This window comes from Pseudomonas sp. MF08875 (assembly GCF_059862525.1).
The window spans coordinates 1-56,407 of record NZ_JCBCUW010000016.1 but is presented as its reverse complement, the minus strand read 5'-3'; the positions used below and the strand labels follow the sequence as shown (position 1 = coordinate 56,407).

Sequence of the window (56,407 nt, the reverse complement as noted above, 5' to 3'; positions counted from 1 at the left end):
GACCCTGGTGTTTTTTGGCGCGACGGCCCTGGGCATCGGCGCCTTGGGCAAGATTTGAACGGAGCATCGACATGTTGAGCAATCTGCTGGAATTTGCGGTGATGCTCGGTCTTATGACCGTGCTGGCCGTGTTGATGGGCAAATGGCTGACCCGGGTGTTCACCGGGCCGGGCCATGCCTTGCTGGAACGCGGCACTTACCGTTTGCTGGGGATCGACCCGCGCGAAACCATGGGCTGGGCCCGTTACGCCAGCGCGTTGCTGCTGGCCAACGCGGCGATGATGCTGCTCGGCTACCTGGTGTTGCGCCTGCAGGGCAGCATGCCCCTCAACCCGCTGGAACTGGCGGCGCAAACCCCGGACCTGGCGTTCAACACCGCCGCGTCCTTTATCACCAACACCAACTGGCAGGCGTACTCGGGCGAAACCAGCCTGTCGAACTTCAGCCAGATGGCGGTGATTACCTTCCTGATGTTCGTGGGCGCTACCTCCGGGGTGGTCGCCGCGGCAGGTTTCATTCGCGGTTTGAGCCGTTCCAATTCGGCGGATATCGGCAACTTCTGGGTGGACTTCACCCGCATCCTCTACCGCGTGATGTTGCCGGCGTGCTTTGCCATGGCGTTGGTGTATGTCTGGCAGGGCATGCCGCAGACCCTGGCGTCCCAGGCGCTGGCCACCACCCTTGAAGGCGCGCAGCAGCAACTGATTGTCGGGGCCGTGGCCAGTTTCGAGTCGATCAAGCACATCGGCACCAACGGCGGCGGCTTTTTCAGCATGAACGCCGCGCACCCGTTCGAGAACCCGACGCCGTTGACCAACGCGCTGCACATCCTGAGCATGCTGCTGATCCCGTCGGCCCTGACCTACACCTTCGGCAGCATGCTGCTGCGCCGCCGCCAGGGCTGGGTGTTCTTCGGCACCTTCCTGGTGATGTTCATCGGCTTCTTGAGCGTGGTGTACAGCGCCGAGCAAAGCGGTAACCCGCTGCTGACCCAGGCCGGCGCCGACCAGGTGCTGTCTGCCGGCCAGAGCGGCGGCAACATGGAAGGCAAGGAACTGCGCTTCGGCATCGCCGACACCGCGCTGTTCGTCACCACCACCACCGGCGCCACCACCGGCTCGGTGAACGCGATGCACGACTCCCTGACCCCCATGGGCGGCTTCGTGCCCCTGGCGCAGATGATGCTCAACTGCGTGTTCGGCGGCGACGGCGTGGGCTTTATCAACCTGATCCAGTACGCGCTGCTGACGGTGTTCCTGGTGGGCATGATGATCGGCCGCAGCCCCGAGTTCCTGGGCAAGAAGATCGAGGCCCGGGAAATCAAACTGGTGATGCTCTCGGTGCTCGCGCACCCGATCAGCATCCTCGGTTTCACCGCCATCGCCGCGCTGTGGCCCGACACCCTCAAAAGCCTCAACAACATTGGCCCCCACGGGTTCAGCGAGGTGCTGTACGCCTACACCTCGGGCACGGCCAACAACGGTTCGGCGTTCGCCGGGCTCAATGCCAACACACCGTTCTTTAACACCACCATTGGCCTGGCCATGTTGATCGGGCGCTTCTTTACCATGCTGCCGATGCTGGCGGTGGCCGGTTCCCTGGCGATGAAGAAAAACATCCCGGCCGGTGCCGGCACCATTCCTACGGCGACGCCGCTGTTCATGTTTTTGGTGGTGTTCGTGGTGTTGGTGGTCGGTGGCCTGACTTTCCTGCCGGCGCTCGCGCTGGGGCCGCTGGTGGAGCAACTGCAATTGCTGTCCGGCCAGACGTACTAATAAGGGGCTGTGTGATGACGACTCAAACTGCAATCAAGACCCAACCGCTGGTCAAGGGGCTGTTGCGCCCGGTGCTGGTGTCGGCGGGGTTTTTCCTGCTGCTGACGGGCCTGGGCTATCCGCTGGCGACCACCCTGGTGGCCAACGTGATGTTCCCTTATCAGGCCCAGGGCAGCCTGATCGAACGTGATGGCCTGGTAATCGGCTCCGCCGTGATCGGCCAGCACTTCTCGCGCCCCGAATACTTCCAAGGGCGCCCCAGCATGACCGCCGACAAGCCCTATAACGCTGGCTCCAGTGGCGCCAGCAACCTGGGCCCGACCAGCCAGAAACTCATCGACCAGGTGGCTCAGCGCGCCCAGGACTACCGCCAACTCAACGGCCTGGCGCCGGATGCCTTGGTGCCGGTGGATGCGGTGACGGCCTCGGCCTCGGGCCTGGACCCGCACATCTCCGTGGCCAACGCCCAGCTCCAGGTGGCGCGGGTGGCACGCCTGCGCAAGGTGCCTGAAGCCGAGCTGATGAAGCAGGTTCAGGCCCATACCGAGCAGCGCACCCTGGGCCTTTTGGGCGAGCCTCGGGTCAATGTGCTGCAACTCAACCTCGCGCTCGATGCACAGGCTCCCGTGCATCAGCAACCTCTCGCGGCCAGTGAGTAAGAGACACAACCATGCGTAGCAAAAAACCGTTGTTCGATCGCACCATTGTGCTGACTGCCTGCCTGGATGCCTTCAAGAAACTGGCACCCCAGGCGCAGTGGAAAAACCCGGTGATGTTCGTGGTCTACCTGGGCAGCATTTTCACCACCCTGTTGTGGTTGCAATCCTTGGGCGGCGCTGGCGAAGCCCCCAGTGGCTTTATCCTGAGCATCACCCTGTGGCTGTGGTTCACCGTGTTGTTCGCCAACTTCGCCGAGGCCCTGGCCGAAGGCCGTAGCCGCGCCCAGGCCGCCAGCCTGCGCAGCATGAAGCGCCAGACCCTGGCCAAGGTGCTCAAGCAGCCCAAGTACGGCAGTGCCTGGGCGCCGAGCGAGGCCAGCCTGTTGCGCAAGGACGTCGTGGTGCTGATCGAGGCCGGCGACCTGGTGCCCCTGGACGGGGTGGTGATCGAAGGTGTGGCCTCGGTGGACGAGAGCGCCATCACCGGCGAGTCGGCACCGGTGATCCGCGAGGCGGGCGGGGACTTTTCCTCGGTCACCGGCGGCACCCGGGTGCTGTCCGACTGGTTGGTGGTGCGTATCAGCGTTAACCCCGGCGAGTCGTTCCTGGACCGGATGATCTCCATGGTCGAGTCGGCCAAACGGCAGAAAACCCCCAACGAAGTGGCCCTGACCATTTTGCTGGTGGGCCTGACGTTCCTGTTCCTGCTGGTGATCGTGACCCTGAGCCCGTACTCGATCTTTGCCGTGGCCATGAGCGGCAGCGGCAGCGTGGTCAGCGCCACGGTGCTGGTGGCGTTGTTGGTCTGCCTGATTCCCACCACCATCGGTGGCCTGTTGTCAGCCATTGGGGTAGCGGGCATGAGCCGGATGATGTCGGCCAATGTCATCGCCACCTCCGGCCGCGCCGTAGAGGCGGCCGGCGACGTGGACGTGCTGTTGCTGGACAAGACCGGCACCATCACCCTCGGTAACCGCCAGGCCTGCGCATTCTTGCCCGCGCCCGGCATCAAGGAAGCGGACCTGGCCGATGCGGCGCAGTTCGCCTCCCTGGCCGACGAAACCCCGGAAGGGCGCAGCATCGTGGTGCTGGCCAAGCAGAAGTTCGACCTGCGCGCCCGGGACTTGCAGGCGTTGCAGGCCAGCTTCGTGCACTTCACCGCGCAAACCCGCATGAGTGGTGTTGACCTGCCCAGTGGCCGGCAATTGCGCAAAGGCGCGGCCGATGCCATTCGCGCCCATATCGAGGCCCTGGGCGGCAGCTTCCCCCAGGCATTGCAGGCCAAGGTCGATGAAGTGGCACGCCGTGGCAGTACGCCGCTGGTGGTGTCCGACGGGGCTCAGGTGCTGGGGGTGGTCGAGCTCAAGGACATCGTCAAGGGCGGGATGAAGGAGCGCTTCGCCGAGTTGCGGCGCATGGGCATCAAAACCGTGATGATTACCGGCGACAACCGCCTCACCGCCGCCGCCATCGCGGTAGAGGCGGGGGTGGATGACTTCCTCGCCGAGGCGCGCCCCGAGGACAAGCTGCAATTGATCCGCGACTACCAGGCCCAGGGCAAGCTCGTGGCCATGACGGGTGACGGCACCAACGACGCCCCGGCGCTGGCCCAGGCCGATGTGGCGGTGGCGATGAACAGCGGCACCCAGGCTGCCAAGGAAGCGGGCAACATGGTCGACCTGGACAGCAACCCGACCAAGTTGATCGAGGTGGTGGAAGTGGGCAAACAGATGCTCATGACCCGCGGCGCGCTGACTACCTTCAGCGTGGCCAACGATGTGGCCAAGTATTTTGCTATCGTACCGGCCGCTTTCGTCGCCACTTACCCGCAACTGGGGGCGTTGAACGTGATGCAGCTGACCAGCCCGAACTCGGCGATCCTCAGCGCGGTGATCTTCAATGCGCTGATTATCGTGTTCCTCATCCCGCTGGCGCTCAAGGGCGTGGCTTACCGGGCCATAGGCGCGGCGGCGCTGCTCAATCGCAACCTGCTGATCTATGGGTTGGGCGGGGTACTGGTGCCCTTTGCGGGGATCAAACTTATCGACATGCTATTGACCGGCCTCGGCCTGGTCTGAAAGGACTGACTGCACGGCGCCGCGAAGGCGCCGTTGCCGTTTCACAAGGATTGCCATGGCTGTCATCGACACCCTTACTGTTTCCCCGGATGGGCGCCCCGACCCGGACGCCCTGCTGGAAAAACTGCAACAACAAGAGCATGCCGCCCGCCAGGGCAAGCTGCGCATCTACTTTGGCTCCAACGCCGGGGTGGGCAAGACCTGCGCCATGCTCAGCGCCGCCCGCCAGGAGCAGCGCCAGGGCCGCGATGTGGTCGCCGGCGTGGTAGAAACCCACGGCCGGCGCGACACCGCCGAGCGCCTCGAAGGCCTGGAGGTGTTGCCGCGCAGCAGCATGCTGCACCGCGACTGCGCCCTGAGCGAGTTCGACCTGGATGCCGCCCTGGCGCGCCACCCCGACGTGTTGCTGGTGGATGAGTTGGCCCACAGCAACGTGCCCGGTTCACGCCACCCCAAGCGTTGGCAGGATGTGGAAGAACTGCTGCGCGCCGGCATTGACGTGTGGACCACCCTCAACGTCCAGCACCTGGAAAGCCTCAACGACATCGTCAGCGGCATCATCGGCATACGCGTGCGCGAAACGGTGCCCGACCACGTGTTCGACAACGCCCATGAAGTGCTGGTGATCGACCTGCCGCCCGACGACCTGCTGCGCCGGCTCAAGGATGGCAAGGTGTACCTGGCGCCCCAGGCCGAGCGTGCCTCGCGCAACTTCTTTCGCAAGGGCAACCTGCTGGCGCTGCGGGAACTGACCCTGCGCCGCACCGCAGACCGGGTCGATGCGCAAATGCGCGACTACCGCCGCGAACGCTCGATCATCACCCTGTGGCCGGCCCGCGAACGCCTGCTGGTGGGCGTGGCGGGGCACCCCTCGGACGAGCGCCTGGTGCGCGAAGCGGCGCGTTTGGCGCAAAAACTGGAGGCGGACTGGATTGTCGTCCACGTCAGCGGCCCGCAACGCCGGGGCGCGGCGGCGAACCGCTACGCCAGCGCCATGAAAACCCTGGCCCTGGCCGCCGAATTCGGCGCCGACACCACCACCCTCAGCGCCCTGGATGTGGCCGAGGCCCTGGTGACCTGCGCCCGTGAGCACAACGCCAACCGCTTGGTGCTGGGGCACTGCCCGCGCAAGGTCTGGCAGTTCTGGCATCAGTCGGTCAGCGACCGCATCAGCCGCCGCCACCCGCAGATCGACCAGATTGTCATCGCCCATGGCCCGTTGCCGCGGGCGGCGGCGCCGGTGGCCAAGGCCGAGGGCGCATTGGCCCCCAGCCGCGCCCCGGCCTATCTATGGGCCAGCCTGGCGTGCTTTGCCGCGACGGCGGTGGCCGCGCTGCTGTTGCAAGTGTTCGACCCGGCCAACGTGGTCATGCTGTTTTTGCTCACCGTGGTACTGGTGGCCCTGCGCTGGGGGCGCGGCCCCGGCGTGTGGGCGGCGATGCTGGCGGTGCTGTGCTTCGACTTCTTTTTCGTGCAGCCGCGCTTGTCATTCACCGTCAACGACACCCAATACTTTTTCACCTTCGCCTTGATGCTGGGCATCGCCCTGTTTACCGGGCAACTCACCGCGCGCCTGCGGTTCGAGGCCCGCAGCGCGGCGGCGCGCGAGCGCCGGGCCACCTCCCTGGCACGGTTGGCGCGCGACCTCTCGGCGGCATTGACGGTGGAGCAGATCAGCGAAGTGGCCCTGCGCACCTTCAGCGGCGTGTTCGAGGCGCGGGTCGGCCTGGCCCTGCCGGATCTGGACGACCGCGTGCATGGCGTCGGCGGCGCTTTTGCGGTGGATGAAAGCATTGCCCAATGGGCCTATGACCATGGCCAACCGGCCGGCCAGGGCACCGATACCCTGGCCGCCGCCCAGGGCTGCTACTGGCCGCTGAAGGCGCCGATGCGGGTGCGTGGGGTGTTGGTGCTGGCGCTGGCCGAACCCGAACGCCTGAGCGACCCCCAGGAACGGCGCCTGCTGGAAGCCTGCATGAGCCAATTGGCCATCGCCCTGGAACGGGTGCACTACGTCGAAGTGGCGCAAAGCACCCTGGTGCAGATGGAGGGCGAACGCATGCGCAACACCTTGCTTGCCGCCATTTCCCACGACTTACGCACGCCGCTGACCACCATCATGGGCGCGGCGGATGCGGCCGCCCCCCATGCCCCGCCCGGGCCGCTGCGCGATTTGCTCGGCGGTATCCACGAGCAGGCCAGCTCCATGCAGCGCCTGATCGAAAACCTGCTGGACATGGCGCGCATGCAGGAGGGCGGGGTGCGTTTGAACCGCCAGTGGCATTCACTGGAAGAAATCGTCGGCAGCGCCCTGCGCCAACTGCGCGAGCCTCTGGCCCGGCATGAGGTACGCACGACCATGGCCCCGCAGTTGCCGCTGGTGGAGGTCGACGCCTTGCTGATCGAGCGGGTGCTGGTCAACCTGCTGGACAACGCCGCCAAGTACACTCCCGCCGGCAGCCTGATCGAAGTCCAGGCACGGGCCGCAGGCGACAGCCTGATTTTGCAGGTCAGCGACAACGGGCCGGGTTGCCCCGAGGGCAGCTCCCTGAACACCCTGTTCGAGCCGTTCACCCGCGGGCGCCAGGAATCGCCTGTGGCGGGCATCGGCCTGGGGCTGGCCCTGAGCCGGCGCATCGTCGAAGCCCATGGCGGCCATATCGAGGCTGTGCCCCACACCGGCACGGGCATCCGTTTCATCATCACCTTACCGGCGGGGCAGCCGCCGAGCATGGAAACCCTATGACCAGTGCTCGCATCCTTATCGTTGAAGACGAGGCCAATATCCGCCGCTTTGTCGGCATTGCCCTGCAGGACGAAGGTTTTCAGGTATTCGAGGCCGACAGCGTCAAGCGCGCGCTGATCCACGCCGCCAGCCGCCAACCGGACCTGGTGATCGTTGACCTGGGCTTGCCCGACGGCGACGGCAAGCACTTGATAACCGAACTGCGCGGCTGGCTGGCGGTGCCGATCCTGGTGCTGTCGGCGCGTGACCGCGAGGAAGAGAAAGTCGCGGCGCTGGATGCGGGCGCCGATGATTACCTGGTCAAACCCTTTGGCGTGCCGGAACTGTTGGCCCGCATCCGCGCGCAACTGCGCCGCCATGTGCTGACTGGCAACGTGGCCGCCACCAGCCAAGTGACCTTCGGCAGCATCGCGGTGGACCTGGCCACCCACGAAGTGCGCCGCGACGGCGTGCTGGTGCACCTGACGCCCATTGAATACCGCTTGCTGTGCGCGCTGATCCGCGGCCAGAGCCGGGTCATGACCCATCGCCAGTTATTGCTGGAAGTGTGGGGGCTCGATTATGTGGAGCGGTTTCATTATTTGCGGGTACACATGGCGCACTTGCGACAAAAACTGGAAGTGGATGCCGCGCAGCCGCAGCACTTTATTACCGAGTTGCAAGTGGGTTATCGGTTGGTGGGTCTTTAATCCGCCATTCGCCAATGGGCTCGTACACTGCCTGTAGAGAACTAATTATTACCCGTAAAGAAACCGTATAGTCGCTTGTATATAAAGATGGGCGACTTATGATGGCGTTGTCTAAGTGTCTAAGCCTGAGGTTTATTATGAGTAACGAAGATCTTGGATGGTTGATTATGTCCATGATTGGCGTGTTTGGCCTGGCCTCGCTTGTGTTCGAGTACCTGGGCAAACAGCATGGCGTAAAGCGCGCAAAGCCGGGTGCAAAGCCCGCCAGGCCGCAAGGCGTGAAAAAGTAAGTTTCGCTGGTTTAAAAATCTTAGTTTCAGTGAACGCAACGTTAAGTTGGGTTGAGGGACTCTCATCATGGCCCGTTATTATCGCAAGCCCGGCTCGGCCAAAGTGGTAGAAATAGGCACGGATCAAGTGTTGGCGGTGGTGTTTTTTGGGCCTATTTACTTGTATTACGCAGAACTCTGGCCGCACTTGGCACTCTGGATAGTTGCCTATGGTATCGGCCTGTTGGCCGGGCCGCCGTGGTTGCTGTTACCGGTGGTTGGCCTGCCGTTGGTCTACGCCTTTCGTATTCAACACATCGTGACCCAGGACTACCTGAAAAAAGGCTGGGTGCCGGTGCAAGCGGCGCAGCTTGCCCAATAGCCCCTGGCCCGACAGAATCGCGCCCCGGCCCCGCCAGCGGTGTGGGGCGGTTGGGCTGAAAAGGGGAACGCCGTTGAACGAACAGACCTTGTCCATGCGCCTCGAGCGCGTCGCGGCCCACGTGCCGGCCGGCGCGCGGCTGGCCGATATCGGCTCGGACCACGCCTATCTGCCGGTGGCGTTGATGGCCCGGGGCGCCATCGCGGCGGCGGTGGCGGGCGAGGTGGCATTGACGCCGTTCAACGCCGCCCAGCGCACCGTGCACGAAAGCGGTTTTGCACAGCGCATCAGCGTGCGCCGGGCCGATGGCCTGGGGGCGATCATGGCGCACGACGACATCAGCGCCATCAGCCTGTGCGGCATGGGCGGCGAAACCATCCGCGACATCCTCGAGGCGGGCAAGGCGCATTTGAGCGGCCGGGAGCGGCTGATCCTGCAACCCAACGGCGGCGAGCCGCCACTGCGCCAATGGCTGATGGACAACGGCTACCGCATCGTCGGCGAAGAGGTGCTGCGGGAAAACCGCTTCGACTACGAAATCATCGTCGCCGAACGCGGCGCACCGGTGGCCTACAGCGCCCAGCAGTTGTACTTCGGCCCGCTGCAACTGCAAGCCCGCAGCCCGGCGTTTTTGCTCAAGTGGCAACGCCTGCTGCGCCAGAAACAACGGGTGTTGAGCCATTTGGCCCGGGCCCGGCAAGCGCTGCCCGAGGCGAAGGTACGGGACATCGCGCGCCAGGCGCGGTGGATCGCCGAGGTGCTGGCCTGAGGCGGGAACCGGTGGGCTTGGGGCGGTTGCCTACAGCAAACTTTCTGATTGCCTGGCCTTCAAGCGGCGAAAACCTACAAATAGTCTTCAATGACCGGTGACTGCGGCCGATAAGCCTGATATCGCCGCACGCAGCAGCCCGCGTCGCTCCCTCACCGCAGAAGGCCCAAGGATGACTATAAAACTCCGTCTGTTGCTGCTGATCGGCACCAGTGTGCTCACCGTCCTCATCGTTGGCCTGGTCAATTACCTGGGCAATGAACGCATGCAGGTCGCGATGCTCGACAGCGAAACCAGCATGACCGCCCTGAGCAATCACCTGGAAGCCGACATGATGCACGACGCCCTGCGCGCCGACGTGCTGGCGGCGATGCTGGTGGGGCTTAACAAAAGCGTCAGCAGCCGCGATGAAGTGCTCACGGCGCTGAATGAACACGCGGCGAATTTTCGCAAGGCCTTGGGGGAGAACCTGGAACTGCCCCTCAACGACACCCTCGAAGCGGCCCTGACCCACCTCAAGCCCAGCCTCGACGCCTACATCGCTTCGGGCGAGCGGATGGTCGCCCTGGCCCTGGACGACCCGGAGGCGGCCCAACAGCAACTGGGCGGCTTCAGCACGGCGTTTACCGAGCTGGAAGGGCAGATGGCCAGCTTGAGCGAACTGATCGAGAGCAACTCCAAGGCCAGTGGCGAGCGCACCCGTGCGGCGGTGCACAGTGCCAACCTGACCCTGGCTGTGGTGCTGGCGCTGTGCTTGCTGCTGGTGGTGGCCCAGGGGGTTTGGGTGACCAAAAGCATCATGGCCCCGCTTCAGGTGGCGCGGCGGATTGCCGACAGCATCGCCCACGGCAACCTCAGCGAACCGATCCCGGAACCGGCCAACCGCGATGAAGCGAGCATGCTCATCCGCAGCCTGGCGGTGATGCAGCGTGACCTGCGCGGCATGATCGAGGTGGTGCGCAGCAATGCCCAGGGCGTTTCGGGCATGACCCAGCAGTTGAGCAGCGGTTGCCATGAGGTGGCGGCCAGCAGCCAGCAGCAAAGCGCGGCGGCGGGGACCATGTCGGCCGCCACCAGCCAAATGACCGCCAGCATCGAAGAAATCACCCGCCACGCCCAACATGCGCTGCAAATGGCCAACCAGGCCGAAGCCTTGGCCAAGAACGGCGGGCGGGTGATCCATCAAGTGGTCAGCGACATGGACGGCATCGCCCGTTCGGCCCAGGAATCGGCCCAGGTGATCCGCACCCTGGACAAGGAGTCCGAGGGGATTTTCAGCATCATCCAAGTCATCAAGGGCATCGCCGACCAGACCAACCTGCTGGCGCTCAACGCCGCCATCGAAGCCGCCCGGGCCGGTGAGCAGGGCCGCGGTTTTGCCGTGGTGGCCGACGAAGTGCGTAGCCTGGCGGGGCGCACCAGTGCCTCGACCCAGGAAATCGCCGCCATGGTGGCGCGTATCCAAACGAGCACCCGCGAAGCGGTGACCAGCATGGAAGCGGGCGTGGCCCAGGTGGACAAGGGCATGGCGGTGACGGCGGATGTGGAGCGGGCGATCCGCGAGATCCTCGAAGCCACCCTGAGCACCACCCAACTGGTCAACGACATCAGCCGCACCATTGGCGAGCAGGGCCTGGCCAGCAACGAAATCGCCCATCAGGTGGAGATGATCGCCGACATGTCCGCCGGTAATACCCGGGTCATCGGCCAAACGGCCGGCACCACCGACGAACTCTCGGCACTGGCCGGCCAGCTCGCGCAATCGGTGGACCGCTTTCGCCTGTGATTACTCAGCGGCCGGCGCCTGGCCGTCGACCCAGCGTTGCCGGTGGCAATCGGCCGGGCCCAGGGCGCGGCCGCTGGCGGATTGCACCACGAGGGGCCGCAGCGCTTGCCCGGTGGCGTTGTCCAGCAACACCGAGCGGGTTTCCCCAGGGGTAAACAGAAAACGCTCGCCCCACTGGCGCAGGCACACGATCAGCGGGAACGCCTCGCGGCCCTTGGCCGTGAGCACGTACTCCTTGTAGGCGCTGCCGTCGGACGCGGGGCGCACCTGCAACAGGCCCACCTCCACCAGGTTTTTAAGCCGTGCGGCGAGGATGTTCTTGGCCACGCCGAGGCTTTTCTGGAACTCGCTGAAGCGGCGAATATCGTCGAATGCGTCGCGAATAATCAGCAGTGACCAACGATCTCCCAGCACTTCCAGGGTTCGGGCCACCGGGCATTCGCGAGTGGGCTGGGGGGCTTCTAGGGTCATGGTGTTTACCTTGTGCAGAGCATTGCCGCAGTGGGCAGGGCTTTCGAGGATGTGGTTGCGATTTGAAACCTGATGGGTTAACAATGCCAATCTAGTTGCCAATTGAAACCAGCTTAGCCCCACGGAAGTGCAGATGAAAGCCCATGTTGATTCAGAGCCCCTATGCGTTGCCCTTCACACGCCGCTGGCACGGCCCGCCCAGGGCCTGTCGCCGGCCCTGACTTGGCTGTTCTCGGTGACCTGCGCCCTGGCGGTGGCCAATGTCTACTTCGCCCAGCCCCTGCTCGACAGCATCGCCCAAAGCCTGGGCGTGGCCGCGGCCACTGTTGGCATGGTGGTGACCGCGACCCAGGTGGGCTATGGGCTGGGGCTGCTGTTTATTGTGCCGCTGGGGGATCTGCTCAACCGCAAACGGCTGGTGCTGACCCTGGTGCTGCTGTCGGCACTGGCACTGGCGGCGGCCGGCGCGGCGCAGCAATGGCTGGCATTGCTGGCGGCGATGATGGTGGTGGGGTTGCTGGCGGTGGTGGTGCAGATTCTCGTGGCCTACACCGCCGCCCTGGCGAGCCCCGCGCAACGGGGCGAGGCGGTGGGCACGGTGACCAGTGGCATCGTCCTGGGCATTTTGCTGGCGCGCTTCACCTCGGGGCTGGTCGCTGACCTGGCGGGGTGGCGTGCGGTGTATTTCGTATCGTCGGCCTTGATGCTGGTGATCGCGGCGGTGCTGTGGAAAGTGGCCCCGGCCACTGTGGCCGGCAAGGGCACGCAGACTTACCGGGCGCTGCTGGGCTCGCTGTTCCAACTGCTGCGCAGCGACCGGTTGCTGCGGGCGCGGGGGCTGTTGGCCTTGCTGGTGTTCGCCGCGTTTTCGGTGCTGTGGACCACCATGGTGCTGCCGCTCAGCGCCGCGCCCTGGTCGTTGTCCCACACGGCCATTGGCCTGTTCGGCCTGGCGGGCGTGGCCGGTGCGCTCGCCGCGCGGCGCGCCGGGCGCTGGGCCGACCAAGGCCTGGGGCAACGGGTGACGGGCATCTCCTTGGGGCTGTTGCTGCTGGCCTGGCTGCCCATCGCCTTTAGCGAAACCTCGCTGCTCGCCCTGGTGTGTGGGGTGATCCTCCTCGATTTCGCGGTGCAAGCCGTGCATGTCACCAGCCAGAGCCTGATTTTCGCCGCCCGGCCCGACGCCCAGAGCCGCATGGTCGGCGCCTACATGGGCTTCTATTCCCTGGGCAGCGCCCTGGGCGCCGTGGCCGGGACCCAGGTCTATGGGCGCTGGGGCTGGGGCGCCGTTAGCGCGTTGGGAGCCGGCATCAGTGGCGTGGCGCTGTTGATGTGGCTCTACGGGCGCTGGCGCAACGCTTGTTGCAACTGATGCACCGCGCTCGCTTCCACGGCGCCTTCATCGGCCCCCGCCGCAAAGGTGGCGCAACACGCGGTAGCACCGGCGTCTGCACCGCCACCACACTGCCCGGCCAGCAGCCGATCCAGCCACAGCACCGCGTGGGCATGGGGCCCGAGCACCAAACCGTCGCGCACCAGGGGCAGGGCGGTGGCGGCGAGGGCCCCGGGGCACTGATGAAGGGCGTCACCATCGCCCATGGGCGCAGTGACCAGCGACTAGAATCCACAGGGCAACCCACCCTCGAGGAAACCCGACATGACCGCCAAAAACACCCTCTGCCTATGGTTCGATGGCGCCGCGCTGGAAGCCGCGACCTTCTACGCCCAGACCTTCCCCGACAGCGCCGTTAACGCGGTGCACCACGCGCCCGGTGACTACCCGGCGGGCAAGCAGGGCGATGTGCTCACGGTGGCGTTCACCGTAATGGGCATACCCTGCCTGGGCCTGAACGGTGGCCCGGCGTTCAAACCGACCGAGGCGTTTTCGTTTCAAGTGGCCACCGATGACCAGGCCGAAACCGATCGCCTGTGGCACGCCATCGTCGCCAACGACGGCCAGGAAAGCGCCTGCGGCTGGTGCAAGGACAAGTGGGGCGTGTCCTGGCAAATCACCCCGCGCCAGTTGACGGCAGCCATTAGCCACCCGGACCCGGCGGTGGCCAAACGTGCGTTCGAGGCGATGATGGAGATGGGCAAGATTGATATCGCCAGGATCGAGGCGGCGGTGAAGGGGTAGGTTGCAGGGGGGCATAAGCCTGATGGCTCGATGCTCCAAACTGATACCATCACGCCATCGACCCGCCGAGCAGAAAAGATGAACCGTCGTAAAAAGATCAAGCAACTGCTACAGGCCCATGCCAAAAAGGCCAGCGCCAAGTTGGCACCGCAGAACAAGCCTAAATACATCAGCAAAGCCGACCGCCTGAAAATGGCTACCGAGGCGGGTGATGATCCCATCATGCCTTCTGAGAGCTGATGGCCCAATGCCAATAAGCGCTTGCTCGCTCAGGGCAGCGCAGCTACTGTCAATGCCATGAATCAATCGCCCGCTCTCTTGACCACGACCACCACGACCGCCAAAGGCGAGTCGTGAGAGGTGCCGTGAGCCAATAACCCACACACTTCAAAGGCCCGCCAGTGATGGAAAGGGCCTTTTTTCTGCCCTTGCGTCGCTGGCCAAAACGCAAGGAAAAGCACCATGTACGCACTGTTGATTCTCGATATGCAGGTGGGTTTGTTTCATGGCCCGGAAAAACCCTGGGCCGGCGAAGCGCTGCTAGACACCCTCAATACGCTGTTAAACAGCGCCCGGAACGCCGGCGCGCCGATTTTTCTCGCCCGCCATGTGGGCCCGCCCGGCTCACCGATCGAACCGGGAAGCCCATTGACGCAACTGGTCCCGCAGTTGCTGCTACAGGGCGACGAAGTGGTTTTCGAGAAAACCCGGCCCAACGCCTTCGTCAACACGGCCCTGGCCGATCATCTGCGCGCCTGTGGCGTGGAAGGTGTGGTGGTCTCGGGAATGAAAACCCAGTATTGCGTCGACAGCACCTGCCGCGCCGCCCGGGATATGGGGTTCGAGGCGGTGCTGATCGCCGATGGCCATACCTGCTCAGACACCCCGGCGCTGAAGGCCGACGCAATAATCGCTCACCACAACACAACGCTGGCGGGAGCATTCTGCCGCGTCCTACGGGCTGAGGATTGGCATTTCTAAGGGCGGGCGGATCGGCCCACAGGAGGGCCGATCTGTCTGTTTTGGGGGCAGGGGGGGCATCACATCAACGCCTCGCCGCTGTCCTGGCACAACAGGTCGGCCACCGCCCGGTTCGCTTTTGCACTTGGACCTTTAAGAACTCTCAAGGCTGACTTTTAGGCCTGCCCGTTCGGCCAGTTCAATAATGTGCGCTACTCGATCGGCGTCACCAATAAACCCGTTGTAATTCTCACCTCCGTCGTCCAAGTGAAAATAACGCTTACCAAACTGCGCCAACCATCGATCAAAGTTGTCGAGTACCTCGGGTATCGATGTAGCCTCTTTGGGCACATAAACGTAGGGCTCTGTCAGGTCCTGGGCGCGAACCAGATACGGCGCCTGATACTCAAACACGTCATGACTTCTCCAATCCATGCTCATTAGAACGAGGTGTTCAAGTTTTTGCCCCTTTGAGTCATTCAGCAGCCCCTCGGTGAGGGCGCCGGACGGGTCGTCACCCATTGCGAACCTGCGCATGACACGCCGCACAAGCCTGGCGCCTTCTTTTTCCGGAACGACAGCGACCAGCGCCTGGGTAAAGGCTTCGAGGGCTTTTTTCTGCGCGGGGTCAGCTTGCTCAGGCCGTAGCTCTTTCATGATTGCCGAGGCGCTGAGGTTGGTTTCTTCAGGTGGCGGCATGGTAAAACGCCCACCAAACAACCGATCTAATAAACCCATACCACTCCCTGGAACACCGTGAAGTTACAACTGAAATAGTGGCTGCCGATCGAGGCTTACCGCTGTCGAATTAACTGGCACGCCGTGAAATTTGTCGACCTGTTGCGGGTTTGTATCTACCTGTGATCGACACTTGCCTGCCATGAAAGGTTCCGGCACGGGGAAAATCAGTGGGGACGGCATGGCTCAAGGGCAAGGGGCAAAGATTCATCGGTATTTAAAAATCACCCCACTCATGTATTGATTTAAATCGCGCAGGTCCTGAACGCTCCAAGCGTGTGGCGATAGTTTGACTCCATTCTCTTGCAAGGTTTCAGGGGGGCGAATCTCCATTGGGGCGAAGTATGATCGACGAGGCAATAACGCCTGTGTAGTCATGTAATCGTTCCATAGGCTGCCCTTTACGGTAAAAGATAGGTTGTGGTTTTTTATAAAAATATAGAAATGCCCATTCGGCCTATCAAAAACACGAGCAAAATCAAAAAGAACACTCGGATAAAGCCACTTCCATAGCGCAGCGCCAAAAACGTGCCTGTGAGGGAGCCCGCAATATTGCAAATCCCGACCACTCCCCCGATTGTCCATAACACATTGCCCGAGGGGATGAAAAATATAAGCGCCGCAATGAACGTACCTAAGTTGACCAGTTTTGCCGAAGCGGACGCATTTAAAAAGTCGAAGCCGAAGGCTTTTACGAAAACGAAAAGCAGAAGGCTTCCACTACCTGGCCCAAATACACCATCATAAAATCCGATGAGCCCCCCAAAACAAGTCCCTAATAGGATTTCCTTTCTTCGGTAGTTCTGCTTTAAATGAACACGGCCTAGATCCTTCTTGGCAAATGTATAGGCCGCCATGGCTATCAAAATAATGAATACTACATACTCCATGAATTTTTTAGGTACGAGCGAAACAGAAACTGCGCCAAGAAATGCAAATGCAAACGCCGAGATTATCATTGGAACCATAAGCTTCCAGATGATCTTTATTCTTTTTACATAGGTGAGTATGGATGATAGGTTGCCCGCCAGTACGGCCAGCTTATTGGTTCCAAAAACAGTGGCCAGGCTGTACTGGGGCAGGGCATGCAAAAGTGCTGGTACCTGTACCAGGCCTCCACCGCCAACCGCAGCGTCAATCAGGCCACCACAGAATGCAAAAAAACCTAACGCAACCAAGGCGTATTCAACGTGCATATCAATCATCCAGCCAGTACTTGTAATCATGACAAGGTGATCTGACGACATTTTACTCGGAGACTATGCCGCCACTCGCATTATTGAGCCTCCTGAGTAATTGAGTGGTCAATAACGTCGAACGGTTTTGCAATGATGTCGAACTCATGATTTCGCCTTTATCATCCTTTGGGCGCTGGTTGAAATTTCCTGCGCGAATTGGACCCGATTAAATTAGTTGGTTGATATGACAATCACAAGTGATTTATAGTGAGCCGATCATTCATTTTAAATGAGCGGTTGGCTAATGGAGCTCTCGCAATTAACCATGTTCAAAACAGTTGCCGAGCAAGGCAGTATCGTTCGAGCGTCTGAGCTATTGCATTGTGTTCCTTCAAATATAACAAATAGGATAAAGCTCCTCGAAAGTGAGTTAGGAGTATCGCTTTTTATAAGAAAAGGTAGAGGGCTGATTATCAGCCCGTCAGGTGTGTTGTTTCTGACCTATACAAACAAAATTCTATCGTTGTGCCAAGAAGCTCGCAGGGCGCTGGAACCCAGTTCGATGCCATCGGGGATATTGAGTATTGGTGCGATAGAATCTTGCGCGACAGGACGGCTGCCTAAACTGTTATCTAAGTTTCACCAGAATTATCCTTCAGTTCAAATGCAATTCAGCACCGGGCCATGGCCTCAACTCTTAAGTGATGTAGTAGCCCATAAATTAGATTGTGCGGTTATTGCTGCCGACAACGAACATCCTGACATCAGCCGTTTGGAGATTTACAAAGAGGAGCTTGTGTTGATTGCTTCTCCTGATATGGGTGATATAAAGAAACCTCAAGACCTGAGTGGGAAAAATATTTTTATGTGGCCTGAGGGATGCCCTTATCGGAAATCTCTTGAAGGCTGGCTTGACGAGCATCGTGTTGCGACGGTTATAACGAGTATCGCCAGCTATGGAACTATTCTTGGTTGCGTAAGTTCGGGTGCGGGGGTTTCACTTGTGCCCAAAGGTTTTTTTGAACAGTTCAAGAGTATTGGGGGCATATGTGGGCATACGTTCGATGACTTGGCGCCCATACAAAACTATTTTGTATGGAATAAGCATGCAGGTCTTCATCGTGCGAAAGATAAGTTTGCTGAGTTGTTGGAGGAAGAGTTCAAAGATATTTGATTAAGCGTTGAGGGTTCTATAAGGCGGGTGCCACTTAACGCAACCCCCGTGCGGTTGAGCCGGACGGCGAGCGTGAACCCGTGCGGCTCATGCACGTTGGTGGAGCGGGCTGCCCCCGGCACCGTAGGTCCAGCCTATGTTCGGGCCGCCGCCCCTTTGCTTGCACGCGGCCGAGTTTATGCTGATACAATGCGATAAATTCTCATTCACACTTGTCGTATCTCGTGCAGCCCACATCATCGGTAAACCCTCACCCGCATCATGCTCTCGATCAGCTTTACAGCCACCACCACGGCTGGCTGCAGGGCTGGCTGCGCAAGCGCCTGGGCAATGCCGCCGATGCGGCGGACCTGGCTCAGGATACGTTCCTGCGCTTGCTCAGCAATGCGCCTGGCGAGCGCCTGGACTTGAAAGCGCCGCGCGCCTATTTGGCGACCATCGCCAATCGCTTGTCTATTAACCTCTACCGCCGCCGCTCCCTGGAGCAGGCCTATCTCGCTGCGCTGGCGCAAACACCGGAAGGCCTGGCGCCATCGCTGGAACATCAGGCGCTGGTACTCGAAGCCCTCGACGAGATCGACCAAGTACTTGCCTTATTGCCGACCAAAACCCGGCAGGCGTTCCTGATGGCGCAGTTGGAGGGGTACACGCAGGAAGAGATCGCCAGGCGCCTCAACCTCAGCGTGCGTTCGGTACAGCGCTACCTTGCGCTGGCGTTTGAAGAGTGCATCGTGTTCGCTAGCCAGAGCGCGCAGCAGAATGAGTAATACGCCCATCGACCGGCGCATTGCCCGCGAAGCGGCTGTTTGGTTCGTGCGCTTGCAGAACAGCAGCGCTTGCGCCGCCGAGCATGCCGCCGGCGCCGAGTGGCGGGCGCAGCACGCCGATCATGAGCGGGCCTGGCAACTGGCCGAGCGCTTCAGTGACCGCACCCAACAGCTTGCCGGTGGTGCCGGCCGGGCGGCTCTGGAGCGCCCGCGCAGCCTGGAGCGGCGACAGGTGCTCAAGACCCTTGCGTTGCTGATCGCCGCTGCCCCGCTTGGTTTCGCAGCGCACCAGGGTTTGCCGTGGCGTGAGTGGCAGGCGGACGAGCGCACCGCCACGGGGGAGCAGCGCACCCTGCATCTGCCGGATGGCGGACAGATTCGCCTGAACACTGGCAGCGCCGTCGATATTGCCTACGACGACAACGTTCGTCGCACGCGCCTCATCGCCGGCGAGATGCTTGTCGAGGTGCCGCGCGAGCATGCCAGCCGCCCGTTCATCGTCGATACCGCACAAGCGCAAGTTACCCTGCTCGGCAGCCGTTTTTTGGTGCGTCAGTATCCACAGCGCACCTACCTCGCCGCGCTGCAGGGCGCTGTCGAGGTGCGCCCGCGGCTATCACGGGGTGATGAGGGCCTGGTGCGTCTAGCCCCCGGCCGGCAAACCCATGTCAGCGCCCAGGCAGCGCAGCCTTCAATGGCACTGGCGCAGGGCCGTCTCGACTGGCTCAACAACGTGCTGCGCGCAGAAAAAATGCGCCTCGATGACTTCGTCAGCGAGCTGGATCGCTATCGCCCAGGCTTGCTGCGTTGCGATCCAGCAGTGGCTGGGCTGCTGATCTCGGGTGCTTTCCAGTTGCGCGACACCGATCAAATACTCCGCGCCCTGAGCCAGGCTCTGCCGGTGGACGTGCACTATCGCTCGCCCTATTGGGTCACCATCACGGCGCGCGCGAAGGCGTAAAGAGAATCATTGTCGTGTTTTCTTGATACTGCGTGTCCCTCCCGTAACCACATTATTTTCACTGGGCGGGGACGAACACATGGCAACGACGCAGGGCATGCAACCACTGGCGCGAGCGGTTCACGCTGGCGCACTGGGTCTTATCATCGCGGGTGGCAGCCTGACTCCAGCCTCGGTGCAGGCCGCAGAGCAGGGCGCGCAACACAGCCGCGCCTATCAGGTGCCTGCCGGCAACCTGAGCAGGACCCTCTCCGAGTTCGCAAGCCAGGCAGGAATCACCCTGGCCATCGAACCGGGCCTGGTGGAAGGTTTGCGCAGCCCTGGCCTGAATGCTGCCACCAGCGTCGAAGGCGGCCTGCAGCAACTGCTACAGGGTAGCGGTCTGCAAGCTTCACCGCAGGGTAACGGCCTGTACCTGCTGGCACCGCAAGTCGTTGGCACAGGCCTGGAGCTGGGCGCGACCAGCATTACTGGCCAGCGCCTGGCGGCGACTACCGAGAACAGCGGCTCGTACACCACCGGGGCGATGCAAACGGCCACCAAGCTGCCCTTGAGTTTGCGCGAAACACCGCAGTCGGTGAGCGTCGTCACGCGCAAACGCATGGACGACAAAGCCATGACCAGCATCAGCGATGTCGCCAAAAGCGCACCGGGCATTTTCCTCAACAATTCCGGTGGCGTAGGGCGGCCTAGTTTCAGCGCGCGCGGTTTTGACATCGATAACATCATGTATGACGGTTTCCCCACCAGTTTCCTGACCTACCTGCCCAGCGGAGAAGCCAACCTGGCCATGTATGACCGGGTGGAGATCGTCCGCGGGGCCACCGGGCTGGCCCAGGGTGCCGGTAACCCCGCCGGTGCCATCAACCTGGTGCGCAAGCGCCCGACGCACACATTCCAGGGCACGCTCACCGGCAGCGCCGGTAGTTGGGACGATTACACCGGCACGCTGGATGTCGGCGGCCCGCTCAATGAAAACGGCACCCTGCGCGCCCGTACCGTGGTTTCGCGGCAGGACGCCAAAAGCTTTCGTGACTCGGTGCAAAGCGATCACGATCTGTTCTACGGCGTGGTCGACGCCGACTTGAGTGAAAGCACCACCCTGACGCTTGGGGCCTATCGGCAGAAGAACCATACCAACTACATCTGGGGCGGGTTGCCCATGGCCCGTGGCGGCGGCCATCTCGGACTGCCACGCGACACCTTCCTGGGGCATGACTGGGAATACTCGGACGATCAGACCACCGGCTATTTCGCCACCCTGGAGCAAGGCTTCGCCAACGACTGGACGCTGCGCCTGGCAGCCATGCAGTCGAAGACCGACACTGATGTACTGGCCTCTTCGGTATGGGAATACGACCGCCACTATTTATGGACGGAAGCCATGGAGCAGAAGGAGACCGGCTACGATCTGGCGCTCAGCGGCCCCTTCCAGTTGCTCGGCCAAGCACATGACCTGACTATCGGCGTAAGCAAGCGCAAGCTGGATTATCGTTCCGGCAAGGCCTGGAGCGATTTCATCGACACTGGCAGTAATCCCTTCGACTGGGACCCAGGCGCTCATCCCAAACCCGATTACGTCACGGGCAGTGATGGCCTTCCCGAGACCACTACCCAGGACAGTGTCTATGCCAGCACCCGCCTGCGCCTGAGCGAACCCCTGTCGTTGATTCTCGGTGGTCGTGTTGACTGGTACGAATTCGACGACAGCGCCAACAGTGAAGGCAACTTCAAGGTCACTCGCAACCTGACCCGCTATGCCGGCCTCGTCTATGACCTGGACACCAACCACTCGGTCTATGTCAGCTACACCGATATCTTCAAGCCGCAGAGCAGCAAAGGCCTGGACAGGAAAGTGATCGACCCTGTCGTGGGCGAGAACTACGAAATGGGTATCAAGGGCGAATACTTTGGTGGCGCCCTGAACACCAACATGGCGGTCTTCCAGATCGACCAGAAGAACCGTGCCCAAGAGTTGCCTGAATCCAAAGGTTGCGGTTCAGGCGCTGCCAGCGCCTGCTACGAAGCGGCCGGACTGGTCCGCAGCCGCGGCATCGATCTGGAAATCCAGGGCGCCCTGACCGACAACTGGCAACTGGCCGCCGGTTACACCTACACCCAGACCCAATACGTCAGCGACGCCAACGCAGCCCGAGAAGGCGAAGATTTCGACCGCAAGAAACCGCGTCAAATGTTCAAGCTGGCCACGATCTACACCTTGCCTGGTGAGTTGCAGCGCTGGCGCGTGGGGGGTGATGTCTACCAGCAAAGCCGCATCCGCACCTCGGGGGGCACTGGCACCAGCGCATGGAAAAACCAGCAGGGCTCGTACACGGTGGCCGGTTTGGTTGCAGGCTACAAGGCGAGCGAGCAATTGGATCTGCAGGTCAACGTCAATAACCTGTTTGATCGTACTTACTACAGCAGCGTCGCCAATGGAGCCTATAACCCGTATGACATCTACGGCGATCCACGCAATTTGAAACTGACTGCCCGTTACAGCTTCTAAGCAGCTGTTCATCGTCAAGGATCATTCACTCTGAGGCTTAATCAGGAGAACAGAAATGGACGCACTCACCCGAACACTCAGAGAAACAATCGCGGCCGCTGACCGGGCCATTACGGCGGAAAACTTCGACGAATTGATGAAGTTTTATGCCGATGACGCAAGTCTCGTCGTCAAGCCAGGTTTGACCGTCACCGGGAAAGACAGCATCCGCCGAGCTTTTGTCGCCATTGCGCAGCACTTCAATCACAGCATCGTTGTTACTCAGGGAAAGATGCAGGTCATACCCGGCGGTGATGTGGCGCTTGTCATCATGGAAACCCGGCTACAGGCCACGGATAAGGCGGGTGCAGAAAGCCAGAGCATGCGCCGGGCCACCTACGTATTTCGACAGGTCTCGGAAAAGTGGTTATGTGTAGTGGACAATTCCTATGGGACGACGTTGCTGGATGAGGTTGTTGAACCGTAGGCATTTAAACAGGAGGGTGTCCACTCTATAGGTGGGCGCCCTTGCTCGCAGGTGAGAGGTGGCAGTTTACTGATCCGCCAGGTGTGCCCAGGCGCACGCTGAACCCAGGCTCTGTACGAGAGGCAGTGTCGCGAACGCCGCATGGCACAGGCCAAGAATCCCAGGGCGGTGGATTTTACCGGGCTCCCAGTGCATCGAAAGCAACGACGCGGCATTTTAAAAGCTCCCGAAAATTGGCATTTTCGTTGGTCGCGGGATATTGGGTCAGGCCTGGCCGGTTTTCAGCGCCCCACCGCCACTTTCGGCAGGACGCCGGGGGAGAGGGGGACCGCTGATGAAAGATACAACGCTAAGTTACTGATTCTTATAGGGCCTTAGGCCAGCGTTAAACAGGCTGACAGAGTGTGCATTTTCCTTTACTATTAACGGCTTACGTGCGCCTTAAAGAACACCCTGGCAGGGTGGGGTCGTTGGTTCGAATCCAATCGCACCTGCCAAACACAATCCGCTCTACGGGGCGGTCTAGAAGGGCTCATCGAAAGGTGGGCCCTTTTTCGTTGTCTGCGATTTTCAAGGCTTTTGCAAAGTCCTCGTTCTTTGCGGTGTATTGCTTGCTTAATCGTCACGCCACTCACTCGTCACTCTGGTAATCACCCATGGAAATCAAGGTCAACTTTCTCGACAACCTTCGGCTTGAAGCAAAGTTCGATGACTTTACGGTGGTGGCCGACCAGCCTATTCGCTACAAGGGTGACGGTTCGGCGCCGGGGCCGTTCGATTACTTCCTGGCGTCTTCGGCTCTGTGCGCGGCATATTTTGTGAAGTTGTACTGCCAGACTCGCAATATTCCCACCGACAACATTCGCTTGTCGCAGAACAACATCGTGGACCCGGAAAACCGCTACAACCAGATTTTCAAGATTCAGGTCGAGTTGCCGGCGGATATATCCGCCAAGGACCGCCAGGGTATCTTGCGTTCCATCGACCGTTGCACGGTGAAGAAAGTCGTGCAGACCGGGCCTGAGTTTGTCATTGAAGAAGTAGAGAGCCTCGACGCCGACGCCCAGGCGTTGCTGATGCCCCATGCCTTGTCAGACAACGGCACCTACATCGTAGGCAAAGACCTGCCGCTGGAGCAGACCATCGCCAATATGTCGGGGATTCTGGCCGGCCTGGGCATGAAGATTGAAATCGCTTCGTGGCGCAATATCGTGCCCAACGTGTGGTCGCTGCACATCCGCGATGCGCATTCGCCCATGTGTTTTACCAACGGCAAGGGCGCGACCAAGGAGGGTGCCTTGGCGTCGGCGTTGGGCGAGTTCATCGAGCGGCTCAACTGCAATTTCTTCTACAACGATCAGTTCTGGGGTGAAGAGATCGCCCATGCCGAGTTCGTGCATTACCCGGACGAGCGCTGGTTCCAGCCTGGCCGCAAAGATGCGTTGCCAGCGGAAATTCTCGACGAGCACTGTCGCAAAATTTACAACCCCGATGGCGAGTTGCGCGGCTCGCACCTGTACGACACCAACTCGGGCAATATCGAGCGCGGCATTTGCTCGCTGCCGTTTGTGCGCCAGTCTGATGGCGAAGTGGTGTATTTCCCCTCCAACCTGATCGAAAACCTGTTCCTCAGCAACGGCATGAGTGCGGGTAATACGCTGGCCGAGGCGCAGGTGCAGTGCCTGTCGGAGATCTTCGAGCGCGCGGTGAAACGCGAAATCCTGGAGGGTGAATTGGCCCTGCCGGATGTGCCCCGGGAGGTGCTGGCCAAGTACCCCGGGATTCTCGCCGGCATCCAGGGCCTGGAGGCCCAGGGCTTCCCGGTGTTGGTGAAGGATGCGTCCCTGGGCGGCGAGTTCCCGGTGATGTGCGTGACCTTGATGAACCCGCGCACGGGCGGTGTGTTCGCCTCATTCGGTGCGCACCCGAGCCTGGAAGTGGCGCTGGAGCGTAGCCTCACCGAGTTGCTCCAGGGCCGCAGTTTCGAAGGCCTCAATGACCTGCCGCAGCCGACCTTTGAAAGCCAGGCGCTGATGGAGCCGAACAACTTTGTCGAGCACTTCATCGATTCCAGCGGTGTGGTGTCGTGGCGCTTCTTCAGCGCCAAGGCGGATTTCGAGTTCGTCGAGTGGGACTTCACCAGCCAGGGCGAAAACGCCAACGCCGACGAAGCCGCGACCCTGTTTGGCATTCTCGAAGGCCTGGGCAAGCAAGTGTATATGGCGGTGTACGAGCATATCGGCGCCAAGGCCTGCCGCATCCTGGTGCCGGACTATTCGGAAATCTACCCGGTTGACGATTTGATCTGGGACAACACCAACAAGGCGCTGTTTTTCCGCGAAGACATCTTGAACCTGCACAGCCTGGACGATGACGCTCTCAAGGCATTGGTCGAGCGCCTGGCGCAAAGCGAACTGGATGATTACACCGACATCACCACGTTGATCGGCATCGAGTTTGACGACAACACGGCGTGGGGCCAGTTGACCATCCTGGAGCTGAAACTGCTGATTTACCTGGCTTTGCAGCAGTATGAGGAGGCCAAGGAGTTGGTGGAGATGTTCCTGCAGTACAACGACAACACGGTCGAGCGCGGGCTGTTTTACCAAGCCGTGAATGTGGTGCTGGAAGTGCAGATGGACGACGAGATGGACCTGGATGATTACGAGGTCAATTTGCGCCGGATGTTCGGCGACGCGCGGGTGGACGCAGTGATCGGCTCGGTGCAAGGCAGTGTGCGTTTCTACGGCTTGACGCCGACCAGCATGAAGCTCGAAGGCCTGGACAGGCACCTGCGGCTGATCGACAGCTATAAAAAGCTGCATTCGGCGCGGGCCACTGGGGCGGTGGTGTCTCGCTAGGCGAGTGGTGGGGCGACTTCCGCCAGTTAAACCGCTGAGCCCGTATAAGTCTTCGCTTAATTGATCGGCAATCGGTAGGGCAGGCCTTCGCCTAGCCCGCGCGGTGCTTTAGTGATCGCCAGCAGCAACCGCCGCGGGTTTAATCAGTGCTTCATTCATAGGGGCAAGTGAGGTGCACGTTGGTACAGCGACGTCAGTTCAGCGGGGCGATGAAGGGTAAGAACCTGCGCTACTTGCACGAGCATGAACGCCAGCCTGGGCAGGCCGCGCGGGCGGGGTTCCTGTTGCTGGAGCATTTTTCGTTGCCGGCGTTCACTCAGGTCTTGGACACCATCGTCACCGCCAACCTGCTGCGCCCTGAGTTGTTCACCACTAAGACCTTCGGCCTTGGCCCGGGCGAGGTGGTCAGCGACCTGGGCCTGGTGATCCGCCCGGACGCCTGCCTGGATATGGCCCAGATCGCCACGTTGGATTTGCTGGTGGTCTGCGGCGGCTACCGCACTGAGCTCAAGGCCGATGACGCGCTGATTGGCCTGTTGCAACGGGCCGGTGAGCAGGGCGTGATGCTGGCAGGCATCTGGAACGGTGCGTGGTTTTTGGGGCGGGCGGGTTTGTTGGACGGCTATCGCTGCGCGATTCACCCGGAGCATCGGCCTGCGTTGGAAGAGATTGCGCGGTTGACCCAGGTCACCAGTGAGGCCTTTGTGGTGGACCGCGACCGCCTCACCGCGTCGAGCCCCACGGGGTCGTTCTATATGGCGCTGGAGTGGGTCCGCACCCTGTATGACAAGGGGTTGACCGATGGCATCGAAGACATCCTGGCGTTCGAGGCCTCCCGCTATCGGCGCATCAAGCCGTCGCTCAAAGTGTCGGTGAGCGGGCCACTGCGCGAAGTGGTCCACCTGATGGATGCCAATCTGGAAGAACCGTTGGAGCTGGAGGCGCTGTGCCTGTACGCGGGCCGCTCGCGGCGCCAGATCGAGCGGCTGTTCAAGGAGCAACTGGGGGCAACGCCGCAGCGCTATTACATGGATTTGCGCATTACCGAGGCGCGGCGCTTGCTCCAGCACACCACGCTGACGATGGTCGAGGTGTCGGTGGCTTGCGGGTTTGTCTCGCCCAGCCACTTCAGCAAGTGCTACAGCGCGTACTTTGGCTATCGCCCGTCGAAGGAGGTGCGGCTGGTCAGGTAAGTGGGGGTTTAGTCTTTTAAATCCATGGGCGTTACACTCGGCCCTCTTCCTGGCTGGGGCCGACCATGCTGATTATTGTTGAAGACGGGACGGGGCGAGCGGACGCCAACAGCTTCGTGTCGTTGCAACGGCTGGTGTTTTATCGCGATTTCTACGGTTTTCTCATTCCGGCGACCGAGAACGAGCAGAAAGCGCTGTTGCTACGGGCCGCGCAGGACATCAACGCACGGCAGTGGAAAGGCGCCAAGGCCCACGAAGCCCAAGCCATGGCCTGGCCGCGTCGCGACTGTGTGGTGGGTGGGCAATTGCTGGCCGCCAACACGGTGCCCTTGGAAATCGAATGGGGGCAGTTGCGCCTGGTCGTGGAGTTGTATGCCGCCGAGCATGGCATGGGTGTGCCGGACCCGGCATTCAGCGTCGATGAGGGCGCGCCGCTGCTGCGCCCCGACCCCGGCGCGATGATGCGCCCAGCGCCTTATGCGCCGAGCCGTGCGCAGTTTGCCGATTACCTGGTCAGGCGCGGGCTGACGGTTGTGCAGGGGTAATGTCCAGTTCGCCTTCAAGGAAGATCCTGCGCCGCGTCTTGTGGCTGAGGGCCATGTGCTTGCAGGCACGGTAAATGGGCTCGAAGGTGGCTGCGTCAACCTCCGGGCGTTGTTGCAGGAAACCGGCGACCAGCGCGTCGTAGCTCGCTTCGTCGATAAACTGGCTCAGTTCCTTGCGGTACAGAAAGCCCAGTTGTAGCCCCAGGGTCTGTGCATTGAAGCGCGAGGGGTAGGTGAAGACATTCTCCATGTCGATCACCCGCATGGCACCCTCAGCGGCCTCGGGGACCATGATGTTCGCCACCCACAGATCCAGGTGAATCAGGTTGCGGCTGTGCATGTCCGCGAGCAGGTTCATGCAACCGGAGATGAACTCGGCCGTGCGCAGCGGATGTTTGCGCAGCCATTGCAGGCCATTGACGTGTCCGTCGAGGTATTCGGTCAGCAGCACGAATTCACGCACGATGCCGAACCTGGGTTTGACCATGCCAAAACCCACGACCTGGGCGGTCTTCATGCCACGCTGGGCGGCAATCAGGGTGTTCATCAATTCTTCCAGCGGCCAATCGAATCGCCCTGAACGCTTAGGGCGCCCTAGAGTGACGCGCAGGCGTTTGGGCAGCGTCTTGACTCGCTGTACTTTCATGAACACTTTGTTGTGATCGTCGCCCACGGGTTGGCTGACACGTTTGGGGCGGTCTTGGAAATGGGGCTCGATCAACTTGGTGATAGCGTCGAGTAACGACCTGTTGGGTAGGTGCGAGAAACTCAAGGACGCCTTAGCGACACGGTGGCAAAGAGGAAATGCAGCTCTGGCGGCTTTAAGCGACGGCACTGGGCATCCTGCCTTTTTGTTGTGAATCGCGGCATATTGCCATCGGGTGGATCCAATTTCTAGAGCTATCTGTCAGTTTTTTCTGTGTCGTAAGTAAGAGGTCAGGCCCGTGTCCATTGAGGTTCGCAGCTTTCAACGTCTTGCTTGGCTGTCTGTTTCGCGACTGCGGTTTTTACTGCCCTCAAGCACGTGCTATCGCCATGGTGCAGCAGGCAGAGGGGAAGCAGGGCGGGTTGCTTTCGGTGGGGCGGTGTGGGGGAAGAGGAAGGCTTGCAGGTATTTCGCCAGCCATTGCAGAGGACAAAGGGCTGGCGATGACTCGTTCGGGCTCAGGGGGTTTCGCGTTTGTCTGGTGCGGTCAAACCGGCCTGGATGCGTTGGTAGATTTCTTCACGATGCACGGCGACGTCTTTCGGAGCGTTGATGCCGATCCGGACCTGTTGGCCGCTGACGCCCAGGATGGTGATCGTAATGTCATCACCGATATTTATGCTTTCACCGACTTTGCGAGTGAGTATCAGCATGATCTTCTCCTTGATTGCTTGGTAGGGCACCTGATTCAGATAATGCAGATGTCGGTAGTATGGATGGATAACGGCGCAGTGCCACTGTTTGAGTGCCTCTTTCTGACGCGTAGGCGCGGTATAAATTCCCGAGGCGTAACTATACAGAGGCGATAAACATCATTCCTGTTGTTTTGCGTCTGTTTTGCGGCGTTCATTGGCGAGCATGGGTGATAAAATCGCCGCTTTTGCCAGGTAGAAGGAGTGGGGTGTGCGCAAATTGGCGTTGGTAGTGGGTGTATTGGCCTTGGCGGGCTGCGGGCAGGGCAATAACCATCCAGGCTCCAGCAAGCCCGCGACGCCTGCTCAGATAGCTGCGGCGGCCCCGCAATGGGATCTTCAAGTCCAGGGTCAAACCCCGCAAGCGGTGAGCGATGTGGCGGCCTGGCTGATCGAGCACGGCTTCAGCACTTACATCGCTAACGACGGTGGCAAGACGCGAATCCTGGTCGGCCCCTTCGCTACCAAGGCCGAGGCCGAGGCCAAGCAGGCTTTGCTGGTAGAGAAGCTGGCCACTGCTAAAAAGCGCAGCATTGAATCCTTTGTGGTCGAGCACGTTCCAGCCTCCTGAGGCTTGTCAGCCGCAGGCTTTCATATCCACCGGCCCGACAAATTCATTGCCACGCCCCATGACGCAGGCCACGGTTTGGTTGCGTTGGCGTTCCCAACTCTGCACCGGGTAGGTCTTGTTCCAGGCTTCATAAAGTTGGCGGTCCTGCTTGGACAGGCGCAAACCGTACTGCTTGCTCATATAAAAGTAGGTGCGGGCGATCATGCCGCGGATCGAGGGCCGTGGCATGACTTTCTTGGCCTTGAAGTCCACTTGGGTCAGGCATGAGCCGTACTGGCCGCTCTGCACCGGCAACCAGCCGAAGCTGAAATTGCTGCGATCACCATTCACCTCACCGATGCTGGGGACCAGGTTGTGCAGGTCCGCCTCTGCTTTTTGGTAGGAGGGGTCATGGCGCGTGCAGTTCTTGCGCCCGCCGCTTTGCCAGCATTGGCGTTGATGGCCGATCTGCCAGGCCGGGACGATGTGTTCCCATTCGATGCGCGCGGCGCGGTTAGCGTTTTTGCGCGGCACGTACCCGCATGCTGCAAGGTTGACGCGATTGCCGGTGTACTTGCAGCCGCAATAGAACTCGGTGGATTGAGGGGCGTAGAGCTTCCACGCAACCTTCTTCGCTTCACTGAATGTGCGCGGAGCCTGGGCATGTGCGGTGAAGGTGGCGAGGAGGCAAAGCAAGGCGAACAGGCGGGCAATCATTGACTCAATCTTCCTTCGGCACAGTCCAGAAAACATGCACGCCACCGTCATCACGGTGAGCGAGGGTGACGTTGTCGTTTTCGTCGATCTCGTCGAGCAGCTGTTCCCACAACTCCACGGGCTCATCGGCAAGGCGAAAGATCAGGGCAGTCTTGGCCCTCTGTGCGGCAGGGGCATTGATGATGGCTTGGATACGCAGGCCCAAGCGCTCGTAGGCGCTGGGTGCGGGAGTCTCTGGAGTTTTCGCCACGGGATAATCCTTATTAAGCTGTACGCACATACAGTATTTAGCTGTAGGATTTTTCGCAACTGCTTAAAATTCAAGAAGATCCTGTGACAGCGCTTTTTAACGCTTGCTGCATATGAGGAATTTTTTTTGTGTGGCGAGGGGGAGTGCAGGACTGCCCGCCAAGGCAGGCGGGCAGAGAGCCCGGCCTAGAGGGGCCGGGGCAGGCGTATCAGTATTCCCAGAACATCCGTTGCAACTCTTTGCTATCGGACGTCTTGGTCAGTGCCACCATCGCCAGGATGCGGGCCTTTTGTGGGTTCAGGTCATGGGCGACCACCCAGTCGTACTTGTCGTCAGGCTGTTCGGCGTTGCGCAGTACGAAACCGCCAGCGTTTACGTGGGAAGAACGAATGATCTGCACGCCATCCTTGCGCAGCGCTTGCAGGGTAGGCGCCACGCGGGAAGAGACCGAGCCGTTGCCGGTGCTGGCATGGATGATCGCCTTGGCGCCGGACTGGGCCAGAGCCTTGTAGGCTGTATCGTTGACGTTGCCGTAGGAATAGGCGATTTCAACGTCAGGCAGGCTCTTGATGGTCTTGATGTCGAACTCGGAATCCATGGTGTGGCGCTTGGCGGGCAAGCGGAACCAGTAGGATTTGCCTTCCACGACCATGCCCATCGGGCCCCAGGCGCTTTTGAACGCTTCGGTCTTGATGTTAATCATCTTGCTGACATCGCGGCCCGACTGGATCTCGTCGTTCATGGTGACCAACACGCCCTTGCCGCGGGCCTCTTTGCTGCCGGCAACGGCGACGGCGTTATACAGGTTGAGCATGCCATCGGCCGACATGGCGGTGCCAGGGCGCATCGACCCTACGACAACGATGGGCTTGTCGGTTTTTTCCACGAGGTTGAGGAAGTACGCGGTTTCTTCCAGGGTGTCGGTGCCGTGGGTGATGACAATCCCATCGACGTCCTTGCTGTCGGCCAGTTCGGCAACGCGGCGGCCCAGTTGCAGCAGGTTTTCATTGGTGATGCTTTCGGAAGCGATCTGCATGACCTGTTCGCCACGCACGTTGGCCAGTTGGCTCAGCTGCGGCACGGCGGCGATCAGTTGCTCGATGCCGACCTTAGCCGCTTGGTAGGTCGCGCTGTTGGCGGCACTGGCGCCGGCGCCGGCAATGGTGCCGCCGGTGGCGAGAACGACCACGTTAGCCAATTTTTGCTGGGTTTCGACTTCTTTGGCTTGCAGTGCCGTCGGGAGTAGCAGGAGCAGGGCCAAGGCGCCCGGAATAAAGGTGTTGAAGGCAGGTTTCATTGTTTTTCTCTCTTGTAGTGATGACGGTGCGATTCAGTTCACCTAGAAACGCCCCCAGGCAGGTCTGAATGCGCCGGGGTGATAGAGAAAAGCAGGATCTGTACCAAGATACGTTTATTTGGAATGCTGTGTAATTGCTTGATTATGTTTGTCTTTTATTATTTTTTGTTTATGAAGTGTCCGGATTTCCGACGGTGGATATTTTTTCCGTTCGGTTGACCGAAAGTGCCGATAAACAAACAGGAGAAGTCGGGCTCTTGGCGAGTAACGGCTTAGGCAGGAGGGCGCGGCTGTGGGACACTCGTTTTTTGATAATCGCTCAAGGAGCACCCCGTGCAGATCGATTTGAACTCTCCGGATGGCTTGACCCTCGAGAACGTGCGCCGGTTGCTGGCCTCGGCCAGTGACAATGTGCATACCCAGCTGCGGGTCACCAAGGGCGGTATCGCCTATTTGTCTTCCGGCGTGGTCGGGGGTACGGATATTGAAGGCCTGTTGTTTCGCCTGGAGACGTGGGCGGCTGGTTCGGGTTATGTGGGAAATGTGGCGGCCAGCGATGAAGTCTGGGTGATGCAGGTTTTCAATGCCTTGAAGTAGAACTGGCCCCATCCGCCGTTTGATTACATCGATGTCTACTGATGACAATCACATCCGGTCACGATTGAATCGGGAAAGCGTCGCGAGTCCTCAGGCAGACTTGCCTGCTTCCTGTGGTGAAGGCAGGGGAGTGGCGTACTTTTGAACCCCGCAACCTGAATAGCTGTCGCATCAACTCTGTTTATTTTTGAAAAGGAGGTTTTCATGCCTTGCAAGCTCGTGTCATTCGCAACCTTGTCAGCTGTGCTTGCTCTGAGCGGTTGCAGTACTGCCGAGTCGGTCAGCGAGCCAGCAACCGACGAGATGGCCCACGCTCGCTGCGAGTCCAAAGCCGCCGATTTCGTCATCGGCAAGAAGGCCACACCTGAGCTGCTGGAGCAGGCCCGCAAGCGCTCGGGCGCACACAATGCACGGGTTCTGCGCCCCGACGATGTCATGACCCTTGAGTACCGTTCGGATCGTTTGAACCTGAACACCGATGACAACCTGGTGATTACCCGCGTCAATTGCGGCTGAGAGCGTCGGTTTTTTCAAACGCATAAAAAACCCCGTCACATGGACGGGGTTTTTTTAGCTCGCTGAAAACTTACTCAGGGCGAACTTGTGCAGCTTGCATACCCTTTTGGCCTTTCTCAGCCACGAAGGAAACGGTTTGGCCTTCTTTCAGGCTTTTGAAACCGTCGCTTTCGATAGCTTTGAAGTGTACGAACAGGTCGTCACCGCCACCTTGAGGAGTGATGAAGCCGAAGCCTTTTTCATCGTTGAACCATTTAACGGTGCCGGTTTGGCGATTAGACATGGTGTATCTCCAAGAAACATATATTTTCAGTAGTGCTGTGCTGCTCAGGCCAACTGGGCACACCGGGGTATCATAGTCGAAATGTTGGACTTGAAACCCCCCTTGCCGGTTTGTTTGCCAGTCAGTGGCGTTATCTTTGTTGGCATGAAACGCTGAAAGTCCCGGTTTAAAAGGCTTTGCGCGCAAAACTCGAGCTGTAAAAAAAGCTGTAAAACCTGCATAAAATGTACGAAAGGGCGTTTTTATGAGCTTTTTTGTCGACTTTTACTGTGCGTATTTCTCTCTTCTGGATTACTTCTTGGCCTTGTTATCGGCCTTGCAGGCGGCGATTCTCTTCAGGGCCTTCTCTTTCAGTGCGTCGCTGGCGTTGTTGTCCATCAATGCTTGGATATCGCTGGCAGGGTACGACTTGATCGCATCGGCCCCGCAAGCACAGTGGGCTTTTGCGGCGGCGACACCAATCTGTGGGGCAGCGGTCTGCGTGCATTGCGCCATGTATTTTTCACGCTCGCCTTTTGGCCAGTCGGCGTGCGCGCTCAGCGGCAGCATAAGGATGAAGGGGGTGATGAAGGCAAAGATACGGTTCAGATGCATGTTGGGATGCTCCTTGTGATCTGTGGGGCTGTTTACTCGGACTCCCGACATCTGAGGTGTCAAGCGCCGTTCAGTTCAGCACTTTTGCACAAAAACCGACGGTTTACTTGCGCGCGCCAGGGCGCGGGCGACCGCTCATCTGTGCTAGCATCCTGCCCTCAGGTTTTCGCCCTCCTCAGGTTTTTTCCATCCTGGCGGCTGAAGAGGCCTGAATCACCCTTTTTGATTTGAACTCCAGTCACTCTGATTCGGTTTTCCGGTTGGCCGCAAGGCTCCTGCCGCTGTAAGGCAGGCGTTCAGCAATGAATGGCCTGAATCGGCTCTTGTACTGGCTCATCCCAACCCACGTGACCTTTGGTAGGGGTCACCACTAGGAGAGGAGGCGCCATGCCAACTATTACTCTTCCCGACGGCAGTCAACGTTCTTTCGATCATCCTGTTTCCGTAGCCGAGGTCGCCGCGTCCATTGGCGCCGGCTTGGCCAAGGCCACAGTGGCCGGCAAGGTCAACGGTAAACTGGTCGACGCCTGCGACATCATCGACAGCGACGTTTCCCTGCAAATCATCACGCCCAAGGATGAAGAGGGGCTGGAGATCATTCGCCACTCTTGCGCCCACTTGATCGGCCACGCAGTCAAGCAACTGTATCCGAGCGCCAAAATGGTGATCGGTCCGGTCATCGACGAAGGCTTCTATTACGACATCGCCTACGAACGTCCTTTTACGCCTGAGGACCTGTCGGCAATCGAGCAGCGTATGCATCAGCTGATCGAAAAAGATTATGACGTCATCAAAAAGGTCACCCCTCGTGCCGAGGTGATCGACGTCTTCACAACGCGTGGCGAGGACTACAAGTTGCGCCTGGTTGAGGACATGCCGGACGAGCAGGCCATGGGCCTTTACTATCACGAAGAATATGTCGACATGTGCCGTGGTCCGCACGTGCCGAACACACGCTTCCTGAAATCGTTCAAATTGACCAAGCTGTCTGGCGCCTACTGGCGCGGCGATGCCAAGAATGAGCAGTTGCAGCGCATCTATGGCACCGCGTGGGCAGATAAGAAGCAATTGGCCGCCTACATCCAACGCATCGAAGAAGCCGAAAAACGCGACCACCGTAAGTTGGGCAAGCGCCTGGGCCTGTTCCATACCCAAGAAGAGGCTCCGGGTATGGTGTTCTGGCACCCGAACGGCTGGACGTTGTATCAAGTGCTTGAGCAGTACATGCGCAAAGTACAGCGAGAAAACGGCTATTTAGAGATCAAGACTCCGCAGGTTGTCGACCGTAGCCTGTGGGAAAAATCCGGGCATTGGGCAAACTACGCCGAAAATATGTTCACCACCGAGTCGGAAAGCCGCGACTACGCGATCAAGCCGATGAACTGCCCGTGCCACGTTCAGGTATTTAACCAGGGTCTGAAAAGCTACCGCGAACTGCCGATGCGCCTGGCCGAATTCGGTGCCTGCCACCGTAACGAACCCTCCGGTGCGCTGCACGGCATCATGCGGGTGCGTGCCTTTACTCAGGATGATGCCCACATCTTCTGCACTGAAGAGCAGATGCAAGCGGAATCCGCAGCTTTCATCAAGCTGACCATGGATGTCTATGCTGACTTCGGTTTTAAAGACATCGAAATGAAGTTGTCTACCCGTCCTGAAAAACGTGTGGGTTCCGATGAGTTGTGGGATCGTGCGGAAACTGCATTGGCTGCGGCCCTTGATAGCGCTGGCTTGCCTTACGATTTGCAGCCGGGTGAAGGTGCCTTCTACGGTCCGAAGATTGAATTCTCGCTCAAAGATTGCCTCGGCCGCGTCTGGCAATGTGGTACCTTGCAGCTCGATTTCAACCTGCCGATTCGTCTGGGAGCCGAATACGTTTCCGAAGACAACAGTCGCAAGCACCCAGTGATGCTGCATCGGGCGATCCTTGGTTCTTTCGAGCGTTTCGTCGGAATCCTGATCGAACACTACGAGGGCGCGTTCCCTGCGTGGCTGGCTCCGACTCAGGCAGTGATTATGAATATCACTGATAAACAGGCAGAATTTGCTGCCGAAGTGGAAAAAACTCTCAACCAAAGCGGATTTCGTGCCAAGTCCGACTTGAGAAATGAAAAGATCGGCTTTAAAATCCGCGAGCATACTTTGCTCAAGGTTCCCTATCTCTTGGTTATCGGAGATCGGGAAGTCGAGATGCAGACTGTCGCTGTGCGTACTCGTGAAGGTGCTGACCTGGGCTCGATGCCCGTCGCCCAGTTCGCCGAGTTCCTCGCTCAAGCGGTTTCCCGGCGTGGTCGCCCAGATTCGGAGTAATTACTATTAAGCGTGAAATGAGACAAGATAAACGAGCTGCACCGAAAGCCCCGATCAACGAGAATATCTCGGCACGCGAGGTTCGGTTAATTGGGGCTGAGGGCGAGCAACTCGGCATTGTCCCGATTGAAGAAGCGCTTCTTAAGGCTGAAGAGGCCAAGCTGGATCTGGTGGAAATTTCCGCCGATGCAGTACCCCCTGTTTGCAAGCTGATGGACTACGGCAAGTCGATCTTCGAAAAGAAGAAGCAGATTGCTGCTGCAAAGAAAAACCAGAAGCAGATTCAAGTAAAAGAAATCAAGTTTCGTCCAGGGACGGAGGAAGGGGATTACCAGGTAAAACTGCGCAACCTGGTACGTTTCCTGAGTGATGGGGACAGGGCCAAGGTATCCTTGCGATTCCGCGGCCGTGAGATGGCCCACCAGGAGCTGGGGATGGAACTCCTCAAGCGGGTTGAAGCTGACCTGCTCGAGTACGGTTCGGTCGAACAGCATCCTAAGATGGAAGGACGCCAGCTGATTATGGTCATCGCCCCGAAAAAGAAGAAGTAATCAACAGGGCACGGCAGGCCTTCTGATTATGTTTATCAACTGAATGCGGAGTATCCGAACATGCCAAAGATGAAGACTAAAAGTGGTGCTGCTAAGCGGTTTCTGAAAACTGCGAACGGTATCAAGCACAAGCACGCTTTCAAGAGCCACATCCTGACCAAAATGTCGACCAAGCGTAAGCGTCAACTGCGCGGTAGCAGCTTGCTGCATCCGTCTGACGTGGCAAAAGTCGAGCGCATGCTGCGCCTTCGTTAATTTTTGGATCAAGAATAGAGGAAGTAACTCATGGCTCGTGTAAAGCGTGGCGTCATTGCCCGTAAGCGTCACAAAAAAATTCTGAAACTTGCTAAAGGCTACTACGGCGCGCGCTCCCGCGTATTCCGTGTTGCCAAGCAAGCGGTAATCAAGGCAGGCCAATACGCCTACCGTGACCGTCGTCAGAAAAAACGTCAGTTCCGCGCTCTGTGGATCGCTCGTATCAACGCTGGTGCTCGTGTTAACGGTCTGTCCTACAGCCGTTTCATCGCTGGCCTGAAAAAAGCGTCCATTGAGATCGACCGTAAGGTTCTGGCTGATCTGGCAGTGAACGAAAAAGCGGCGTTTGCTGCGATTGTCGAGAAAGCTAAAGCCACCTTGGCTTAAGTACCCCCGGCAGTCATCCCGCCTCACCTTTGTGAGGCGGGGTGTAAACGTCATAAATAGGGGAAGAGCCTTCAAGCTCTTCCCCTATTTTGTATCTGGAGTCTGTACATGGAAAACCTGGATGCGCTGGTCGCTCAAGCTCTTGAGGCTGTGCAAGGCGCGGAAGATATCAATGCCCTGGAGCAAGTCCGGGTTCACTACCTTGGCAAAAAGGGCGAGTTGACTCAGGTGATGAAGACCCTGGGCAACCTGCCGGCAGAAGAGCGCCCGCAGGTCGGCGCGCTGATTAACGTTGCCAAGGAGCGTGTAACAGAGGTGCTCAATGCGCGTAAGGCGTTGTTCGAGGAGGCCGATCTAGCGGCCAAGCTCGCCGCTGAATCCATTGATGTAACCCTGCCTGGTCGTGGCCAGACCTCAGGTGGTCTGCATCCGGTGACCCGGACTCTGGAGCGTATCGAGCAGTTCTTCACCCACATCGGCTACGGTATCGCCGAAGGCCCTGAGGTCGAAGACGACTACCACAACTTCGAGGCGCTTAACATCCCAGGCCATCACCCGGCTCGGTCGATGCACGACACCTTCTATTTCAATGCGAACATGCTGCTGCGCACTCATACCTCGCCGGTACAGGTCCGCACCATGGAAGCCAATAAGCCGCCGATTCGCATTGTCTGCCCGGGCCGTGTGTATCGCAGTGACTCCGATATCACCCACTCGCCGATGTTCCACCAGGTCGAGGGCTTGTTGGTTGATCGCGATATCAACTTCGCTGACCTCAAAGGCACGATCGAAGAGTTTCTTCGGGTGTTCTTCGAGAAAGAGTTGGCGGTGCGTTTCCGCCCCTCCTACTTCCCGTTCACGGAGCCATCGGCCGAAGTCGATATGGAATGCGTGATGTGCAGCGGTAAAGGCTGCCGTGTCTGCAAGCAGACCGGTTGGCTGGAAGTGATGGGCTGCGGCATGGTTCACCCTAACGTGCTAAGCATGTCGGGGATCGACCCGGAAGAGTTCTCGGGTTTTGCCTTCGGCATGGGCGTTGAGCGCCTGGCGATGCTGCGTTACGGCGTGAACGACTTGCGTCTGTTCTTCGACAACGACTTGCGGTTCCTCGCGCAATTTCGCTAGTCGTAACGAACCTTTAGGAGAGCAGGATGAAATTCAGTGAACAATGGCTGCGTGGCTGGGTAAGCCCGCAGGTGAGTCGCGACGAGCTGGTTGCTCGTTTGTCGATGGCCGGTCTTGAGGTCGATAGCGTGACGCTAGCCGCCGGCGAATTCAGTGGCGTCGTAGTAGGCGAGGTGCTCAGTACCGAGCAGCACCCGGACGCGGACAAGCTGCGTGTTTGCCAGGTCAGCAATGGTGCCGAAACTTTCCAGATCGTTTGTGGTGCGCCCAATGTGCGCCCAGGTTTGAAGATCCCATTTGCCATGATTGGGGCCGAATTACCCGGCGATTTCAAGATCAAGAAAGCCAAGCTGCGCGGTGTTGAGTCCAACGGCATGCTGTGCTCCCAAGCCGAGCTGCAGATTGGTGAAGGCAACGATGGTTTGATGGAGCTTCCGGCTGACGCGCCGGTGGGCCAGGATATTCGTCAATACCTGGGCCTGGACGATGCCAGTATTGAAGTCGATCTGACACCGAACCGTGGCGATTGCTTGTCCCTGGCGGGTTTGGCTCGGGAAGTCGGTGCGCTCTATGCCGTCGAAGTTCGCCGTCCAGCAGTGCCGAGTGTTCCTGCAGTACACGACGAAGTGCGCGCCATCGAGGTGTTGGCGCCTACAGCGTGCCCACGTTATCTAGGGCGTGTGATTCGTAATGTAGATCTGTCCAAGCCTACGCCGCTATGGATGGTCGAGCGCTTGCGTCGGGGCGATGTTCGTAGCATCGATGCCGCTGTCGATATCACCAACTATGTGATGTTGGAGCTAGGGCAGCCTTTGCACGCCTTCGATCTTGCCGAAATCAACGGTGGCATTCGTGTGCGAATGGCTGAAGAGGGTGAGAAGCTGGTCTTGCTCGATGGCCAGGAAGTGAGTCTGCGCAGTGACACGTTGGTCATTGCTGACCACGCACGGGCATTGGCTATTGCCGGAATCATGGGTGGTGAGCGCAGTGGGGTGTCTTGCGCTACACGGGACGTATTCCTAGAAAGTGCGTTCTTTGACCAGATCGCGGTGGCTGGCAAGGCGCGTTCTTATGGTCTGCATACAGATGCTTCGCATCGCTATGAGCGTGGTGTGGATTGGAAACTGGCCCGCGAAGCGATGGAGCGCGCCACTGGCTTGCTTCTGGAAATCGTCGGCGGCGAAGCGGGGCCGATCATTGAGGCGGTCAGCGACCAGTACTTGCCGTCCATTGCGCCGATTACATTGCGTGCCCAGCGCATCACCCAAATGCTAGGGATGGAAATGGACTCCGCCCAAGTCGAGCGTCTGCTTGGGGCTTTGGGCCTGGGCATCACGGCGGAGGGAGAAGGGCAGTGGCGGGTCGAAGTGCCGAGTCATCGTTTTGACATTAGCCTCGAAGTCGATCTGATCGAAGAGCTGGCCCGTCTGTATGGCTATAACCGTTTGCCTGTGCGCTATCCGCAGGCTCGTCTGGCGCCACAGGCCAAAGCCGAGGCGCGTAGCGATCTTCCAGAACTGCGGCGGCTGTTGGTAGCTCGTGGGTATCAAGAGGCGATTACCTACAGTTTCATCGACCCAAAACAGTTTGAGTTGTTCAACCCAGGCGTCGAGCCACTTCTGTTGGCCAACCCAATCTCCAATGACATGGCAGCCATGCGCTCTTCACTTTGGCCGGGTCTAGTCAAGGCACTTGAGCACAACCTCAATCGTCAGCAGGATCGCGTTCGCTTGTTTGAGAGCGGCCTACGTTTCGTCGGGCAGTTGGAAGGTCTGAAGCAAGAGCCAATGCTATCGGGTGTTGTTTGCGGTAGCCGCTTGCCTGAGGGTTGGGCACAAGGTCGCGATACCGTGGACTTTTTCGACGTCAAGGCTGACGTAGAGGCGGTACTGGGCTTTGGTGGGGCGTTGGATGCTTTCAGCTTCGTGCCGGGTAAGCATCCGGCATTGCATCCCGGTCAAACTGCGCGTATCGAGCGTGACGGTCGCGAAGTAGGCTATGTGGGTGCGATTCATCCTGAATTATCCAAAACACTTGGCCTGGACCGTCCGGTTTTCGTTTTTGAGTTGGTGTTGGCTGAGGTAGCGCAGGGGAAAATGCCCAAGTTCTGCGAACTCTCGCGCTTTCCGGAAGTGCGCCGTGACCTGGCTTTGCTGGCCGATCAGGAGGTTGCAGCCAGTGCCGTGCTGGATGTGATTCGTGAGAACGCAGGCGAGTGGCTGACAGAGCTCAGGCTGTTTGACGTGTATCAGGGTAAAGGCATTGATCCGCATAGAAAAAGCCTTGCGGTTGGCTTGACCTGGCAGCATCCATCGCGCACTCTTAACGACGATGAGGTGAACAGCACGACACAGAACATCCTCACCTCGCTCGAACAAAGGTTGAACGCCACGTTAAGGAAGTGACGTATGGGGGCTCTGACGAAAGCTGAAATGGCGGAACGTCTGTATGAAGAGCTGGGCCTGAATAAACGAGAGGCCAAGGAATTGGTCGAACTCTTCTTTGAAGAGATCAGGCACGCTCTTGAAGACAACGAACAGGTAAAGTTGTCCGGTTTCGGTAACTTCGACCTTCGGGATAAACGCCAGCGGCCTGGCCGCAATCCGAAAACGGGCGAAGAAATCCCGATCACGGCTCGCCGTGTAGTCACCTTTCGTCCAGGGCAGAAGTTGAAGGCCCGAGTTGAGGCTTATGCTGGAACCAAGTCATAACGACGAGCTCCCCGTCATACCCGGCAAACGCTACTTCACCATTGGTGAAGTCAGCGAGCTATGTGCGGTAAAACCGCATGTGCTGCGTTACTGGGAGCAAGAGTTTCCTCAGCTCAACCCGGTCAAGCGTCGCGGAAATCGTCGGTATTATCAGCGCCAGGATGTACTGATGATCCGACAGATCCGCGCGTTGCTGTACGATCAAGGATTCACTATCGGCGGGGCGCGGTTGCGCTTATCCGGTGATGAAGCCAAAGATGACACCACGCAGTACAAACAGTTGATCCGGCAGATGATCTCCGAGTTGGAAGATGTGCTGGTGGTTCTGAGAAAATAATTCAGGCTTTTAAAATACTTCCATATTTCAAAAGCTTGCGGTATATTCGTCATCACTTCCTTAAGAAGTGAAACAGGTAACACGCCTAGTCGGGGCGTAGCGCAGTCCGGTAGCGCACTAGCATGGGGTGCTAGGGGTCGAGTGTTCGAATCACTCCGTCCCGACCATATTTTTCAACGACTTAGCCCAATCTGAAAAGATTGGGCTTTTTCATGCCTAAAAAAATACTCCCACATGTACTCCCACGAATATTCTGGATCTAGGTAGCTTTTGGTATCTCAAGGGCTGTGAGCTAGCGACGGCTTGTGAGTTCGCGCCACTTTTGGCCTTTTTTCGCGCTGCCTTTGGCACCAATCCAGTCCGATATCTGAATCGCCCCGGGTTTCGTAGACTGTTGTTATCAAGTATGAAAATAGCAAATGCCGGACGCATGTCTCAGCCTAATGTTCGGCATCGGCATCGGCATCGGCATCGGCATCGGCATCGGTTTCGGTTTCGGTTTCGCGAGACCGGCTTTTAACAAGCAGCAACTACTTGCAGTTGCCTGCCTTCCGATATCCTGCCGCTTGTGCCTCAAAAAATTCTGACGTGAAGGAGACTTGATTTTTTCTGACACCTGACCATAGCCAGGGCATCCCATTGAGAGGTGGTACACCTGGTTCTTCCGGTTACCGATGATCACATCTATCCCGGTCACGCTCGGGAGGCTAAAGACCCCTGCTCCATTCTTCGGATGACGCTTGTGCTGACTGGCATCTTCGAAGAGGGCGCTTTAAGATGATGTCGTTATGCTATCGAATTAGCAGTGTGGCGGACGTGCTTAGCCGGTAGAAGACGGATGGGGAGCAGGCGTCAGTGCATTCTGCGTATGAGCCATCAGCTTTTCGCCAATGATAAGACCGGAATTTCTGCAGACGATCTGCTCGCGATAAATCGCCGGCGTTGCTGTGGCGCCATCCGACCTCATTTCTGTTGTGGTCGAGTCAATGCTAGGAGCAAGATTTTGACGACCGTTGATGCCCAATTTTGCAGTGATGAAGATGACTGCACGCTGCGGCAAACGAATCAGGACACCCCTGATCTCTTTGCGTTTGACTGTGGGCAATTACCGTTCGAACGGATGGGTGATGCGCACTTTGAATTGCTCTTGGCTGACCTTTACGCTGCGCGAGCAACAGATGGTTCGGAGGATTGGTACGACAAAGCTCGCCGTCTTAATGATGGAGCTGACCAAGGCCGCGATGTCATACTGTTCGAGGATTCCTCTCCCGTCGGCGTAATTCAATGCAAGCGCTATAACGGGATCGTATCCCTCGCCATGGTCATCCAGGAGATCTGCAAGTTCTTCCTTTACGCGACCATCAAGCCCGGCATTGCATCAGCACCAGGTGAGCCATTTCGCTACTACGTTGCAGTTTCTGATCGAGCAGCCGGCAAGCTGTTCGAGTTCATGGAAGCGAAGGGCAGGCAACGCTTCGAAGATTTGAGATCAGAGTTCGAGGAGAAAGCGTTTGCTGCGCGTAAAGCCTCCGCGACCTTAAGAAAGCACGCAGCCCTGAAAAACCTCACGAAGGAGCATCTGTGTGATTTGGTATGGGCTAGGATCGACAATCTGCATACCGCTTTACATAAGAAAGATGACCTCTCTCGGATGGTGGGTGCATATCCTGACATCAAGTCGACCTATTTCCGGCTTGAGTCGGACACCGCAAAGATCGTTGGAGAGCTAAAAGGCTTTTTGCAGTCGTGCAACTTGGTGGTAAGCGACGAAGAAGCGGAGCTCATCTCTGGGATCCGCACGGAATATATAAAATTAAAGCTCGGTCGCCACCATCGATTCAACCTCGCCTTGGTGCAAGGTCAAGAGCTCTTGCCTTTCATGCAAGGAATGCTTCAACCCAAGGCTGGAACGCTTTATAACAACTTTGGATCGCTGCCGGTGCTATTGACCGCAGGTGCAGCGGCAGCTACCCCCGCCGATTGGCAGGAGCTGAATCAGCTCGTCGATGGATTCGACAGCCAAGCAGTTGTGTTCGTGGGATGCGGTGACGTCTCGGGCAGTCAGCTCCTCGATTGGAAGAGCTCTGATGAGATGATCTGGATTGATCCACAATGGGATCCCGCCCCGCTACAGCGATACCGGGCAGGATGGTGTTGGGTCAAGGATCCCACGCAGAAAATATTCAACTGCTATGTACTGGTTGAAAATGAGACAGGTGAGACTAACTACGGTCATGCAGACGTCTCCCTACGGCTGGCGTTTGAAGATCTTATCCTCTGGCCAACCTTGGGTAATGATTTTACAAATCCTATTTCGAATCCCAAATCGCAATTGCGACGGATCATGGCCAGCCAAAAAGAGGACAGGTCTAAGCGGCCTAACCTTGTTTTAGCTTCTCTCAACGTAATCAGCCTTGAAAAGGTACTGACCTCAGTTTCGGATCACTATGGCCAGCGCACTCAGTCCACTATTGGAATGGCCATTGCTAATAGTAACTGCGTCCACGCGTGCGCTGCAGAGCTGTACAGTGCTACAGGCATTTTCCCGGCAATTGATGCCGAGTTTGCGACTCGACCAACTCCGATAACAGTGAATCCACCTGGTCGTGTCATGCGCCGAAGCAGCAGCGGCGCCTTAACGTTCATCCTAGACTGGACAGCAGAGTTGACCCTCCTTTCGGTGCAGGCGCACCGACTGATGGAAGATTGTGTAACAGCGGATATGGCTCCGGCTTCGCTTGAGTTCCATGAGCTATTCGACCGTTATCCCCCGTACCCAGGTTACTTGGCTGCTGTGAGAAATGAGCTGGATCTGCTCAATACTCTTGTACAAGGCACAGGTCTGTCGGACTACTCAGGATTTACTTATCGAACCCGATTTGGTGTCAGAGTAGGAGAGCATTTCCCGCTGGAGAAGCTTTCCACTTCTGGTGAATGCGTTATGAGAACCGTCCAGGCATTGAGCTATTTGAATGTCCCGGTCAGCAGCCAGTGGTCATGTGCACCGGAGCTGCAGGGCCATATTCGATATGACGACCCGGAGCATGGGGAGGTCAGCATCATGGCCTGGTCAAACAACAGTTATCACGTGAGGCAAATGGAGGCAGACCTTTTTGATTGGGCCCGGCAACCCATTGTGCATCCCAACCTGATTGTCTTTGCTCAAGGACGCGGAAACGTCGGTGACAGGAAACCTGGTCACGGTCGATATGACTTCACTACCAGCTCCCCTGCTCCTAGAGGGTCAATCACCGAACCTGCCATTGCGAGAAACGTTTACATGTTCAGTCTGAGCGAGATTGAATCGGTTTATGACGACCCCATGGCACCGTCGCCGGAGCGATTCATGGAAGATATTTTTGAGCGAAAGGGGAAGCTAGATGCTCAATGAGCTGGTGGAGATCATAGGGTGTCGAGCTCTGGATGCGGGCTTTTACGAGGCCAGTACGCAGCAGTATTTATCGACTGATAATCCAAACTGGCCCGACGGTGAGCTTGAGAACCAGCTCGGCTATTGGGAATCTTCCTTTGCTTCCATCTTACTGGTGAATATCACCACTGAGACAGGTGCTGAAGCCTTAAGAAAAGCCAAACTCGCAGAGACCTTCCTCGATTCCGCCATTGTCCAGCGGGAGAGTTCGGGCCTCGTCATTGATGGCTACCTTGTACTTGCCACCACCCAAGTGAGTGACGAGTTCAAGGCGTTCCTAATCGATATTGAGAGGGATATCAGGTTCGTCAGAAAGCATGTAGTGACGTGGGGAGCGAATGGGTGGGAGCGCTATGAGCGCATCACGCCGTTAGGCTTGGAGCGATTCGGCGAGCATGAGGAGCCTGCGGTCTTCAACTCGGACGATACCGGGTACATTCAGCTTTTAGAGTTACTGGCCGAGGTGGGAAGCGAAGAGCTTGCCGAACGCCATGGCAAAGAATGGAATCTCAATGAATAACCTGCCAATCAAATTTCTTTCCGTCACCATCCAGAATTTTCGGGGTATCCCTGACGAGTTGGTGGTGCCATTGGACGCACCCTTGACCGTCATTCATGCGGCCAACGGGACTGGCAAAAGCACCATCTGCTACGCATTGGAATGGTTGATCACCGGAAAAGTCGATGACCTCAATACCGCGCCACTGGAGTGTCAGTGGGGGAAAGGCACGACCAGTGTTTCCGCAAAATGCCTGATTGACGGAAGGCCGCACTTGCTGACCCGAAACAACACCTCGCTATGGATGACCGAGAAGGGCGCGAGAAAGAAAAAAATCAACGATGAATACCTGCTTGAGATGCTCACGCCAGCGTCGATTTCCGGAAGAAGCACCATCGCGTTGCGCAAAGCGAAACGCGGTTGGTTGCGCAATAGCCGCTGGCTCTACTCCAACTCCCTGTCGTTGTTGATCGACAACAATAAAGCGGACGAGCGTCAGCAGATTTTCGCCGACATCCTCGGCTTTGGCCATCTCACGAGCACACTGCGAGATTTGCGCGAATATAGAAAGGCATTGCCGAACACCAAGGGCCTGGTGGACGGCATCAGTCGGCTCAGCGATGAGATCGAGGCGCTGGAGCGTGCGCTAGCGATAAGCTCTCCAGTGAAAGACAGAGCATTGGGCAATCTGGCGACAATATTCAAAGACTTACCCCCATCAGCAGAGGGCAGCCTGGGTGATCGCCTGAAGGCAGCGCAGCTTCGTGTCGCGATGTTCAGTCAGAAACACCAGAGAGAAGCGAATGCACTGAGCACCCTTTCAGAGCAATGGTCGCAATATCTCAACTCTTTGAGCCAGATTGAAACACTTCGCCAGTCGGTTGCCACCGTGGCTGATGAGCAGAAAAAAGCTAGTGATGATCAGGTCATCCGGTCATCGGAGTTGTCCGAGGCACAGTTGAAGGTTTCAGAAAGTGAAAGGTCAATCAAATGGGCTGACGACAGCCTAGCGACGCTTTACCGCTGGTTACCTATCACTGCAAACCCAGGCGTCGTGGAATTCTTTCGAGAAGGGGATATCACTCAGGTTGACCTACGTACCAAGTTTGTAGAGCTCACCTGGCCTTCGAGTCAACAGGAGCAGTGGCAGGCGGCCCTTGATTTGCTGTCCAGAAACTTACCAAAAATTTTGGAGTGGGAACGTCAGAAGCAGGAGTTGATGGCCAACCCAGTAGCTCCTGCCACTGATTTGGATGACGCAGTTCGCCTAGCTAATGAAGCAAGTAATGCCCGCGTCCGGGCAGAAGCTGATTTTGATGCGTTTTCAAACGTTTTAGACAAGCTGAAAGCCATGGGAAGCGAAATCGTCCACTCTCATGAAGATGCGCATTGTCCGCTCTGCAATCATGATTGGGGCACGGTTGAAAAATTGCGGATAGAAATTTCCACGGGGCAACAACTGCTTGCACCAGCGCTTGAGATCGCCGCAAACAATTTGACAGTGGCTCGCCAAAAAGAACAGGAGGCCACGGCAAAACTCGCGCTAACCAATGCTCAGAAACAGGCCTATGACAGCCATCTCTCCCGCTTGAGCTCGGTTGTTCAGGAACTGAAGTCGTTCGCTACGAAAACCAAATATCTGGAGACTATGCAGGTTCGGGACTTTTCCGGGCTGAACGCTGTTGGTCTTGCTCACCTGAGCAACCGGGTCACCTCAGCGATACAGTTGGGGTTGGTTTTTGAAAAGCTGGCTGAGGTGGAGACGTTTTTCGACATTACCCCTGAAGGCGGAGCTGGCAGCCGGGTGTCGACGTCAATCGCACGTTTTGTAAGTTATAAAAAGCATTTTCAAGATCAGATTGACCTGTACAACCCCGCGAAAACCCGTCTTGTTCCGGTTGTCCGGGCACTTGCGGAGACCATTCAAGCAAAGGCGGGGGTGATTGCAGGTATCAATACCAGCATCGCGGCGGCGCAGAAAGTCACTGGGAGCTTCGATTCCCTATGGAAGGAGGTGTTTGGCGATCAACCTGTTTTGACTGAGTCATATGAGTTGATGCGCCAACAGGTGAATCAGCGAGGTGAAGACGCTGCGACCTACAGAGGCATGCTTGCCGAATGCGAGGCTGTGGTGAGCGTTGATACTGATTCGATGAAACTCAAGCAGCTTCAGGAAGAGCGGCTTGCGTTATCCCGCAAGTTGGAAATCGGCTCAGGCTACATCGCCAAAGCGGATCTCGCGATCGAAAACTACGCCATGCATGTGAAAGATTTCACCGCTTCAAGCCTTAAACCACTGCTCAGCCCCGCTGCTGAGCTGTTCTCTCGGATGCATGCCAACGAGGTTTATAAAGGCTTAGGTGTTTCTGAGGGCGGGGATGCGCTGAAGTGGACTGTCTTTGCGGAAGGACATGAGCCAGCGCTGGACGCAGAAGGGAAGCTGAGCCAAGGACAACGCCAGGATCTGGCATTATCGCTCTACCTTGCTAGGGCTCGAAACACCGGGGGAAGCTTTTTCCTGGATGAGCCCATAGCGCATTTGGATGATCTAAATCGGGTGGCCATGTTGGACATCTTCCGCCTGGTCGCAACGTCCATGCCTTCTATGAACCTCATTCTGACTACTGCAAGTGATGCGCTTGCCCGGCACATGGCGCAGAAGTTTTCGAGCATCACAGACAGGCACCTTTTGAACATGATTCACCTGGAAGGAAATCCTCGTACCGGGGTCAAGATGACTGTCCAGAGCAACGCAGCAGTATCAAGCCAGCCTGGTTAGCCCTAGACGTCGTGTGACGCTGAAAATTTGCGGTTGTTGGTCGGGCGCGCTCGTCAGTGCCTTTTCCTTTGGTCGATTCGCTTTCCCAAGGGTTGAAAACAGGAACGACCATTTTGATAGAGAAGCCGGTTAGCTCCTTGGAAAGTGATCTAATAGGGAATTGCGGGTCGCATCCAAACGGATCAACCTCCTAAGAGATTTAACATTGCAAGCAGATGAAAAGCGTTACCCCAGAGATAGGTTTACGAAGCAACTTGTCCGAATCTGCAAGGCGCTGGATGAGGTATCGGTTCGCGACATTTCCTACGACTCATATGGCACTACTGCAACGTGTCATTTAGAGGCTACCGAACTTTGGGTCGTTGGTTCATACGCACGGGGTGCGCTTACCTGCGGGGACTTGGATGTCGTTGTGAGTTTTACTGCCGCTGGAGCGGGTCTACCGATGCCACAGATCCTGTCCAGGGCGTTTTTCGGCGCTACGCCCGGTGTTCGGTTCTACAGCGGTACGCCGGAGGTGAACAGGTCGGGGGCTGCGTTTCCAGATGCGGTGCTGATCTGGTCAACGCAGGATTGCGATTGGCAGGCTCGGATTGATTCGATCAAGCCGGATCTGGAAGCGGGCAGGGCTGCCCGAGATACCGCTTCTGTGCCGCTACGCGCCGAGCAGATGCGCTTCCCTAGTTGCACTCTGAACGATGTTGCGCGATGGGAGCGCGACGGTATTCTGGAGTGGGATTTTGTTTCCTTAGATAACGAGCTGCTGAGCGCTGTGCCTCCACAAGAAATTGGGAGTAAGGAAAGGCAGCTGTTTGAGTGCATAACAGGCATGGGGCAGAAAACCCTCGACTTGATACCTGCCGTGTGGCGGGTCATGCGGGAGGCGGAGCCCGGCGCTTCCTGGAAAGCCGCTGAGAGAGAAAAGGCGACATTGAGGTATGGTGGAACCTTGATTCATGTGGGCGTCCCTGCTTTGGACTTGACGCATTTTGAGAACGCTAAGGTGAGGCAGTTGATGCTGGTGCCACATCGCACTGCGCGTGGCCCTAACGGAATGTGGCTCATCCGGCGTGGCCCCAAACATCCTCATATGCTGGGTCTCAAAAAATGCTGCATTTTCTACGTTGGCAAGCCAAGCATTCAGGCTGTGGCCAACCCTCTGCAGGAGGTGGGAGATGCGCGCATCATTGAGGTTTTCGACTTGAAAGCTGATGCCAAGGAGGCGCTCAAGAAAATGAAGCTGGACTCTTCGCAGGTGATCCAAGCGAAAGGATTTGCACTATACGAGCTCATTATTCGCGCTGACGCGATTCAATATGGCGATGATCTGATTTCATTCACATCCAACAGGCTATCAGCATCGGTAAAGACATAGCTCTCTGGGCTTAAGACGCCACAGAGGTCGTCTCAGTAGTTGCTGTAGAGTCGCGCACCGGCTCGTGATCGTGACGATTGTCATCTTTCAAAAGAATTTCCGCTGACGCCACCTAGGGTGAAGATCAAGCGGCATCAGGCACGGGGCTTAGGTTTGCCCCACCATCTAGATAGCAGAGGGACTATGGATCCAAGCAATGGAAGGCCCACGGAAGGTGAGAAGAGCCAGGTGACGGTCATATTCGGAAAGCGCAATTCTCTCCGCAATCCTCTTCCCGTTAATACTATCCTCATCGTCCCAAGCCAAGATGATTGGAACGACTTTGGTCTTCGAACCCGGATTGACGTTCGCATATGTCTCTCAGAGCATTCAGAGCCTTTCGCTACCGCCGGTTTTATCGGCTTCGTTACCAATTCGAAAGATGAACCCAACGGCGCAATTCGATTAGAGGAGATGCTGGACAGCACCTTAAACATAGAGCTGCCTGTAACCGATTCACACAGATTTTTCACCATGCTACCCAGCATGGATGCTTACCGTGCCCTCGTGCGCAAATTTGGTCCTGCCAGATCGGTCGAAGCACTGAAAGCAATGAGGGATTTAGTTGCCCTCAACGAATTCAAGAACAGCGCGAACTGGCTTGATATTGCGGCCCAGTCTGACGTTTTTTTGAAGTCTTTCATGAGAAATGCTGAGTCCTATTTTGCATATAAAAACGCCGGCTCCATCCTCAGGGGACTGGAGCATGAAGAGTTCGGAAAGCTATCAGAGGTCTTTGATATTCATTTCCGATTACCAGGCCGCCAAAATGATCACGAGCTAACCTTTCGATTCAGTCATGATAATGACCTGCCGAAGCGAATTGCAGTGGTCATCGGTAAGAACGGTGTAGGGAAGAGTCAAGCACTCGGCCGAATCGTACGCGCGGCTTTGAGCGGAGATGGCTCGCTTACAGACGGAAGTATAGGAGGGCGTGTTCTCGTCAACCGCGTCCTGGCCTTCGCTCCGACGAATGAAGCTGGATCAGTGTTCCCTGGAGAGCGGCGCAAGCGGCCTAAAGTCTGGTATCGACGCTTCTCTCTTAATCGCTTAGGGAGGATACGTAAGGGCGTGGGCGTCGCTGATCAGGTACTTCAAGTAGCTCGATCTCAAGAATATATTGGAGAGTCGACGCGCTGGGATATTTTTCTTGGCTCGCTCCAAGCCATCGATAACTGGGAGCAGATTTCACTACCACTTCGTAGGAATAAACATGACGCACTTTCTCTCAGGCGCTTGAGACAAGGCGGCGAACAGCAAATTATTGAAAATTTCGCCTCCATCGATTTGCGACGGGAACCTGTGCGGTTGATCGACGGAGTCGGCTACCCTTTAAGTAGTGGCGAAATTTCATTTGTACGGTTCTCTGCGCAGGCGAGCCTTCATGTAGAAAATGGCTCGCTTATACTTTTGGACGAGCCGGAGACGCATCTGCACCCAAACTTCATCAGCCAATTCGTCTCGCTGTTGGACAATCTGTTAGTGCAGACTGGCTCCGCTGCAATTATCGCTACACATTCAGCCTATTTCGTTCGTGAGGTTTTTCAGGAACAAGTGTCGGTACTACGGGCAGATCAGGATGGTTTCGTAAGTGTTGAGCGGCCAGCTTTACGTACGTTTGGAGCAGACGTCGGGGCTATTTCTTACTTCGTATTTGGTGAGGATGAACCATCGCAGCTTGCCGCTGCACTTGAGGCAAGGCTTCTAGGGCGCTTCAGTACATGGGAAGCCCTGTATAACAAGTACAAGGATGAACTTTCGCTCGAAATTTTAGGGGCGCTACGAGAATCGATGGAGGGTGAGGTTCTTGAATAAGATCCCGCGTCCCAATATTGATGACGGTTTGGCATTGTTGAACCTGGCTCATAATAGAAGGGCGGCGAGTTACCCGCACTTACAGGCGTCTGTTGGAACAATCCAGCAAGCCTATGCCCAATATGAAAACGCTGCTGGTAATGCTTTTGCAGTCGCTGCAGTGGGCATTTCACCATTAACTCAGACTTATTTAAAAGCGCATTACAAGTCGCCGCCTAAAGACCTTGTGCATATTACCAAGCTACGTCTAGGTGGGGAGTATTTGATATGCCCGATGTGCGGATCATCCCATCGTGGAACTTTAGATCATCTTCTGCCACAAGATAGTTACGGGGTATTTGCAGTCTTTTCTCTTAATCTCGTCCCCGCTTGTAAATGTAACAGCCTGCGACAGGAGCTATTGATAGGGCCAAATCCCGGTGAACGCATACTGCACCCTTACTTCGACGATTGTTTATCTACGCGACTCGTCAAGGCGAAAATCAGCGATCTTGGGCCAGTTCCTAAGATATCGCTAGAGTTATGCGTCAACCATGCTCATCCAGATTATTCAGCGATTGCGTTTCACGTTCGCTCGATTGTCCAGCGTACCCCTATCACGGGATTCTTCAGTAACAGATGGGTGAGTCTCTGCCGCCGGCCGAGCTTGGTTGTGAGGGCGCTAGAAACCAACCCACCGTCTTACAACGCTCTTAAGCGTGTTCTTTTGAAAGAACTGCGCTTGCTCGACGACGTCCATGGGGGTCGTAACAACTGGCATTCGATGTTCATAGCCGGTTTACTTGATCGGACGGTACTAACCTGGCTGTATTTGCAAATTAATAATCCCGAACGATTGGCGGATGCTCCGTTGATTTAGCTGTAGTATTTCTCTGCGCAGCCGTCCACTGGCGCGTGCTGCGAACGTCACTTCTCGAATCAGTCGTCGGGGCTGACAGGTTCGTCATTGCGCCTGAATACGGTAACGTTTCGTATGATCGGTGTACCGTTTACTGTTCCGACCTCCGCATCCTCATCTCCCACCTCATAATTTTCGCTCCAGCTTTCGCTAATTACTGTTCTGACAAGCTCCGCTAGGTTTGAGCTTGGCCAAGAGGAATCTCCAACCATCGCCCTAGGCCACTGTGTTTGGCCTACGGTTAGCACTGACCCGCTGTGCTTCGGGACAACCCAAATATTGCTTCCTATCTCGAAGAAGCTTTTGAACTCTCTCGGATGAACATCGTCAGTGTCCTCCTCATATGAGAATTCTCCATCAAATGTGATGGTCAGTTCCGAAACGTTCTGAAATCGATCCCGTATCTCAGTGACGTTGAGCCAGTCACTTGGGCCTTGGCAAGCTATCGGTAGGTCACCAATAGCTCCTCCACACTCAAGCACAATCTCTGCACATCGGGCTTTGTGAAGTTCATCAGATCTAGACATTCCGATGATGCTAGCCTGCTCTGTTGCCCAAGCCGCCAGCTGTTCTTTAGACGCAGTTGGCAAAGCGGAATCGCGAGACGCAGTCAAGGTTTCGCCTACTAACAAACCTTGGATATTTGACATCCGAGAGGCACGAAGACCTCCGATCGTGACCCATCCTCCATCCGCACCAAAGAAGCTGCTTGGCTGGATGAATGCGCGCCCCAATGGTTTGCCGGTCTCATCAAAGATCGGTCGTATTGCGGAAATGCTCGTCCCTGTTCTGTACCTGCTAGGCATACCTAACGGGTTCAGTCGGACGAGTAAATCTGTATCAGGAAGGTCTAGCCAATCCCCTGAATTGATTGCAGAAAGTGTTTCGCCGGCTTCTTCAACTTCAATCGAAACGTCCAAGTTTGGCGCGATCGATGCGATGAGCTGCTTTAGAGTCAGCACGTTGCCACCGGCTTTACTGTTGTAGAGTATTCCGCCTTTACTGCGGGGATCGGCCTTCAGCAGAATCTCAATTCTTGTTCCGCCATCCACTGGAGCTTGACCTCGTGTCGATTGAGCGAGGATCGGGCGCGATACAGTGCCGTCCCTGAATTCCAATACGCGAGCGGCGTCTTCGCCTAAGTCAAACCTGCGGGATATTACCCTTACTAGCGATCCAATCATAAAAACTGAGAAAAAGCCGATGCCGTATCGTCCAATCGCGTTCATGCCCTTTGCGATGAGACCCGGGAACTCTTGAGATGCGAGGGTTGAGCGCCAAAAGGATGTACCGAAGTCAATTAACGGGCCGGTCAAAACGAGCTCCGACATCCCAATACCATTGTCTTCCACTGTCAACCAGTGCCCATCTTCTTTTTCGCTGAGTGACACCACTATGGCGCCCCAGCTTTCGCGTCGCCCTATTTGATAGCGCCTACGAGCTTGGATAGCGTCGGTGCTGTTTTGAATGAGTTCTCTGATCACCACAGTCGGGTCATCACCATAAAGCTTCGCACCGCCTAAAGTTTCCACAACTTTCGGGATGTCAGATACCTTCAACTGAGTGTCCACTGGACGCCATCCTCGGGTATGAATAGTTCGGGCCAGTGACTCGGGACTGCCTGCTCCCTTGACCCGTCGCGCTCGGAAGAACAGTCCTTTCGCTCTGTTCTGCATCAGCAGGTCGACGTTCTGCAATTCGCGATTTACTGCTGAAATCGTGTCATATGCCAGCCACCATGCATCGGCATCTGCAATATCAAAAGGTGCACCAGCGGTAAAAACCACAGCTTCGTGCTCGATATGAGGCGCAGCTAGGCGCTCTTGGAATGACCAGTGCAGAGCAGATATGCCTTTGGGATGCGTTAGCGCTCGCAAAAACCTGGGTGCTCTGCGTTGATCCAAGTGGAGCGCGTCCGCAATACGGAGCAAACAAGCAAGTTTGACTCGATCAATCTTGCATTTTGTCTTGCCTGCAAGAGCACCGAGATCTTCCGATAGCTCCTGTTCTACGCGGGCGACCGACCACCAGTGGCTGTGGGCAATGAGTCCTATTGTCTCGCCGTAGAAAAACCGTACCTCGGCGTCGTCAATTAAATAAAGCGTATCTCCATTAGCAGACGGCCACCCTTGCTTTGCTAACTTTTCAGCTTGCTGTGCGTGTAATTGGCGTAGCACTTCAGGTACTGCGCTATCAACGATGCTTGGCGGAGGGTTATTTACTTTTTCGGGATCAAGCTGATCCTCCCCGAGCAAGGCCGTCACGGTATCTTTCCACGAAACGGTCTCCTTCAAATCTTCAAGACCGTTCGGATATGCCGCAAGACTCATTGCCGAATCGTGCAGGAGTACACTTGCGCCGAACACGAATGCTTCGGCGGGAGTAATGGTCAACGCTCCTTCCGAAACGAGAGATGCTGTCTCCCATAGGGCGTCTAGATGGCTGATGTCATGGACTGTCATGCCTGGCATAGCTGTTACGATCTGTGCAACCAGCTGACCGGCTTTTTCCCGCATGGCCAGGTATCTTTCCCGGAAAAATTCCTGCTCTGCGGTTGTAATGTCTATTTGTGGATTGACGAATGCATGGCGCCACAACCAGGTTAAGCGAAAATCAGACGCAGCAGACATGAAAACTCTCCCTGTAGCGTTGCCCTGATCAGCGGAGACCTTAGTCAACATCGATCCCTTGGCGACGCCGTTGCAATACGTTAATTGATTATCGAGGATTGTCTCAGTAGAGGAAAAACCTTGAATCGCACTCACAATGTTTTAAACGGTTGTTCATGTGTCTGATGCTCCTAGGCGCTGAGCGGCGCTATTGGATCTGTGCCAAACGGATTCCCCGAAACAAATGTACCCCGAGCCCATCCGGGGGCACGCATTCCTCGCAGTAGTCGAGCTCATCGCATTCGTTGTAAATCAATAACCGATAAACGTCGACGGGAGCTTGGAAGCGTCCAACGATATATATCGTCCTAACCCAGTGTACCTGCCTTGGTCGTATTCGCCGCCCTTAGGCCACTTCTCGCAGCACTTTGCACACCTCCCTCGCAGTGAGGGCAGGTGTGGTCTCATCTGTACGATCGTTTAACCTCATGTGGAATGTCTACGATTCCCTCGTTGTTTAGCCGAGGATACACCGCAGTCATGAGTACGAATGAGATTACGCAAGGGGAACAGTGGAATGAAGCTTTTTTTGGACTGTGAGTCTACTCAGCTCAACCAGGATACAAAGCTGATCTCATTGGCTTTTGTCTCGGAGGCCGGCGACGAGTTTTATGTGGAGATGACGGATACCTACGAGGTCGAAGACTGCAGACTTCGTAACCCTGAACGTACTGCCGCAGTTGGATTTACCCCTCTATGGGATTTCATTCGTGGGGGCCCAAGCCGCACTAAAGGTTTTCCTCGGCAGTATCGAAGACCAACTGGAAGTCTGCTCGGACGCCCCAGAATGGGATTGGGATTTTTTCTGTCAGCTCGCGTATGTGGATCACAAATAGCCAAGCCATGTGGCGAACAGACCCTCCAACCTGATCCGTTTGTTCAGGCATTTTGAAGACGACGACCTCGCTGGGGTAACACTTTCAGAGCTTCCGCATCATGCGTTACTCGATGCCCGGCTCCTCGCTGAGCTTTACCAGCGCCTGGCAGCGGCCTCCAAGTCGATTGGTGATTGATTGTGATGGCTCATAACGAAGAGCGCCGTCATTGAGAGATGGCCAGACGAAAGGCACTATGGGCGCTTGCCTCCCTCTCGTCAGGAGACCCCAAGGCGCTCAACGTCGTAGATCTTCTCGATGATATCGAGCTACGTGAGCGGCATGACACGTCAATATGCGCTCGTTCCGTATGTACGGATCTTTGCCGGGGCAGGTGTGGGCTCAAATATGTGCTTGCAGGCGCCTGCAGAGAGAGACGAAACAGATCCAATGATGATTATGGTTCGAGATGCAAGGTAACCCGAGCCGCATTCGGCTTGGCGGGATTTGACGACTTACATAGGGATGGGACATAGCATGGCAGTCAATCAGCAGATTACCCATAGCCTGAGTATCAAGAAGCTACAAAGGGATTGCATCGTTGGATGAGATTCGATTGGATGAAAAGTCCCTTACAGCTAAGCGCTTCGTTGGCGCATGGAAATCCTGACGTTAAGGGTTATCGCGTCCGCTAAATACGCGGACACCATCGCCCTTAATGCTGGAGTTCGGAAGGTGTGTTCCCGGTACGCTTATGGTGCGTGTAGGGCTCAAAAAACCATTGCATCAGATTAAAAGTTACCCACAAACTGCGTGGGTATTTCTGTGGATAACTGTCTATGCGCTACAACATATACGGGATGCACAGGATTGATCACAAACTGACCATCTCTGTTTGCACTAGCAGGAGTGCACTCTTGATATCCTTCTGTATCTCGGTAAACCTTGGAATATGTACATGTTCATTCTGGTCCTGAATTCATAGAATAAGCGCAACGCTTGAAACGAGAGGCAGAGAGCCAGCCACCGGTAGAATCCAGGCTCTCACACCGAAGGATTCAAGCGCAGATGACTACGCATTACCGGCAGCTGACTCA

At 57.4% G+C, this 56,407-nt stretch carries 52 protein-coding genes, 1 tRNA gene and 3 pseudogenes; 42 read left to right on the top strand and 14 right to left on the bottom strand.

Translation table 11 applies throughout. From position 1 onward, the window contains the following. Positions 1-71: 71 nt before the first annotated feature. The 10 genes and pseudogenes from kdpA to AC19YT_RS11525 all read left to right on the top strand — a co-directional run bounded on the left by kdpA (position 72) and on the right by AC19YT_RS11525 (position 11,153). Positions 72-1,775, top strand: a complete 1,704-nt coding sequence (gene kdpA, locus AC19YT_RS11570) for a potassium-transporting ATPase subunit KdpA (protein ID WP_095110475.1) — start codon at positions 72-74, stop codon at positions 1,773-1,775. Between the two features lie 14 nt (positions 1,776-1,789). Next, the gene (gene kdpC, locus AC19YT_RS11565; RefSeq protein WP_095110476.1) at positions 1,790-2,434 is read left to right on the top strand and encodes a potassium-transporting ATPase subunit KdpC; all 645 of its coding nucleotides are present in this window, start codon (positions 1,790-1,792) and stop codon (positions 2,432-2,434) included. An 11-nt stretch (positions 2,435-2,445) separates the two neighbouring features. Further along, on the top strand, positions 2,446-4,512 hold the full coding sequence (gene kdpB, locus AC19YT_RS11560; protein ID WP_500610279.1) for a potassium-transporting ATPase subunit KdpB: 2,067 nt from the start codon (positions 2,446-2,448) through the stop codon (positions 4,510-4,512). Positions 4,513-4,567: 55 nt separating this feature from the next. Next, complete coding sequence (locus AC19YT_RS11555) at positions 4,568-7,258, top strand: DUF4118 domain-containing protein (RefSeq protein ID WP_500610278.1); 2,691 nt, start codon at positions 4,568-4,570, stop codon at positions 7,256-7,258. Beyond that, positions 7,255-7,947 (top strand): response regulator, encoded by a 693-nt coding sequence (locus tag AC19YT_RS11550; protein WP_500610277.1) that lies wholly within the window; start codon positions 7,255-7,257, stop codon positions 7,945-7,947. Before AC19YT_RS11555 ends, AC19YT_RS11550 begins: the two co-directional genes overlap by 4 nt. A 137-nt stretch (positions 7,948-8,084) precedes the next feature. Beyond that, complete coding sequence (locus AC19YT_RS11545; protein ID WP_176465145.1) at positions 8,085-8,237, top strand: hypothetical protein; 153 nt, start codon at positions 8,085-8,087, stop codon at positions 8,235-8,237. A 67-nt stretch (positions 8,238-8,304) separates the two neighbouring features. Beyond that, complete coding sequence (locus tag AC19YT_RS11540; RefSeq protein ID WP_500599374.1) at positions 8,305-8,598, top strand: hypothetical protein; 294 nt, start codon at positions 8,305-8,307, stop codon at positions 8,596-8,598. A 73-nt stretch (positions 8,599-8,671) separates the two neighbouring features. After that, positions 8,672-9,367, top strand: a complete 696-nt coding sequence (locus AC19YT_RS11535) for a tRNA (adenine(22)-N(1))-methyltransferase (protein ID WP_500599375.1) — start codon at positions 8,672-8,674, stop codon at positions 9,365-9,367. Positions 9,368-9,539: 172 nt separating this feature from the next. Further along, positions 9,540-10,295: pseudogene (locus tag AC19YT_RS11530) on the top strand (MCP four helix bundle domain-containing protein); the annotation flags it as partial. After that, on the top strand, positions 10,290-11,153 hold the full coding sequence (locus tag AC19YT_RS11525) for a methyl-accepting chemotaxis protein (RefSeq protein WP_500610299.1): 864 nt from the start codon (positions 10,290-10,292) through the stop codon (positions 11,151-11,153). The pseudogene AC19YT_RS11530 and the gene AC19YT_RS11525, both read left to right, overlap by 6 nt. Here the strand turns inward: AC19YT_RS11525 and AC19YT_RS11520 are convergent, their stop codons facing one another. Continuing rightward, positions 11,154-11,624 (bottom strand): winged helix-turn-helix transcriptional regulator, encoded by a 471-nt coding sequence (locus AC19YT_RS11520; RefSeq protein WP_095110483.1) that lies wholly within the window; start codon positions 11,622-11,624, stop codon positions 11,154-11,156. It abuts the gene before it with no gap. Between the two features lie 133 nt (positions 11,625-11,757). Between AC19YT_RS11520 and AC19YT_RS11515 the strand changes: the two genes are divergently transcribed. Next, entirely contained in the window at positions 11,758-12,996 is a 1,239-nt protein-coding gene (locus tag AC19YT_RS11515; RefSeq protein WP_500610276.1) for an MFS transporter, read from the top strand. Here the strand turns inward: AC19YT_RS11515 and AC19YT_RS11510 are convergent. Then, a complete protein-coding gene (locus tag AC19YT_RS11510) occupies positions 12,963-13,223 on the bottom strand; it encodes a hypothetical protein (protein ID WP_500610275.1) in 261 nt (86 codons plus the stop codon). The genes AC19YT_RS11515 and AC19YT_RS11510 overlap by 34 nt on opposite strands. A 58-nt stretch (positions 13,224-13,281) precedes the next feature. Here AC19YT_RS11510 and AC19YT_RS11505 point away from each other — a divergent pair, with 58 nt between their 5' ends. From AC19YT_RS11505 to AC19YT_RS11495, 3 genes are all read left to right on the top strand, one after another. Next, a complete protein-coding gene (locus AC19YT_RS11505) occupies positions 13,282-13,761 on the top strand; it encodes a VOC family protein (RefSeq protein WP_500599380.1) in 480 nt (159 codons plus the stop codon). Between the two features lie 78 nt (positions 13,762-13,839). Then, the gene (locus AC19YT_RS11500) at positions 13,840-14,001 is read left to right on the top strand and encodes a DUF2986 domain-containing protein (protein WP_095110579.1); all 162 of its coding nucleotides are present in this window, start codon (positions 13,840-13,842) and stop codon (positions 13,999-14,001) included. A 222-nt stretch (positions 14,002-14,223) separates the two neighbouring features. Continuing rightward, positions 14,224-14,742 carry a cysteine hydrolase family protein gene (locus AC19YT_RS11495; protein ID WP_095110487.1) on the top strand — a complete coding sequence of 173 codons (519 nt, stop codon included), beginning with the start codon at positions 14,224-14,226 and terminating at the stop codon, positions 14,740-14,742. A gap of 132 nt (positions 14,743-14,874) precedes the next feature. Here the strand turns inward: AC19YT_RS11495 and AC19YT_RS11490 are convergent, their stop codons facing one another. The 3 genes and pseudogenes from AC19YT_RS11490 to AC19YT_RS11480 form a co-directional block, all read right to left on the bottom strand. Beyond that, positions 14,875-15,459, bottom strand: a complete 585-nt coding sequence (locus AC19YT_RS11490) for a DUF6630 family protein (RefSeq protein ID WP_500599382.1) — start codon at positions 15,457-15,459, stop codon at positions 14,875-14,877. A 207-nt stretch (positions 15,460-15,666) separates the two neighbouring features. Beyond that, positions 15,667-15,847 (bottom strand): annotated as a pseudogene (locus AC19YT_RS11485) (cytochrome c); the annotation flags it as partial. Between the two features lie 40 nt (positions 15,848-15,887). Then, positions 15,888-16,655, bottom strand: a complete 768-nt coding sequence (locus AC19YT_RS11480) for a sulfite exporter TauE/SafE family protein (protein WP_500610274.1) — start codon at positions 16,653-16,655, stop codon at positions 15,888-15,890. A gap of 286 nt (positions 16,656-16,941) precedes the next feature. Here AC19YT_RS11480 and AC19YT_RS11475 point away from each other — a divergent pair, with 286 nt between their 5' ends. The 8 genes from AC19YT_RS11475 to AC19YT_RS11440 all read left to right on the top strand — a co-directional run bounded on the left by AC19YT_RS11475 (position 16,942) and on the right by AC19YT_RS11440 (position 27,113). Continuing rightward, positions 16,942-17,811, top strand: coding sequence for a LysR family transcriptional regulator (locus tag AC19YT_RS11475; RefSeq protein WP_500610273.1), 870 nt, complete (start codon positions 16,942-16,944; stop codon positions 17,809-17,811). 224 nt (positions 17,812-18,035) lie between these two features. Then, the gene (locus AC19YT_RS11470) at positions 18,036-18,578 is read left to right on the top strand and encodes a sigma-70 family RNA polymerase sigma factor (protein ID WP_500610272.1); all 543 of its coding nucleotides are present in this window, start codon (positions 18,036-18,038) and stop codon (positions 18,576-18,578) included. After that, positions 18,571-19,539 (top strand): FecR domain-containing protein, encoded by a 969-nt coding sequence (locus tag AC19YT_RS11465; protein WP_500610271.1) that lies wholly within the window; start codon positions 18,571-18,573, stop codon positions 19,537-19,539. Before AC19YT_RS11470 ends, AC19YT_RS11465 begins: the two co-directional genes overlap by 8 nt. A gap of 79 nt (positions 19,540-19,618) precedes the next feature. Then, entirely contained in the window at positions 19,619-22,048 is a 2,430-nt protein-coding gene (locus tag AC19YT_RS11460) for a TonB-dependent siderophore receptor (protein WP_500599036.1), read from the top strand. Between the two features lie 55 nt (positions 22,049-22,103). Continuing rightward, the gene (locus AC19YT_RS11455) at positions 22,104-22,514 is read left to right on the top strand and encodes a YybH family protein (RefSeq protein ID WP_095110494.1); all 411 of its coding nucleotides are present in this window, start codon (positions 22,104-22,106) and stop codon (positions 22,512-22,514) included. A gap of 656 nt (positions 22,515-23,170) precedes the next feature. After that, on the top strand, positions 23,171-25,375 hold the full coding sequence (locus AC19YT_RS11450; protein WP_500610270.1) for an OsmC domain/YcaO domain-containing protein: 2,205 nt from the start codon (positions 23,171-23,173) through the stop codon (positions 25,373-25,375). Between the two features lie 179 nt (positions 25,376-25,554). Continuing rightward, the gene (locus tag AC19YT_RS11445) at positions 25,555-26,568 is read left to right on the top strand and encodes a GlxA family transcriptional regulator (protein ID WP_500610269.1); all 1,014 of its coding nucleotides are present in this window, start codon (positions 25,555-25,557) and stop codon (positions 26,566-26,568) included. A 65-nt stretch (positions 26,569-26,633) separates the two neighbouring features. Beyond that, a complete protein-coding gene (locus tag AC19YT_RS11440; RefSeq protein ID WP_500610268.1) occupies positions 26,634-27,113 on the top strand; it encodes a DnaT-like ssDNA-binding protein in 480 nt (159 codons plus the stop codon). On the opposite strand, the gene AC19YT_RS11435 is transcribed toward AC19YT_RS11440, so the two are convergent. Together AC19YT_RS11435 and csrA are read right to left on the bottom strand one after the other, a co-directional pair. Next, the gene (locus AC19YT_RS11435) at positions 27,082-27,759 is read right to left on the bottom strand and encodes a lipopolysaccharide kinase InaA family protein (protein WP_500610267.1); all 678 of its coding nucleotides are present in this window, start codon (positions 27,757-27,759) and stop codon (positions 27,082-27,084) included. The genes AC19YT_RS11440 and AC19YT_RS11435 overlap by 32 nt on opposite strands. 518 nt (positions 27,760-28,277) lie before the next feature. Next, positions 28,278-28,472, bottom strand: coding sequence for a carbon storage regulator CsrA (gene csrA / locus AC19YT_RS11430; RefSeq protein WP_007920550.1), 195 nt, complete (start codon positions 28,470-28,472; stop codon positions 28,278-28,280). A gap of 250 nt (positions 28,473-28,722) precedes the next feature. Here csrA and AC19YT_RS11425 point away from each other — a divergent pair, with 250 nt between their 5' ends. Then, positions 28,723-29,082 carry an SPOR domain-containing protein gene (locus AC19YT_RS11425; RefSeq protein WP_500599042.1) on the top strand — a complete coding sequence of 120 codons (360 nt, stop codon included), beginning with the start codon at positions 28,723-28,725 and terminating at the stop codon, positions 29,080-29,082. A 6-nt stretch (positions 29,083-29,088) separates the two neighbouring features. Here the strand turns inward: AC19YT_RS11425 and AC19YT_RS11420 are convergent, their stop codons facing one another. From AC19YT_RS11420 to AC19YT_RS11410, 3 genes are all read right to left on the bottom strand, one after another. Further along, complete coding sequence (locus AC19YT_RS11420; protein WP_095110500.1) at positions 29,089-29,778, bottom strand: endonuclease; 690 nt, start codon at positions 29,776-29,778, stop codon at positions 29,089-29,091. A 4-nt stretch (positions 29,779-29,782) separates the two neighbouring features. Continuing rightward, entirely contained in the window at positions 29,783-30,058 is a 276-nt protein-coding gene (locus AC19YT_RS11415) for a DUF1654 domain-containing protein (protein WP_500610266.1), read from the bottom strand. A 178-nt stretch (positions 30,059-30,236) separates the two neighbouring features. Then, a complete protein-coding gene (locus tag AC19YT_RS11410) occupies positions 30,237-31,325 on the bottom strand; it encodes an asparaginase (RefSeq protein ID WP_500610265.1) in 1,089 nt (362 codons plus the stop codon). A 333-nt stretch (positions 31,326-31,658) separates the two neighbouring features. Between AC19YT_RS11410 and AC19YT_RS11405 the strand changes: the two genes are divergently transcribed. Both AC19YT_RS11405 and AC19YT_RS11400 read left to right on the top strand, forming a co-directional pair. Further along, entirely contained in the window at positions 31,659-31,922 is a 264-nt protein-coding gene (locus tag AC19YT_RS11405) for a hypothetical protein (RefSeq protein ID WP_500610264.1), read from the top strand. 204 nt (positions 31,923-32,126) lie between these two features. Next, on the top strand, positions 32,127-32,438 hold the full coding sequence (locus tag AC19YT_RS11400) for an I78 family peptidase inhibitor (protein WP_095110504.1): 312 nt from the start codon (positions 32,127-32,129) through the stop codon (positions 32,436-32,438). A gap of 70 nt (positions 32,439-32,508) precedes the next feature. Here AC19YT_RS11400 and AC19YT_RS11395 read toward each other — a convergent pair whose 3' ends face one another. Both AC19YT_RS11395 and AC19YT_RS11390 read right to left on the bottom strand, forming a co-directional pair. Further along, positions 32,509-32,721 (bottom strand): cold-shock protein, encoded by a 213-nt coding sequence (locus AC19YT_RS11395; protein WP_003179963.1) that lies wholly within the window; start codon positions 32,719-32,721, stop codon positions 32,509-32,511. Positions 32,722-33,012: 291 nt separating this feature from the next. Next, positions 33,013-33,315 carry a hypothetical protein gene (locus AC19YT_RS11390; protein WP_500610263.1) on the bottom strand — a complete coding sequence of 101 codons (303 nt, stop codon included), beginning with the start codon at positions 33,313-33,315 and terminating at the stop codon, positions 33,013-33,015. Positions 33,316-33,702: 387 nt separating this feature from the next. On the opposite strand from AC19YT_RS11390, the gene thrS reads away from it, so the two are divergent. The 10 genes from thrS (at position 33,703) to AC19YT_RS11340 (ending at position 41,578) form a co-directional block, all read left to right on the top strand. Beyond that, entirely contained in the window at positions 33,703-35,625 is a 1,923-nt protein-coding gene (gene thrS / locus AC19YT_RS11385; protein ID WP_095110506.1) for a threonine--tRNA ligase, read from the top strand. Further along, entirely contained in the window at positions 35,625-36,176 is a 552-nt protein-coding gene (gene infC, locus AC19YT_RS11380) for a translation initiation factor IF-3 (RefSeq protein WP_176465155.1), read from the top strand. The genes thrS and infC overlap by 1 nt, the downstream gene beginning before the upstream one ends. 60 nt (positions 36,177-36,236) lie before the next feature. Beyond that, on the top strand, positions 36,237-36,431 hold the full coding sequence (gene rpmI / locus AC19YT_RS11375; RefSeq protein ID WP_002553160.1) for a 50S ribosomal protein L35: 195 nt from the start codon (positions 36,237-36,239) through the stop codon (positions 36,429-36,431). 30 nt (positions 36,432-36,461) lie between these two features. Next, complete coding sequence (gene rplT, locus AC19YT_RS11370; RefSeq protein WP_002553161.1) at positions 36,462-36,818, top strand: 50S ribosomal protein L20; 357 nt, start codon at positions 36,462-36,464, stop codon at positions 36,816-36,818. A 108-nt stretch (positions 36,819-36,926) separates the two neighbouring features. Continuing rightward, the gene (pheS, locus tag AC19YT_RS11365; RefSeq protein ID WP_500610262.1) at positions 36,927-37,943 is read left to right on the top strand and encodes a phenylalanine--tRNA ligase subunit alpha; all 1,017 of its coding nucleotides are present in this window, start codon (positions 36,927-36,929) and stop codon (positions 37,941-37,943) included. Between the two features lie 26 nt (positions 37,944-37,969). Beyond that, on the top strand, positions 37,970-40,348 hold the full coding sequence (gene pheT / locus AC19YT_RS11360) for a phenylalanine--tRNA ligase subunit beta (RefSeq protein ID WP_500610261.1): 2,379 nt from the start codon (positions 37,970-37,972) through the stop codon (positions 40,346-40,348). Positions 40,349-40,351: 3 nt separating this feature from the next. Continuing rightward, the gene (gene ihfA / locus AC19YT_RS11355) at positions 40,352-40,654 is read left to right on the top strand and encodes an integration host factor subunit alpha (protein WP_002553164.1); all 303 of its coding nucleotides are present in this window, start codon (positions 40,352-40,354) and stop codon (positions 40,652-40,654) included. Next, entirely contained in the window at positions 40,635-40,991 is a 357-nt protein-coding gene (locus tag AC19YT_RS11350; protein ID WP_095110510.1) for a MerR family transcriptional regulator, read from the top strand. Before ihfA ends, AC19YT_RS11350 begins: the two co-directional genes overlap by 20 nt. A 90-nt stretch (positions 40,992-41,081) precedes the next feature. Next, positions 41,082-41,158 (top strand) — tRNA-Pro (locus tag AC19YT_RS11345). Positions 41,159-41,410: 252 nt separating this feature from the next. After that, complete coding sequence (locus AC19YT_RS11340; RefSeq protein ID WP_500610260.1) at positions 41,411-41,578, top strand: hypothetical protein; 168 nt, start codon at positions 41,411-41,413, stop codon at positions 41,576-41,578. Here AC19YT_RS11340 and AC19YT_RS11335 read toward each other — a convergent pair. Further along, a pseudogene (locus tag AC19YT_RS11335) lies at positions 41,522-41,697 on the bottom strand (endonuclease); the annotation flags it as partial. The gene AC19YT_RS11340 and the pseudogene AC19YT_RS11335 overlap by 57 nt on opposite strands. A gap of 297 nt (positions 41,698-41,994) precedes the next feature. On the opposite strand from AC19YT_RS11335, the gene AC19YT_RS11330 reads away from it, so the two are divergent. From AC19YT_RS11330 to AC19YT_RS11305, 6 genes are all read left to right on the top strand, one after another. Further along, entirely contained in the window at positions 41,995-44,382 is a 2,388-nt protein-coding gene (locus AC19YT_RS11330; protein ID WP_500610259.1) for an ABC-three component system protein, read from the top strand. Then, entirely contained in the window at positions 44,372-44,941 is a 570-nt protein-coding gene (locus tag AC19YT_RS11325) for a hypothetical protein (protein WP_500610258.1), read from the top strand. The genes AC19YT_RS11330 and AC19YT_RS11325 overlap by 11 nt, the downstream gene beginning before the upstream one ends. Then, on the top strand, positions 44,934-47,699 hold the full coding sequence (locus tag AC19YT_RS11320; RefSeq protein WP_500610257.1) for an AAA family ATPase: 2,766 nt from the start codon (positions 44,934-44,936) through the stop codon (positions 47,697-47,699). The genes AC19YT_RS11325 and AC19YT_RS11320 overlap by 8 nt, the downstream gene beginning before the upstream one ends. A gap of 445 nt (positions 47,700-48,144) precedes the next feature. After that, positions 48,145-49,074, top strand: a complete 930-nt coding sequence (locus tag AC19YT_RS11315) for a hypothetical protein (protein ID WP_500610256.1) — start codon at positions 48,145-48,147, stop codon at positions 49,072-49,074. Positions 49,075-49,257: 183 nt separating this feature from the next. Continuing rightward, complete coding sequence (locus AC19YT_RS11310) at positions 49,258-50,928, top strand: AAA family ATPase (RefSeq protein ID WP_500610255.1); 1,671 nt, start codon at positions 49,258-49,260, stop codon at positions 50,926-50,928. Further along, positions 50,921-51,787, top strand: coding sequence for a hypothetical protein (locus AC19YT_RS11305; RefSeq protein WP_500610254.1), 867 nt, complete (start codon positions 50,921-50,923; stop codon positions 51,785-51,787). Before AC19YT_RS11310 ends, AC19YT_RS11305 begins: the two co-directional genes overlap by 8 nt. Positions 51,788-51,846: 59 nt before the next feature. On the opposite strand, the gene AC19YT_RS11300 is transcribed toward AC19YT_RS11305, so the two are convergent. Next, positions 51,847-54,456 carry an HD domain-containing protein gene (locus AC19YT_RS11300; protein WP_500610253.1) on the bottom strand — a complete coding sequence of 870 codons (2,610 nt, stop codon included), beginning with the start codon at positions 54,454-54,456 and terminating at the stop codon, positions 51,847-51,849. A gap of 556 nt (positions 54,457-55,012) precedes the next feature. Between AC19YT_RS11300 and AC19YT_RS11295 the strand changes: the two genes are divergently transcribed. Beyond that, a complete protein-coding gene (locus AC19YT_RS11295; RefSeq protein ID WP_500610252.1) occupies positions 55,013-55,387 on the top strand; it encodes a hypothetical protein in 375 nt (124 codons plus the stop codon). Positions 55,388-56,407: the final 1,020 nt, after the last annotated feature.

What these genes read in the sequence shown, in the direction of transcription:
- kdpA (WP_095110475.1), top strand. Translation starts at nt 72, where the DNA reads ATGTTGAGCAATCTGCTGGAATTTGCGGTGATGCTCGGTCTTATGACC.
- kdpC (WP_095110476.1), top strand. Translation starts at nt 1,790, where the DNA reads ATGACGACTCAAACTGCAATCAAGACCCAACCGCTGGTCAAGGGGCTG.
- kdpB (WP_500610279.1), top strand. Translation starts at nt 2,446, where the DNA reads ATGCGTAGCAAAAAACCGTTGTTCGATCGCACCATTGTGCTGACTGCC.
- AC19YT_RS11555 (WP_500610278.1), top strand. Translation starts at nt 4,568, where the DNA reads ATGGCTGTCATCGACACCCTTACTGTTTCCCCGGATGGGCGCCCCGAC.
- AC19YT_RS11550 (WP_500610277.1), top strand. Translation starts at nt 7,255, where the DNA reads ATGACCAGTGCTCGCATCCTTATCGTTGAAGACGAGGCCAATATCCGC.
- AC19YT_RS11545 (WP_176465145.1), top strand. Translation starts at nt 8,085, where the DNA reads ATGAGTAACGAAGATCTTGGATGGTTGATTATGTCCATGATTGGCGTG.
- AC19YT_RS11540 (WP_500599374.1), top strand. Translation starts at nt 8,305, where the DNA reads ATGGCCCGTTATTATCGCAAGCCCGGCTCGGCCAAAGTGGTAGAAATA.
- AC19YT_RS11525 (WP_500610299.1), top strand. Translation starts at nt 10,290, where the DNA reads ATGCAGCGTGACCTGCGCGGCATGATCGAGGTGGTGCGCAGCAATGCC.
- AC19YT_RS11520 (WP_095110483.1), bottom strand. Translation starts at nt 11,624, where the DNA reads ATGACCCTAGAAGCCCCCCAGCCCACTCGCGAATGCCCGGTGGCCCGA.
- AC19YT_RS11515 (WP_500610276.1), top strand. Translation starts at nt 11,758, where the DNA reads ATGAAAGCCCATGTTGATTCAGAGCCCCTATGCGTTGCCCTTCACACG.
- AC19YT_RS11510 (WP_500610275.1), bottom strand. Translation starts at nt 13,223, where the DNA reads ATGGGCGATGGTGACGCCCTTCATCAGTGCCCCGGGGCCCTCGCCGCC.
- AC19YT_RS11505 (WP_500599380.1), top strand. Translation starts at nt 13,282, where the DNA reads ATGACCGCCAAAAACACCCTCTGCCTATGGTTCGATGGCGCCGCGCTG.
- AC19YT_RS11500 (WP_095110579.1), top strand. Translation starts at nt 13,840, where the DNA reads ATGAACCGTCGTAAAAAGATCAAGCAACTGCTACAGGCCCATGCCAAA.
- AC19YT_RS11495 (WP_095110487.1), top strand. Translation starts at nt 14,224, where the DNA reads ATGTACGCACTGTTGATTCTCGATATGCAGGTGGGTTTGTTTCATGGC.
- AC19YT_RS11490 (WP_500599382.1), bottom strand. Translation starts at nt 15,459, where the DNA reads ATGGGTTTATTAGATCGGTTGTTTGGTGGGCGTTTTACCATGCCGCCA.
- AC19YT_RS11480 (WP_500610274.1), bottom strand. Translation starts at nt 16,655, where the DNA reads ATGCACGTTGAATACGCCTTGGTTGCGTTAGGTTTTTTTGCATTCTGT.
- AC19YT_RS11475 (WP_500610273.1), top strand. Translation starts at nt 16,942, where the DNA reads ATGGAGCTCTCGCAATTAACCATGTTCAAAACAGTTGCCGAGCAAGGC.
- AC19YT_RS11465 (WP_500610271.1), top strand. Translation starts at nt 18,571, where the DNA reads ATGAGTAATACGCCCATCGACCGGCGCATTGCCCGCGAAGCGGCTGTT.
- AC19YT_RS11460 (WP_500599036.1), top strand. Translation starts at nt 19,619, where the DNA reads ATGGCAACGACGCAGGGCATGCAACCACTGGCGCGAGCGGTTCACGCT.
- AC19YT_RS11455 (WP_095110494.1), top strand. Translation starts at nt 22,104, where the DNA reads ATGGACGCACTCACCCGAACACTCAGAGAAACAATCGCGGCCGCTGAC.
- AC19YT_RS11450 (WP_500610270.1), top strand. Translation starts at nt 23,171, where the DNA reads ATGGAAATCAAGGTCAACTTTCTCGACAACCTTCGGCTTGAAGCAAAG.
- AC19YT_RS11440 (WP_500610268.1), top strand. Translation starts at nt 26,634, where the DNA reads ATGCTGATTATTGTTGAAGACGGGACGGGGCGAGCGGACGCCAACAGC.
- AC19YT_RS11435 (WP_500610267.1), bottom strand. Translation starts at nt 27,759, where the DNA reads ATGAAAGTACAGCGAGTCAAGACGCTGCCCAAACGCCTGCGCGTCACT.
- csrA (WP_007920550.1), bottom strand. Translation starts at nt 28,472, where the DNA reads ATGCTGATACTCACTCGCAAAGTCGGTGAAAGCATAAATATCGGTGAT.
- AC19YT_RS11420 (WP_095110500.1), bottom strand. Translation starts at nt 29,778, where the DNA reads ATGATTGCCCGCCTGTTCGCCTTGCTTTGCCTCCTCGCCACCTTCACC.
- AC19YT_RS11415 (WP_500610266.1), bottom strand. Translation starts at nt 30,058, where the DNA reads ATGTGCGTACAGCTTAATAAGGATTATCCCGTGGCGAAAACTCCAGAG.
- AC19YT_RS11410 (WP_500610265.1), bottom strand. Translation starts at nt 31,325, where the DNA reads ATGAAACCTGCCTTCAACACCTTTATTCCGGGCGCCTTGGCCCTGCTC.
- AC19YT_RS11400 (WP_095110504.1), top strand. Translation starts at nt 32,127, where the DNA reads ATGCCTTGCAAGCTCGTGTCATTCGCAACCTTGTCAGCTGTGCTTGCT.
- AC19YT_RS11395 (WP_003179963.1), bottom strand. Translation starts at nt 32,721, where the DNA reads ATGTCTAATCGCCAAACCGGCACCGTTAAATGGTTCAACGATGAAAAA.
- AC19YT_RS11390 (WP_500610263.1), bottom strand. Translation starts at nt 33,315, where the DNA reads ATGCATCTGAACCGTATCTTTGCCTTCATCACCCCCTTCATCCTTATG.
- thrS (WP_095110506.1), top strand. Translation starts at nt 33,703, where the DNA reads ATGCCAACTATTACTCTTCCCGACGGCAGTCAACGTTCTTTCGATCAT.
- rpmI (WP_002553160.1), top strand. Translation starts at nt 36,237, where the DNA reads ATGCCAAAGATGAAGACTAAAAGTGGTGCTGCTAAGCGGTTTCTGAAA.
- rplT (WP_002553161.1), top strand. Translation starts at nt 36,462, where the DNA reads ATGGCTCGTGTAAAGCGTGGCGTCATTGCCCGTAAGCGTCACAAAAAA.
- pheS (WP_500610262.1), top strand. Translation starts at nt 36,927, where the DNA reads ATGGAAAACCTGGATGCGCTGGTCGCTCAAGCTCTTGAGGCTGTGCAA.
- pheT (WP_500610261.1), top strand. Translation starts at nt 37,970, where the DNA reads ATGAAATTCAGTGAACAATGGCTGCGTGGCTGGGTAAGCCCGCAGGTG.
- ihfA (WP_002553164.1), top strand. Translation starts at nt 40,352, where the DNA reads ATGGGGGCTCTGACGAAAGCTGAAATGGCGGAACGTCTGTATGAAGAG.
- AC19YT_RS11350 (WP_095110510.1), top strand. Translation starts at nt 40,635, where the DNA reads ATGCTGGAACCAAGTCATAACGACGAGCTCCCCGTCATACCCGGCAAA.
- AC19YT_RS11340 (WP_500610260.1), top strand. Translation starts at nt 41,411, where the DNA reads ATGCCGGACGCATGTCTCAGCCTAATGTTCGGCATCGGCATCGGCATC.
- AC19YT_RS11325 (WP_500610258.1), top strand. Translation starts at nt 44,372, where the DNA reads ATGCTCAATGAGCTGGTGGAGATCATAGGGTGTCGAGCTCTGGATGCG.
- AC19YT_RS11320 (WP_500610257.1), top strand. Translation starts at nt 44,934, where the DNA reads ATGAATAACCTGCCAATCAAATTTCTTTCCGTCACCATCCAGAATTTT.
- AC19YT_RS11315 (WP_500610256.1), top strand. Translation starts at nt 48,145, where the DNA reads ATGCCACAGATCCTGTCCAGGGCGTTTTTCGGCGCTACGCCCGGTGTT.
- AC19YT_RS11310 (WP_500610255.1), top strand. Translation starts at nt 49,258, where the DNA reads ATGGATCCAAGCAATGGAAGGCCCACGGAAGGTGAGAAGAGCCAGGTG.
- AC19YT_RS11300 (WP_500610253.1), bottom strand. Translation starts at nt 54,456, where the DNA reads ATGTCTGCTGCGTCTGATTTTCGCTTAACCTGGTTGTGGCGCCATGCA.
- AC19YT_RS11295 (WP_500610252.1), top strand. Translation starts at nt 55,013, where the DNA reads ATGAAGCTTTTTTTGGACTGTGAGTCTACTCAGCTCAACCAGGATACA.